Annotated in this window: 58 protein-coding genes, 1 tRNA gene and 1 other RNA gene (2 of these 60 only partly in view); 23 read left to right on the top strand and 37 right to left on the bottom strand. The window is 45.8% G+C overall.

The window, feature by feature from the left end; genetic code table 11:
- The 3 genes from galU to E4V70_RS08790 form a co-directional block, all read left to right on the top strand.
- Positions 1-810: the 3' portion of a UTP--glucose-1-phosphate uridylyltransferase GalU gene (galU, locus tag E4V70_RS08800; protein WP_122862728.1), read on the top strand. 24 nt of this gene lie to the left of the window's left edge; only the last 810 of its 834 coding nucleotides appear in the window; its start codon lies off the left edge, out of view; its stop codon occupies positions 808-810.
- Positions 797-2,026 carry a glucose-6-phosphate isomerase gene (locus E4V70_RS08795; protein WP_122862727.1) on the top strand — a complete coding sequence of 410 codons (1,230 nt, stop codon included), beginning with the start codon at positions 797-799 and terminating at the stop codon, positions 2,024-2,026. The genes galU and E4V70_RS08795 overlap by 14 nt, the downstream gene beginning before the upstream one ends.
- A gap of 724 nt (positions 2,027-2,750) precedes the next feature.
- Entirely contained in the window at positions 2,751-3,188 is a 438-nt protein-coding gene (locus E4V70_RS08790; RefSeq protein WP_122862726.1) for a Dps family protein, read from the top strand.
- 286 nt (positions 3,189-3,474) lie between these two features.
- On the opposite strand, the gene E4V70_RS08785 is transcribed toward E4V70_RS08790, so the two are convergent.
- The 12 genes from E4V70_RS08785 to napA form a co-directional block, all read right to left on the bottom strand.
- Positions 3,475-4,665, bottom strand: coding sequence for a major outer membrane protein (locus E4V70_RS08785; RefSeq protein WP_122862725.1), 1,191 nt, complete (start codon positions 4,663-4,665; stop codon positions 3,475-3,477).
- 179 nt (positions 4,666-4,844) lie between these two features.
- Positions 4,845-5,441: a cytochrome c4 gene (locus tag E4V70_RS08780; RefSeq protein ID WP_122862724.1), complete on the bottom strand. Its 597-nt coding sequence runs from the start codon at positions 5,439-5,441 to the stop codon at positions 4,845-4,847.
- A 48-nt stretch (positions 5,442-5,489) separates the two neighbouring features.
- Entirely contained in the window at positions 5,490-6,680 is a 1,191-nt protein-coding gene (locus E4V70_RS08775; protein WP_122862723.1) for a porin, read from the bottom strand.
- A gap of 303 nt (positions 6,681-6,983) precedes the next feature.
- On the bottom strand, positions 6,984-7,451 hold the full coding sequence (locus E4V70_RS08770; RefSeq protein ID WP_122862722.1) for a hypothetical protein: 468 nt from the start codon (positions 7,449-7,451) through the stop codon (positions 6,984-6,986).
- Positions 7,438-8,064 (bottom strand): hydrogenase-4 component G, encoded by a 627-nt coding sequence (locus E4V70_RS08765; protein ID WP_122862721.1) that lies wholly within the window; start codon positions 8,062-8,064, stop codon positions 7,438-7,440. Before E4V70_RS08765 ends, E4V70_RS08770 begins: the two co-directional genes overlap by 14 nt.
- Positions 8,065-8,132: 68 nt before the next feature.
- Positions 8,133-8,480, bottom strand: coding sequence for a chaperone NapD (locus tag E4V70_RS08760; protein ID WP_002953138.1), 348 nt, complete (start codon positions 8,478-8,480; stop codon positions 8,133-8,135).
- Complete coding sequence (locus tag E4V70_RS08755) at positions 8,477-9,448, bottom strand: WD40 repeat domain-containing protein (protein WP_122862720.1); 972 nt, start codon at positions 9,446-9,448, stop codon at positions 8,477-8,479. The genes E4V70_RS08760 and E4V70_RS08755 overlap by 4 nt, the downstream gene beginning before the upstream one ends.
- A complete protein-coding gene (locus E4V70_RS08750) occupies positions 9,445-9,915 on the bottom strand; it encodes a 4Fe-4S dicluster domain-containing protein (RefSeq protein WP_122862719.1) in 471 nt (156 codons plus the stop codon). Before E4V70_RS08750 ends, E4V70_RS08755 begins: the two co-directional genes overlap by 4 nt.
- Positions 9,912-10,445 (bottom strand): nitrate reductase cytochrome c-type subunit, encoded by a 534-nt coding sequence (locus E4V70_RS08745; RefSeq protein WP_122862718.1) that lies wholly within the window; start codon positions 10,443-10,445, stop codon positions 9,912-9,914. The genes E4V70_RS08750 and E4V70_RS08745 overlap by 4 nt, the downstream gene beginning before the upstream one ends.
- Positions 10,432-11,235, bottom strand: a complete 804-nt coding sequence (napH, locus tag E4V70_RS08740; RefSeq protein ID WP_122862717.1) for a quinol dehydrogenase ferredoxin subunit NapH — start codon at positions 11,233-11,235, stop codon at positions 10,432-10,434. Before napH ends, E4V70_RS08745 begins: the two co-directional genes overlap by 14 nt.
- Positions 11,232-11,996 carry a ferredoxin-type protein NapG gene (napG, locus tag E4V70_RS08735; RefSeq protein WP_122862716.1) on the bottom strand — a complete coding sequence of 255 codons (765 nt, stop codon included), beginning with the start codon at positions 11,994-11,996 and terminating at the stop codon, positions 11,232-11,234. Before napG ends, napH begins: the two co-directional genes overlap by 4 nt.
- A gap of 2 nt (positions 11,997-11,998) precedes the next feature.
- The gene (napA, locus tag E4V70_RS08730) at positions 11,999-14,785 is read right to left on the bottom strand and encodes a nitrate reductase catalytic subunit NapA (protein WP_122862715.1); all 2,787 of its coding nucleotides are present in this window, start codon (positions 14,783-14,785) and stop codon (positions 11,999-12,001) included.
- A gap of 608 nt (positions 14,786-15,393) precedes the next feature.
- Between napA and E4V70_RS08725 the strand changes: the two genes are divergently transcribed.
- The gene (locus E4V70_RS08725; RefSeq protein ID WP_122862714.1) at positions 15,394-15,909 is read left to right on the top strand and encodes a ClbS/DfsB family four-helix bundle protein; all 516 of its coding nucleotides are present in this window, start codon (positions 15,394-15,396) and stop codon (positions 15,907-15,909) included.
- 127 nt (positions 15,910-16,036) lie between these two features.
- Entirely contained in the window at positions 16,037-16,792 is a 756-nt protein-coding gene (locus tag E4V70_RS08720; RefSeq protein ID WP_232037853.1) for a hypothetical protein, read from the top strand.
- 338 nt (positions 16,793-17,130) lie between these two features.
- On the opposite strand, the gene E4V70_RS08715 is transcribed toward E4V70_RS08720, so the two are convergent.
- From E4V70_RS08715 to panB, 6 genes are all read right to left on the bottom strand, one after another.
- Positions 17,131-18,465, bottom strand: coding sequence for an OprD family outer membrane porin (locus E4V70_RS08715; protein ID WP_122862713.1), 1,335 nt, complete (start codon positions 18,463-18,465; stop codon positions 17,131-17,133).
- A 151-nt stretch (positions 18,466-18,616) separates the two neighbouring features.
- Positions 18,617-19,657, bottom strand: a complete 1,041-nt coding sequence (locus E4V70_RS08710; protein ID WP_122862712.1) for an AI-2E family transporter — start codon at positions 19,655-19,657, stop codon at positions 18,617-18,619.
- Between the two features lie 266 nt (positions 19,658-19,923).
- On the bottom strand, positions 19,924-20,943 hold the full coding sequence (gene ruvB, locus E4V70_RS08705) for a Holliday junction branch migration DNA helicase RuvB (protein ID WP_122862711.1): 1,020 nt from the start codon (positions 20,941-20,943) through the stop codon (positions 19,924-19,926).
- 373 nt (positions 20,944-21,316) lie between these two features.
- Positions 21,317-21,817 carry a hypothetical protein gene (locus E4V70_RS08700; protein ID WP_134482491.1) on the bottom strand — a complete coding sequence of 167 codons (501 nt, stop codon included), beginning with the start codon at positions 21,815-21,817 and terminating at the stop codon, positions 21,317-21,319.
- Between the two features lie 181 nt (positions 21,818-21,998).
- The gene (locus E4V70_RS08695; protein WP_122862709.1) at positions 21,999-22,886 is read right to left on the bottom strand and encodes a tetratricopeptide repeat protein; all 888 of its coding nucleotides are present in this window, start codon (positions 22,884-22,886) and stop codon (positions 21,999-22,001) included.
- A gap of 196 nt (positions 22,887-23,082) precedes the next feature.
- Positions 23,083-23,886, bottom strand: coding sequence for a 3-methyl-2-oxobutanoate hydroxymethyltransferase (gene panB / locus E4V70_RS08690; RefSeq protein WP_122862708.1), 804 nt, complete (start codon positions 23,884-23,886; stop codon positions 23,083-23,085).
- Positions 23,887-23,971: 85 nt separating this feature from the next.
- On the opposite strand from panB, the gene E4V70_RS08685 reads away from it, so the two are divergent.
- Together E4V70_RS08685 and ssrA are read left to right on the top strand one after the other, a co-directional pair.
- Positions 23,972-24,379 (top strand): Hpt domain-containing protein, encoded by a 408-nt coding sequence (locus E4V70_RS08685; protein WP_002953104.1) that lies wholly within the window; start codon positions 23,972-23,974, stop codon positions 24,377-24,379.
- A 66-nt stretch (positions 24,380-24,445) separates the two neighbouring features.
- Positions 24,446-24,804, top strand: a transfer-messenger RNA (tmRNA) gene (gene ssrA / locus E4V70_RS08680).
- 391 nt (positions 24,805-25,195) lie between these two features.
- Here ssrA and E4V70_RS08675 read toward each other — a convergent pair.
- The 8 genes from E4V70_RS08675 to E4V70_RS08640 form a co-directional block, all read right to left on the bottom strand.
- Positions 25,196-25,915 carry a fumarate reductase iron-sulfur subunit gene (locus E4V70_RS08675; RefSeq protein ID WP_122862707.1) on the bottom strand — a complete coding sequence of 240 codons (720 nt, stop codon included), beginning with the start codon at positions 25,913-25,915 and terminating at the stop codon, positions 25,196-25,198.
- Positions 25,908-27,926: a fumarate reductase flavoprotein subunit gene (locus E4V70_RS08670; RefSeq protein ID WP_107710047.1), complete on the bottom strand. Its 2,019-nt coding sequence runs from the start codon at positions 27,924-27,926 to the stop codon at positions 25,908-25,910. Before E4V70_RS08670 ends, E4V70_RS08675 begins: the two co-directional genes overlap by 8 nt.
- An 18-nt stretch (positions 27,927-27,944) precedes the next feature.
- Positions 27,945-28,643 carry a fumarate reductase cytochrome b subunit gene (locus tag E4V70_RS08665; protein ID WP_122862706.1) on the bottom strand — a complete coding sequence of 233 codons (699 nt, stop codon included), beginning with the start codon at positions 28,641-28,643 and terminating at the stop codon, positions 27,945-27,947.
- A gap of 105 nt (positions 28,644-28,748) precedes the next feature.
- Positions 28,749-29,564 carry a prolipoprotein diacylglyceryl transferase gene (lgt, locus tag E4V70_RS08660; protein WP_122862705.1) on the bottom strand — a complete coding sequence of 272 codons (816 nt, stop codon included), beginning with the start codon at positions 29,562-29,564 and terminating at the stop codon, positions 28,749-28,751.
- Positions 29,561-30,118: a hypothetical protein gene (locus tag E4V70_RS08655; protein ID WP_122862704.1), complete on the bottom strand. Its 558-nt coding sequence runs from the start codon at positions 30,116-30,118 to the stop codon at positions 29,561-29,563. Before E4V70_RS08655 ends, lgt begins: the two co-directional genes overlap by 4 nt.
- Positions 30,119-30,167: 49 nt before the next feature.
- Positions 30,168-32,327 (bottom strand): heavy metal translocating P-type ATPase, encoded by a 2,160-nt coding sequence (locus E4V70_RS08650; protein ID WP_122863147.1) that lies wholly within the window; start codon positions 32,325-32,327, stop codon positions 30,168-30,170.
- Complete coding sequence (locus tag E4V70_RS08645; protein ID WP_122862703.1) at positions 32,327-32,530, bottom strand: heavy-metal-associated domain-containing protein; 204 nt, start codon at positions 32,528-32,530, stop codon at positions 32,327-32,329. Before E4V70_RS08645 ends, E4V70_RS08650 begins: the two co-directional genes overlap by 1 nt.
- Positions 32,527-33,081 carry a GNAT family N-acetyltransferase gene (locus E4V70_RS08640; RefSeq protein ID WP_122862702.1) on the bottom strand — a complete coding sequence of 185 codons (555 nt, stop codon included), beginning with the start codon at positions 33,079-33,081 and terminating at the stop codon, positions 32,527-32,529. The genes E4V70_RS08645 and E4V70_RS08640 overlap by 4 nt, the downstream gene beginning before the upstream one ends.
- Before the next feature lie 117 nt (positions 33,082-33,198).
- Here E4V70_RS08640 and E4V70_RS08635 point away from each other — a divergent pair, with 117 nt between their 5' ends.
- The 3 genes from E4V70_RS08635 (at position 33,199) to E4V70_RS08625 (ending at position 35,902) form a co-directional block, all read left to right on the top strand.
- The gene (locus tag E4V70_RS08635; RefSeq protein WP_122862701.1) at positions 33,199-33,906 is read left to right on the top strand and encodes a YebC/PmpR family DNA-binding transcriptional regulator; all 708 of its coding nucleotides are present in this window, start codon (positions 33,199-33,201) and stop codon (positions 33,904-33,906) included.
- A 14-nt stretch (positions 33,907-33,920) separates the two neighbouring features.
- Positions 33,921-34,415, top strand: a complete 495-nt coding sequence (locus E4V70_RS08630) for a peptidylprolyl isomerase (RefSeq protein WP_002953057.1) — start codon at positions 33,921-33,923, stop codon at positions 34,413-34,415.
- Between the two features lie 116 nt (positions 34,416-34,531).
- Entirely contained in the window at positions 34,532-35,902 is a 1,371-nt protein-coding gene (locus E4V70_RS08625; RefSeq protein ID WP_122862700.1) for a cation:dicarboxylate symporter family transporter, read from the top strand.
- A gap of 49 nt (positions 35,903-35,951) precedes the next feature.
- Here E4V70_RS08625 and E4V70_RS08620 read toward each other — a convergent pair whose 3' ends face one another.
- Positions 35,952-36,662, bottom strand: a complete 711-nt coding sequence (locus E4V70_RS08620; RefSeq protein WP_122862699.1) for a DUF6882 domain-containing protein — start codon at positions 36,660-36,662, stop codon at positions 35,952-35,954.
- Positions 36,663-36,798: 136 nt separating this feature from the next.
- Here E4V70_RS08620 and pepT point away from each other — a divergent pair, with 136 nt between their 5' ends.
- Positions 36,799-38,034, top strand: coding sequence for a peptidase T (gene pepT / locus E4V70_RS08615; protein ID WP_122862698.1), 1,236 nt, complete (start codon positions 36,799-36,801; stop codon positions 38,032-38,034).
- 100 nt (positions 38,035-38,134) lie between these two features.
- Here the strand turns inward: pepT and E4V70_RS10805 are convergent, their stop codons facing one another.
- On the bottom strand, positions 38,135-38,293 hold the full coding sequence (locus E4V70_RS10805; RefSeq protein ID WP_163026455.1) for a hypothetical protein: 159 nt from the start codon (positions 38,291-38,293) through the stop codon (positions 38,135-38,137).
- A 126-nt stretch (positions 38,294-38,419) separates the two neighbouring features.
- On the opposite strand from E4V70_RS10805, the gene E4V70_RS08610 reads away from it, so the two are divergent.
- Positions 38,420-38,956 (top strand): tetratricopeptide repeat protein, encoded by a 537-nt coding sequence (locus E4V70_RS08610; protein ID WP_122862696.1) that lies wholly within the window; start codon positions 38,420-38,422, stop codon positions 38,954-38,956.
- A gap of 229 nt (positions 38,957-39,185) precedes the next feature.
- Here E4V70_RS08610 and dcuC read toward each other — a convergent pair whose 3' ends face one another.
- Positions 39,186-40,493 (bottom strand): C4-dicarboxylate transporter DcuC, encoded by a 1,308-nt coding sequence (dcuC, locus tag E4V70_RS08605; RefSeq protein ID WP_122862695.1) that lies wholly within the window; start codon positions 40,491-40,493, stop codon positions 39,186-39,188.
- 266 nt (positions 40,494-40,759) lie between these two features.
- Complete coding sequence (gene pepE, locus E4V70_RS08600; protein WP_122862694.1) at positions 40,760-41,470, bottom strand: dipeptidase PepE; 711 nt, start codon at positions 41,468-41,470, stop codon at positions 40,760-40,762.
- A 251-nt stretch (positions 41,471-41,721) separates the two neighbouring features.
- Here pepE and E4V70_RS08595 point away from each other — a divergent pair, with 251 nt between their 5' ends.
- Complete coding sequence (locus tag E4V70_RS08595; RefSeq protein ID WP_122862693.1) at positions 41,722-43,164, top strand: nicotinate phosphoribosyltransferase; 1,443 nt, start codon at positions 41,722-41,724, stop codon at positions 43,162-43,164.
- 163 nt (positions 43,165-43,327) lie between these two features.
- Here E4V70_RS08595 and E4V70_RS08590 read toward each other — a convergent pair.
- Positions 43,328-43,404: transfer RNA gene (locus tag E4V70_RS08590), tRNA-Ile, on the bottom strand.
- Between the two features lie 109 nt (positions 43,405-43,513).
- Here E4V70_RS08590 and E4V70_RS08585 point away from each other — a divergent pair.
- Both E4V70_RS08585 and E4V70_RS08580 read left to right on the top strand, forming a co-directional pair.
- The gene (locus E4V70_RS08585) at positions 43,514-43,930 is read left to right on the top strand and encodes an SseB family protein (RefSeq protein ID WP_122862692.1); all 417 of its coding nucleotides are present in this window, start codon (positions 43,514-43,516) and stop codon (positions 43,928-43,930) included.
- A 170-nt stretch (positions 43,931-44,100) separates the two neighbouring features.
- The gene (locus E4V70_RS08580) at positions 44,101-44,889 is read left to right on the top strand and encodes a CbrC family protein (protein WP_232037852.1); all 789 of its coding nucleotides are present in this window, start codon (positions 44,101-44,103) and stop codon (positions 44,887-44,889) included.
- Between the two features lie 329 nt (positions 44,890-45,218).
- Here E4V70_RS08580 and E4V70_RS08575 read toward each other — a convergent pair whose 3' ends face one another.
- The 3 genes from E4V70_RS08575 to putP form a co-directional block, all read right to left on the bottom strand.
- Positions 45,219-45,740: a hypothetical protein gene (locus tag E4V70_RS08575; RefSeq protein WP_122862690.1), complete on the bottom strand. Its 522-nt coding sequence runs from the start codon at positions 45,738-45,740 to the stop codon at positions 45,219-45,221.
- 179 nt (positions 45,741-45,919) lie between these two features.
- A complete protein-coding gene (locus tag E4V70_RS08570) occupies positions 45,920-47,167 on the bottom strand; it encodes a DUF2130 domain-containing protein (protein ID WP_122862689.1) in 1,248 nt (415 codons plus the stop codon).
- Positions 47,168-48,658, bottom strand: coding sequence for a sodium/proline symporter PutP (gene putP / locus E4V70_RS08565; RefSeq protein ID WP_122862688.1), 1,491 nt, complete (start codon positions 48,656-48,658; stop codon positions 47,168-47,170).
- Positions 48,659-48,796: 138 nt separating this feature from the next.
- Here putP and E4V70_RS08560 point away from each other — a divergent pair, with 138 nt between their 5' ends.
- The 8 genes from E4V70_RS08560 to E4V70_RS08525 all read left to right on the top strand — a co-directional run bounded on the left by E4V70_RS08560 (position 48,797) and on the right by E4V70_RS08525 (position 54,770).
- Positions 48,797-49,507 carry an amino acid ABC transporter permease gene (locus E4V70_RS08560; RefSeq protein ID WP_122862687.1) on the top strand — a complete coding sequence of 237 codons (711 nt, stop codon included), beginning with the start codon at positions 48,797-48,799 and terminating at the stop codon, positions 49,505-49,507.
- A complete protein-coding gene (locus tag E4V70_RS08555) occupies positions 49,500-50,228 on the top strand; it encodes an amino acid ABC transporter ATP-binding protein (RefSeq protein ID WP_122862686.1) in 729 nt (242 codons plus the stop codon). The genes E4V70_RS08560 and E4V70_RS08555 overlap by 8 nt, the downstream gene beginning before the upstream one ends.
- A 12-nt stretch (positions 50,229-50,240) precedes the next feature.
- Positions 50,241-51,062: a transporter substrate-binding domain-containing protein gene (locus tag E4V70_RS08550; RefSeq protein ID WP_122862685.1), complete on the top strand. Its 822-nt coding sequence runs from the start codon at positions 50,241-50,243 to the stop codon at positions 51,060-51,062.
- Positions 51,063-51,122: 60 nt separating this feature from the next.
- Positions 51,123-51,839: a basic amino acid ABC transporter substrate-binding protein gene (locus tag E4V70_RS08545; RefSeq protein WP_122862684.1), complete on the top strand. Its 717-nt coding sequence runs from the start codon at positions 51,123-51,125 to the stop codon at positions 51,837-51,839.
- Positions 51,839-52,570 (top strand): hypothetical protein, encoded by a 732-nt coding sequence (locus E4V70_RS08540; RefSeq protein ID WP_122862683.1) that lies wholly within the window; start codon positions 51,839-51,841, stop codon positions 52,568-52,570. Before E4V70_RS08545 ends, E4V70_RS08540 begins: the two co-directional genes overlap by 1 nt.
- Positions 52,571-52,615: 45 nt before the next feature.
- Positions 52,616-53,398, top strand: a complete 783-nt coding sequence (gene thiD, locus E4V70_RS08535; RefSeq protein WP_122862682.1) for a bifunctional hydroxymethylpyrimidine kinase/phosphomethylpyrimidine kinase — start codon at positions 52,616-52,618, stop codon at positions 53,396-53,398.
- The gene (gene thiE / locus E4V70_RS08530) at positions 53,391-53,993 is read left to right on the top strand and encodes a thiamine phosphate synthase (RefSeq protein WP_122862681.1); all 603 of its coding nucleotides are present in this window, start codon (positions 53,391-53,393) and stop codon (positions 53,991-53,993) included. The genes thiD and thiE overlap by 8 nt, the downstream gene beginning before the upstream one ends.
- Before the next feature lie 225 nt (positions 53,994-54,218).
- Positions 54,219-54,770 (top strand): NAD(P)H-dependent oxidoreductase, encoded by a 552-nt coding sequence (locus E4V70_RS08525; RefSeq protein WP_122862680.1) that lies wholly within the window; start codon positions 54,219-54,221, stop codon positions 54,768-54,770.
- A 258-nt stretch (positions 54,771-55,028) separates the two neighbouring features.
- On the opposite strand, the gene E4V70_RS11000 is transcribed toward E4V70_RS08525, so the two are convergent.
- From E4V70_RS11000 to E4V70_RS08510, 3 genes are all read right to left on the bottom strand, one after another.
- Positions 55,029-55,907, bottom strand: coding sequence for a hypothetical protein (locus tag E4V70_RS11000; RefSeq protein ID WP_232037851.1), 879 nt, complete (start codon positions 55,905-55,907; stop codon positions 55,029-55,031).
- Between the two features lie 177 nt (positions 55,908-56,084).
- Positions 56,085-56,558: a hypothetical protein gene (locus E4V70_RS08515; RefSeq protein WP_122862679.1), complete on the bottom strand. Its 474-nt coding sequence runs from the start codon at positions 56,556-56,558 to the stop codon at positions 56,085-56,087.
- A 165-nt stretch (positions 56,559-56,723) separates the two neighbouring features.
- On the bottom strand, positions 56,724-56,874 hold the 3' portion of the coding sequence (locus E4V70_RS08510) for an SEL1-like repeat protein (protein ID WP_122862678.1). 482 nt of this gene lie beyond the right edge of the window; 151 of the gene's 633 nt are visible here — the last part of the coding sequence; its start codon lies beyond the right edge, outside the window; it ends in the stop codon at positions 56,724-56,726.

The raw sequence follows: 56,874 nt of genomic DNA, 5'->3' as shown, positions 1-56,874 counted from the left end.
GCTGCGGGCTACGGCACGAGATTTTTGCCTGCAACCAAATCGCTACCAAAAGAGATGCTGCCGATCCTCACAAAACCGCTGATCCACTACGGCGTGGACGAGGCGCTAGAAGCCGGCATGAAAAACATGGCGTTCATCACTGGCCGCGGCAAACGCGCGCTGGAGGATTATTTTGATATCAGCTACGAGCTAGAGCATCAGATATCAGGCACGAACAAAGAACACCTGCTCGTCGATATCCGCGAACTGATGGCGCGCTGCACGTTTTCGTTCACGCGTCAAGAGAGCATGAGAGGCCTAGGCAACGCGATCCACACAGGCAAAGTCCTAGTGCGAGACGAGCCTTTTGGCGTGGTGCTGGCTGATGACCTCTGCATCAACGAAGAGGGCGAAGGTGTGCTATCTCAAATGGTAAAAATCTACGAGAAGTATCGCTGCAGCATCGTCGCCGTGATGGAAGTGCCGATCGAGCAAAGCAAAAACTACGGCATCGTCACAGGCCGCGCGATCGAGGATGATCTACTGATGGTTAGCGACATGGTCGAAAAACCGGACCCTAAAGAAGCTCCGAGCAACCTAGCTGTCATCGGCCGATATATCCTGACGCCTGATATTTTCACGATCCTAGAGCGCACCAAGCCCGGCAAGAACGGCGAAGTGCAAATCACCGACGCGCTAAAAGAGCAAGCCAAAGACGGCATGGTGTTAGCATATAAATTTAAAGGCAAGCGCTTTGACTGCGGTAGCGTCGAGGGCTTCGTACAGGCGACCAATTTCTTCTACGAGCTAGGCAAAAATGCTAAAAAATGAGCTATTTTTCGAGCGTACGCCGCTAAGCGCAATCAGCTCCTATGCCAAACGCATGAACGACGAGCTAAAAGGCGGCGAGATCGGCTACTATCACCTGCCCGAAATCGGCGCAAATTTACTAAGCCAAATCGCCGAGTTTGAAACGACGCTCGCGCACGTAAAAAGCGTAGTGCTAGTAGGCATCGGCGGTAGCAGTCTGGGCGTCAAGGCGCTAAAAACGATGCTTTCAAGCGCAAAAAGGAGCCGCGAGCGAGAGCTTTATTTCCTCGATAACGTAGACGCCTTTAGCTTTGAAAGCGTTTGCGAAAGCGTCAAATTTGACGAGACGCTTTTTATCATCTCGTCAAAATCGGGCACCACGATCGAGACGATCACGCTATTTAAGTGCATTTTAGAGCGCTTTAAACCCTCAAATTTGAGCGCAAATTTTATCGTCATAACAGACCCCACCTCGCCGCTAGAGGCCTACGCCAAGCAAAACGGCATCAAATTTTTTAATATCCCTAAAAACGTCGGCGGCAGATTTAGCGTACTTAGCGCGATCGGTCTGGTACCGCTGATGCTATGCGGATACGACGCGGCGGCGCTGCTAGAAGGCGCGCGGGCGTGTAAAAAGCGATTTTTAGAGGACGGCGACGATACGCTGCTACAAAAAGCCTACCACTACGCGACGCACAAAAACGCCAAGATCAACGTGATATTTAGCTACGGCGATAGGTTTTTGGAGTTTAACGACTGGTATGTGCAGCTGTGGGCGGAGAGTCTGGGCAAGAAAAAGGGCTACAAACGCTACGGACTCACGCCCGTCGGACTCATCGGCTCGCGCGATCAGCACAGCTTTTTGCAGCTCATCATGGACGGCGTGAAGGACAAAACGGTAAGCTTCATCAAGGTAGCCGCCGCGGACGCAAACACTGCGATACCGAGCATTAGCCTAAGCGGCCTTGAGGGCTGCGACTTCGTAAACGGGCTAAATTTGGGCGAGCTAATCAACGCCCAGTGCAGCGCCACCATGCATGCGCTCGTTCAAGAAGGCATCAGCGTAGACGTCATCGAGCTTGAGCGGTTAGACGAGGCGAGCGCGGGATTTTTGATTTATTATTTCGAGCTTCTCACGTCGGCTACGGGCATAATGCTAGGCATAAACACCTACGATCAGCCGGGCGTCGAGGTCGGTAAGCGCATACTAAAGACTATGCTAACGGCTGGAAAATAAAGGCTACTGCGTAAATTTGTGCGGATTTTGCTTTGCAAAGATGTATGCAAACAAAGCCCCGTTAGTCTAGTAATTTTTTGAGCTCGCGGCTCAAATTTGCGGTATCGTCGGTAAATTTGAGTTTAAATTTATCGTGGCTTTATTTTGGCAAATTTTGGGCGGAAATTTAATGCACATCCACCAATACCGGCAAACAAACAGCGAGTTACCCCCCACGACACGACTTTTTTTATTTTAATAGCGTTGATAACTCGAGGCGTAAATTTGGCGCGACATAGCACGATCTTTAGCCTTCGCCAAAGTCGTGCGAATAAAATTTATCAGTAAATTTGCTAGATTTTACTTTTTTGATACCGCTGGCTTCATCATAAATACTATTTAGCAAACGCATTTTTAGACGAATTTAACAGCTTCTACCATATATCATCCTATAATTTGCAATATAAATTTCTAAACTTTTGCCCTCTAATTACCAAAACCTCCTCTCTAGATATTTTGGCATATTTAGTGAAATTTAAAGACTTATAAAGAGTGTAACTTTACCAGATCTAAAAAGAATTTTATTTCTCTTACCTAGCGACAATGCTTATCAATGCTTGACAAAGTAACGTACTCCAAATTCTCAAAAACTCTTCACAAACAATAATTTTTATTATTTGCAAATTATTTTTCTTTAAGTTTCTTGTGCTATAATTTCACCATAAATCAAACCAAAGGAGACAAAATGTCAAAAGTTGTTACTCAATTAAACCAAATTCAGGCTGACGCTCACGCGCTATTCGTTAAATTTCACGACTATCACTGGAATGTAAAGGGCATTCAGTTCTTTAGCGTACACGAATATACAGACAAAGCCTATGAGGATATGGCGGAGATATTTGATGATGTCGCTGAGCGCGCTATACAGCTAGGCGGCAGAGCCATCACAAAGATGGAAGAACTAAACAAACTTGCCCATCCAAAAACAGAAAATAAAGATAGCTACACTCCAACTGAGGTTCTAAAAGGCGTTTTAGCTGAGTACGAGCACCTTTTGGGCGAGTTTAAAAAGCTTGAGGAAGTAGCCGACGAAGCAAAAGATAGCACAACCGTAGCCATGGCACAAGACAAAATCGCAAAATACGAAAAAGCTATATGGATGCTAAAAGCTACTTTAGCTTAATTTTTGGGGCGCAAGCCCCTCCCTCTCCTCTTTTTTATTCTTTTCTTTAAAATTTTTATCTATATAAAATATCAGCTTAGCTATTTAGCATTTTTAAAAAATTAGCAAGTTATCAATATTCAAAAAATAAATCAAATTTAGATATTAAAGTGGTGATTTGGCTGTTTTATCAAGGTATCTTTGCCTGCAAACTGTAATTAAAGAGCATACTCAAAAAATAAACATTAACCATACAAGAAATAGGGAAAAAGAAGAATATCTCGGGATAACCCCGAGATATTTAAAATTAGAATGTGTATTTAGCTTGGAATCTTAGCTGTTTAGTCTTGTCTTTTGAATCGTCTTGGTGTTTATTGATTTCATACGCATAGAAGCTTGAGAACTGAAGCTTAGCACTGTAATCATAAGTTAGTCTGGCTACATACTCTTGATATTTCTCTTTATCACCTGAAGCAAGCTTAACTTTACCGTTAGAGTAATCGCCGCCCACTCTAAATTTCTCAGCAAAAGTGTATCCTGCTTTTAAGAACCAGAAATTTGCTTTACCCTCAAGAGCAGTATAGTCAAGAGCAGATTTTATCTCGCCTACATCTATAAATGAACCTTGATCCTCCAGGCTTACAAAACCTTTAGCTTTGTCGTGAACCTTGTAGCCTATATAACCTGCAGCTACATCAGCACCAAATACTTTCGTACCCAGCTCTGTTGCATAAAAATCTGTGTCTTTGTAGTCTGTACCAACATTACTATCTATATCAGCATGTGCATATTGAACTTGAGCACCGATATTTACATCATCAGTAACATTAAGGCTAAAGTTTACGTCACCTATCATGAGGTTAACAGAATCAACTAAAGATGCATACCATAATTGAAAGCTTACCGGATCATAAGAACCGATAGCAGCTACTGCGTAAAGGTTATTATTGAAAATTCTAGGAAGGAAGCCATAGATATTACCATCACTTTCGCTATTGTTTTCTAGCGCATCAAATGCAAGTGCTGTTAGTGTTAAACCAGCAATATCTTGGTTTTCAACCCTAAGACCTGTACCGACAGCATCATCGGTAAAGAATGAGCCGATCTCTTGTTTACCTGCAGTTATTGTAGTGTTACCTGTTTTGTATCCTAAATAAAATTCTTTTACATTAAATGGGCTAGTGGTGTTAGTATTGTCCGCTCTATTGTCGGCACCGAAAGCTGAGCTATCTGATGAATTATACCTAAGAGTCAAAACGCCAAAGAAATTGTCATCAAGAGCAGCTTTAAAAGAAAATTCTGATTTAAATTGATGATGTGCAACAGTATTGTCCTTTTGCCCAGCGCTATCTTTGACAGCAATATTATTATATCTATATCTTGCATATCCTGAAAGATCTACGTTTTTAATAGCCTCTTCAAGTGGTGTAGCACTCGCTACAGTTGAGAAAGCACCTAGTGCAACCAAAGCTACTAATGAAATTTTAGCAATTTTCATTATTTTCTCCTTAAGAAAGATTAAATGTGTTAGAATACTAGCATAATATAACCTTTTGTAAGCTTAAAATATATATTTTTGGATGAATTATTACCGAGTATTTACTAAAATATACTATATGAATTAAATTTGCAGTGCAATTTGGGGATACCGAGTTAAATTTAACTCGGCAAATTTGATTATTTTAGGTAGCTTCCCTGTGTAGGAGTAGTGGAAACGTCAGTATTTTCCTGGACACCATCTTTATGCAATAAAGCGTCTTTGCCTTTTAAAAAAGCAATAATAGCTCCCAGATCTTTATATGTAGTTTTTGCAGCAACAGTTTTCATTAAATTTCTCATATTTCCACCATAATCAGAATCATTTAAATAACCCGAAAAAGCAGCCTCTATATCCTCTGCGCTTATCTTGGTTAACTTTTCAGAAGCACCATAAGCTCTTTTGTTTCCATCTTCGCCATGACAAGAGGCGCAATTTTTAGCATATAGCTCTCGACCCCTTTCTACACTATATTTCCTTTTACCATCTACGCCAATATTTAAAAACTTACCGCCGCTATCAGCCTCAGGAGCTTTTTCATAAACATTTATACTTATATTTTCGTCTTTAGAATATTTTTCTACCAAGCTTTTTAGCTCTTTTGCAAATTCGCCTTTTGCCTCAAATATGTAGCTCGGATCATCAGCAGCATTTAAAGAAAAAGCAAAAAGACACGCTAAAAGCGAAAAACGCACAAATTTCATAAAAAACCTTTTTGATAAATTTAAAAATCCCAAGCAAATGGAAATTTGCTTGGGATTATAGCATAAAACGAGCTTTTTTGATTAGAAGCTGTATTTAGCCTCAAATCTTATACGATCGTGTTTATTTTTGTTATCTCCATCTTTTTCTTTAGCTGCTGCATAAAATGTAGAGAAGTTAAGTTTTTTGCTGTAAGCATAGCTACCGCCAACATTCCACTCATTTCTATCAACTCTTTTAGCGTACTCATAGCTATAACCTTTGCCGTCGATATAGTTGGCATACAGACCAAATTCGTTAAATTTATATGATGCACCAACAAACCAATAGTCATTTTTGTCTTGAATATTGTTATAGTATTGTCTGCCGCCGTTCATTACGGAGTTAAGAAGTTTGCCCGGATTGATTAGTTTAGCATTATCCTCAACAGTTACGAAAGATCTTTTATTATCATCAGCTTTATAGTAGATATAACCAGCATTCAAGCCAACACCAGCAAATCCTACATCGCCTTTAGTTGCGAAGAAATTTGCATCACCAAAGTTATTATCGTCTGATTCGTTATGGACGTATTGTGCTTGTAAGCCTAGTTTTACCGCATCTAGATCAAATTTCAAGGCTGCATCGGCCGCAAATAGGTTTGCAGTATCCTCAAGATATGCCCACCAAGCTTTGAAATTTAGAGGATCGTAGCTTCCCATTGCGCCTACGCCATAGTAGTTAAGGCTTTTTGAGCCAGCCAATCCTGATAGTAGTTTACCGTCGTAATCAATACTGTCGGTTTCAAGAGCGTCGAATGCAACACCGACCAAAGTAAGGCCTGAGATATCGGTATTTTGCACTCTTAGACCAGTTCCAACCAAGTCGTCGTCAAAGTATGTTTTAGCAAACTGCTTACCTGCAGTTATTGTAGTATTACCCACATTATAACCAAGGTAAAATTCTCTTACGCCGAATGAGCTCGTAGTGTCAGTAGTATCAATATTGTTACCAACAAGGTTATATCCCGAACCATCGTTTGCAGCGTATCGTAATCCCAAAACGCCGAAGAAGTTGTCGTCAAGAGCGGCCTTAAAAGTACCCACAAATCTAAAGTTGTGAGCTGCTTTTGTCTCTTTTGCATCATTAACTTTTAACTTATTGCCCGTATATCGATATCTAGCAAATCCTGAAAAATCTACGTCCTTAATAGCTTCTTCAAGCGGAGTAGCATTTAGAGTAGAAAAAGCGCCTAGCGCAACCAAAGCAGCTAAAGAAATTTTAGCAAGTTTCATAAGTTCTCCTTTATAAAAGTTTATAGGCATAATTCTAGCACAAAACCCGGTACAAGAAGCTTAACTCTAAATTTTAAAGCACTTGATATATAAATTACGAATATTACAATGCTTTGAAGCCAGTTTTTTGATACTTGATATTATCAAAATACAAATACTACTAACAAAGCTTAAATACAAAAACTAAATTTTAATGATTTTTATGAGAAAAAAGATAAAAAAGGGGACGCACATCCCCTTCTTAAAAGGAGTTCTAACTTTGATTGCTTGTGAGAATTATAAAACTTTTCGGTAAATCAACGGCTAATCAAAGCTGATATTTTCACTTTTCGGAACTTCGATTAGGATTTTTTTGTTGTTTTCTTCTTGCTGCGGGCTTTTTGCAGGACTTGTACTTTTAAATTTCGGCGTTTTCTTTACTTTATGCGTAACGTGATGCGTTCCGCTTTTTATGAGCAGCATCTCAGTGACGAGTCCGCCTGAAACGCTTGCATAGACGGTATCTCCGCTAGAAAAGTAAAATTTATCCGCGCAGTACTTGCCGCTAGGCAGTTTGCCGTTTGATACGTCGATTGATTTTATATCGTAGCAGTATCTGCCGCCATCATAGGTTACGCTTGATATCACGCCGCGTAAAGAGCCTTTAACTGGCGCAGGTTTTTGTACGACTGGTTTTTGAACGATTTTTGGCGCCGGTTTTTTCTCAAAAAATGCGCAGCCGCTAAAAACCAGCAAAACGGCGGCTAAATTTAAAAACTTAAGCCTGAACACTAAGGACGTTCCCGCCAAGTTCGGCTATTCTTTTATCTACGGCTTGCGTCGCTTTTTCTATCGTCTTTTGCGAAATTTCAGGCAGTTTACCGCCCCAAATTTTCTCAGCCTCTTTAAAGCCCCTTAGCATGCCTTCTTTTCCGGCTTCGAGCTTTTGCAGGTCGTCTCCTGCGGCGCTAATAATAAAATTTGAAATCCTATCCGCGGTGTTTGCGATACCGAAAAATCCATTCTCGCTCACTAGATCGCTGGCTTCGCTTTGGCTTAGTTGCGTTATAGGCTTGCCCTCGTAGCCGATAGATTTAAAATCGACGCCGGACAAGATATCGTTTAGAGAATTTATGCTTTTATTTTGAGCGCCGAAAATGTCGTTAAATTTCGCAGAGCCGTTAAAGGCCGAAACTTGAGATAAGAAATTTGAACTCGAATTTGAGTCCGCTCTAGCCTGAAAATGCGACAAATAGCTATTTGTTAGCTGTTTTACGTCGATATTTGCGTACGCTTCTTGCATCCTTTTTATATTTTCGTTTTGATCTATGCTTGCCGTGTTTTGCACGTCATAGCGAGGTTGCGGGATGTATGGATTTTGGCTTAAACCGTTGATGCTTTGCATGTCTTATCCTTTAAATTTTATCCATATTATATATCGTCAAATTTAGGATAAAGTTAACGGGTAAAAATTTATTTTACCCTATCGCCGACGTGACCGTTATATACGATGTCCTTGGCGTCGACGTTTTCGTCAAGTAAAATTTCGCTTATCTTGCCGCTTTTTTTAATGCTTTCGATATCTTGTTGCAAATCCTCTTGATAGCTGTATATCATCGCGGCTCCTGAGACGCCCTCTACGCCCTCTAGCGCCTTAAAGAGCTCTATCTCGCCGTCTAAATTTTCCGCGCTCATCACGACTACGATCTTACCGTCTTGCGCGGCGATGACCTCGCAACCTTTTACTTGTTCGATTCTTTTAGCTACCTCGGCGGCTTCGTTTCCGTCTTTGGTATATACTATCGCACTTGATATATTCATTTTACGCTCCAAAATTTAACCTCTTTTTCGTACGCGACGCTGATTAGCCTGCCGCTATCGGAGAGGTAAATTTCATTTAAAATTTGCTGTCCGGTTTTTACGGTAGCGAGTTTTGTCTTGCTTGCGATGTCGTAGACCAGGATATCGCTCTCTTCGCCGTTCATATACGCTAGCGTTTTGGCATCGTCGCTAAGCCCAGTCGCATAAACGATAAAATCGGACTTAAAATAGCTCATCGAGCCGTTAAAAACGCCTGCTTGTTTGTCGATGCAGCCCACGGCTACGACGTCATTTTTGTAGTCGATATCGTACATGTTGTCTTTAAAGAAATTTAGCGTTTGCTCGGTTTGGCGAGTTTTTAGATTATAGATATAAATCACGCCGCTTTCGGCTCCGATGGCGATTTTGTCGCGGGTTTTGTTGATTTCGAAATCAACGTAAAGCGCGATAGAAAATTTATGTTTAAAGACCGCTTTTTTACTCTCTAGGTCGATGTAGTAAATTTCATTGCCGAAATCCGACACTACCGCCGTTTTTTCATCTATGAAAAAGGCTTTTTTGGCGGATTTGTTGGCTAGGTGCATATTGCTAACCTCGCTCCAGCTATCATTTTCTTTTTTAAAAACGTACAAATAGCGCTCGTTGTAGTCCATCTCGGTTAAAACCAAAAGCCTATCGCCTAGGCGGTCGATGCTAAAAATTTTTGCTGGCTCTTCGTCGCTAAAGTGCGTTTTGACCGTGCGAAATTTGATCGGTTCTAAAAATTTATCCGACTTTATGTCGTAGATATCAAGCTCGCTACCGTCCGTGCCTAGATATAAAATTTCATCTATCAAATTTGAGCTTATCACGTTTGCACCCGCTTTTATGATCTTGTCCGGTTGCGAGATCTCAAGCGGTGCCGCCGCTAAATTCGCGGTCAAATTTAAGCAAAAAACCGCCGTAAAAAATAAAATAAATTTTCTCATAACGCCTCCATTTTGATACTATTCGCGAAGCAAACTTCCATACATTGCGCACAGCCCGTGCATTTTTGATTTACGCTCGGGCGAAAAACGCCTAAAAAATCGATCGCTCTAAATTTGCAAACGTCCTGACAACTACAGCAAATCGTGCCGTTCCACGCAAGACAGCTATGCACGTCGATAAAAATTTTAGCTTCTATAGTAGCCGCGAATTTTAAATTTAAAACCTCTCGTCCAGTCTCCTCGCAAGCAAGCGCGCACTCTTTACAAAAGTTACACCCCAAGGACTTAAATTTAAAATTTACTCTTTCATTTTCAAAGCTTAAAAGCTCTCTATCGCAAGCGCTAACGCAAGGCGCTTCGCAATCAGCGCAGTTAAATTTGCCGCAAAAATAAGGTGGAGCGATAAATTTTTGAGCGGTTTTGCCGCCCAAAAATTTAGTAAATAGTTCGCGTCTGGATACGCTCACCTAACGCCTTCGTTTAGTATATCTAGAAGGTTTGATCGGTGTTGCGCGTCTTGCTGACGGCTAAAGTCAGGCTTAAAGTTGTTTTTCACGCGCGGTTTAACGTTTGCTTGCGGAACGTGGCAAGTGGTGCAGTTATAGCGATCTTGACTTAGTTCGCCGCCTTTATCTTTATTAAATCTTATACTGTAAAGGTGCGATTTAGGGATCGGCGTAGCGCCCACGCTCTCGGCGACTTCGGGCATATGACAGCTCACGCACATATTGTTGTCTTTGGTGATCGGGATTAAATCGGAAATATCGTGAGGGATTAGCGGCGGAGCGTTTTCAAACGAACGATCGTATCTAGTAGATTCTCCGGGCATCGGGCTAGTCCAGTTGATATCTGCTAAAGTTACGTTCTCGTCGGCAACTTCGCTTCCCCTTAAAGTATTAACGTCGTCGCTATTTTTGCCGCCGACGCTCGGGTTGTTACAACCTATAAATAATGCGGCGGCGCAAACGGCGCCTAAAATAAGCTTATAAGCTTTCATTTTTTCTCCTTAAATTTCTTATATTAAATTTTAACGCATCGTCGCCGCAAACGTCGATACAGCGTCCGCAGCTAATGCACTCGCTAGATTTTATAAACCCGCTTTGCTTGCCGATAATGCCTAGCACTTGATTTTCCGGGCAAATAAGCTTACATTTCATGCAGTTGGTGCAATTACCCGCGTTATGTTCTATGCGTAAAAGCGAAAATTTGCCGACGACCGCGTAAAAAGCGCCCAAAGGGCAGAGCTTTGAACAAACGAGTCTATCGCCCAAAAACGCGTCTATCGCAAACAACCCAAACGCAACGAATAGCCAGAGCGTACCGCCGTAGATAATGCCGCGCTGCACGATACCTATGTAACTAACGCCTTCAAATGCCGGCGCGCCCGTAACTAACGATAGAAAAAGCGTAAACGCGAGGATATAATATCTCGCATCTCTCGTAAAATTTACGAATTTTTTATCTTTGTCGTAGCCAAGCTTTACTCTGACCCAGCGAGCGGTTTCGGTGATGATATTTACCGGGCAAACCCAGCTGCAAAATGCGCGCGGAGCGACGATCGCGTAAAAAGCAAACACGATAGCAGCCCCGACAAGCGCACCCGAAGCGATACTAAAACTAGCTAAATATAGCTGCAAAACGGCAAACGGATCGCTAAGAGGAACGACTCCAAAAAGCAAAGACGAGCTGAGATTGCCTTGTAAAATTTTAATTCCGTAGTAGTTGCTCGCAAAAAACAGCCCTAGGATCAAAATTTGACTTATCCTTCTTAAAATCAAATATTTCATAGCAAATCTCCGCTATTTAGATAGTCGTTTAGCTTTTTCTCGTCGGTTTTAAACTCTTTAGGTTCGGCGTCTTTTAGCTTTTTATCCGCGCCATCGACCCAGCCTTTTACGTACTGTTCGTTGCTAGAGCCCAGTCCGATCTCGCGCGGAAGCACGAAGATGGAAGCCTTCGGCGTCACGCAAACTTGCTCGCACATGCCGCAGCCCGTGCAGTAGTCGGCGTCCACGACCGGTTTGAAAAACGCGTGCTTTTGCGTGCGTTCGTTACGGACGTATTCAAGCCTTAACGCTTTATCTATCAAAGGACAGGCGCGGTAGCAAGCGTCGCAGCGAAGTCCCTCGTAAGCGATGCAGAAATTCGGATCCAGCACCGCGATACCCATTTGCGCTTTGTTTATATTTAGCTTGCCGTTATCCTCGCTCACTAGCTTCGTATCTAGCGCGCCGGTCGGACAGGCGACCGTGCACGGGATATCCGGACACATATAGCAAGGGATATTTCGCGGAGTATAAAACGGAGTGCCGTAAGGCAATCCGTCGTCTAAGTCCGCAAGCTTAAGCGTATCCCAAGGACAGGCTTCTACGCAAAGCCCGCAGCGTATGCACTCGCTAAGGAAATTTTTCTCCTTTAAAGCACCCGGCGGCCTGATGAGTAGAGTTTGGGCTTTAGCCGTCGTTTGCGTACTCCAGATAAAGCCGCCCGCGAGAACCAAACTAATCGCTTTTAACCCAAATTTTAAAGCCTCTCTTCTATTTTGCATTATTAAGCCTTGTAAATTTTAACCGCGCATTTTTTATAGTCGGTCTCTTTTGAGATCGGGCAAGTTGCATCTAAGCAGACTTTATTGATATACACGTTTTCATCAAAAAACGGCACGTAAACTAGTCCCGAAGGAGTTTTGTTTCGTCCGCGCAGATCTAGCCTTGCTTTTACCTTACCGCGGCGAGACTCGACCCAAACTACGTCGTTATGCTGTAAATTTAGCTTTTGCGCATCGCCCTCGTGCATGTAGCAAAGAGCCTCAGGTACAGCGCGGTAAAGCTCAGGAACACGCATAGTCATAGTGCCGGTGTGCCAGTGCTCCAAGACGCGGCCCGTGCATAGCCAGAAAGGATACGTAGTATCAGGCATCTCGCACGGATCCATATAAGGGCGGAAGAAAATTTTAGCCCTATTAGCGATAGAAAATTTCTCGTCTCCGCTAGTTACTTTGGTCAAATCGCCTTTTTGCAACTTGGCTTTTTTATTTCCGTAGAATGCAAACTGCTTGCCGTCTTCGGCAAATTTCTTCGCGTACGGATCGTATTTGGCATTAAATCTCCACTGGGTTTCTTTGCCGTCTACTACAGGCCATCTTAGGCCGCGCACTTTGTGATAAGTATCAAAGTCCGCTAGATCGTGTCCGTGACCCGAGCCAAATTTGCGGTAGTCTTCCCAAAGATATTTTTGAACGAAAAATCCGTAGCCCTCAAACACTTTGCCGTCCGAGCCGACGATTTTTCTACTGTCGCCGAAAACTTCAGAGTTATCAAAATCTTCCATTATAGCGTCTTTTGCAGGATAGCTCTTAGCCTCTTCGTTTGCGAAAAGCACGTCAAATAGCGTATCTTCTTCGCTATAACCCATGGCTTTTGCCTCGTCTAGCACGCTTGGAAGCGTTAGCTTATCGTCCACTTTTTGTTCGCCCCAAACCTCTTTTAGCTTAAAGCGCTTAGCAAATTCCAGCATTTGCCACGTGTCGCTCATCGCTTCGCCTACCGGAAGGACTTGCTGACGCCAGTGCTGCGTTCGGCGCTCGGCATTACCGTACGCGCCCCATTTTTCGTATATCATCGCAGTTGGCAGGATCAGGTCGGCAACCTTAGCCGAGATGCCCGGATACGGGTCTGAGACGATGATAAAGTTATCCATCTCGCGAGCGGCTTTTATCCAGTGGTTTGCGTTTGCGGTGTTTTGCCATGGGTTATTTACCTGCACCCATGCCCATTTCATCTTTCCGTCTTCCATGTCGCGCATCATTTTTACGTAGTGGGAGGCGACTTTCGGATTTAGCGTGTTTTTAGGAAGTTTCCAAATTTTCTCGCTTATTTCGCGGTGTTCGGCGTTATCTACGACCATATCCGCAGGCAAGCGATGAACGAAAGTACCGACCTCGCGTGCCGTTCCGCATGCGCTTGGTTGTCCGGTTAGCGAGAAAGCGCCCTCGCCCGGTTTTGCTTGTTTGCCAAGTAGCATATGCACCATATAGGCTTGCTCGTTTACCCAAGTGCCGCGTTGGTGCTGGTTAAAGCCCATTGTCCAAAAGCTAACTACTTTTCTACCTTTTTCGATGTACCAGTCGGCCAGTTGTTTTAGCTTTTTCTTAAATTCTTCCAAATCCTCGTTTGGATCGCCTTTGATTAGAGGAGCGCAGAAATCAAGCGTATAAGGCTTAAGCGCTTCTTTAAATTCCTCGAAAGTTATCTGCCAGTGTTTACCTGCGGTAGCCGTATTTTTATTTTCCATCACGTCGCCGGCTTTGTAGCCCAGGTAACCAAGAGTCGTGCCCTCGTTTTTGCTTATAGTCTTTTTAAGCTCGGTCTCGATTACGTCTTTTTCTTTTGCATAGTTAGGGTGGCTTGGATTATTTCTAAGTCCGTAGCCGATATCTACCGGTCCCGTAGTGAAAACGCAGTGGCTATTTACGTAGTCCCAGTCGATAGCTTCAGGATGGTTATAAACGATCTCGTGAGCGATATAGTTCCAGATAGCAACGTCGCTTGACGGAGCAAAGATAATCTCCGTATCGGCGATATTTGACGTTCTGGTTGAATATGTGCTTAAGTTTATAACTTTTACGCGCTCAGGATCGCTTAGCTTCTTATCGCTGACGCGCGCCCAAAGTATCGGGTGCATCTCGGCCATATTAGCGCCCCAAGCCACGATAGTATCGGTTAGCTCTATATCGTCGTAGCATCCCGCAGGCTCGTCGATACCAAAAGTCTGCATAAATCCTACGACCGCGCTAGCCATACAGTGGCGAGCGTTTGGATCGATAGAGTTACTTCTGATGCCGGCTTTCCATAGTTTTACCGCCGCATAACCCTCTAAAATAGTGTATTGACCCGAGCCAAAAACGCAGGCTGAATGCACGCCGTTTTTAGCCATGGTTTCTTTATATTTTTCAGCCATGATGTCAAAGGCTTTTTCCCAGCTTACCGGCTTAAATTTGCCCTTTTTGTCAAATTCGCCCTTTTCGTTTACGCGCAAAAGCGGCTGAGTGATACGGTCCGCGCCGTACATGATCTTGGCGTTAAAGTAGCCCTTGATGCAGTTTAGGCCGCGGTTTACCGGCGCTTCAGGGTCGCCCTTGACGGCTACGATTTTGCCCTCTTTGGTTGCGATCATTACGCCGCAGCCCGTTCCGCAGAACCTACATGCGGCTTTATCCCAGCGCCAGCCCTTTTCAGCTGCGTTTTGCGCAGCTGCCATAGAACTAGGCAGCGCTATACCCGCACTCGCGCAAGCAGCCGAAGCGGCGGCGCTTTTTATAAAATCTCGTCGATCCATTTTATCTCCTCGTTTATTTTTTAAGATAGTTCTTAAAAATCAGGCGGATATTAACCGTTACAACCTAAATTTAAGTTGATTAAAAACAATTAGTTCTTTAGCAATATTTGGCATTCAAATTAAGATCAAAATTATCTTTATTTTGCCTGTTTTAAGGGTAAAGCTTAAAATTACGAATAAATATATTTTTTTATATTTAGTAAATTTGATATTCTTTTTGATAACAAAACCCATAATATTTCGGAAACTATTTATAAAATATAAATTTAACGTGTAAAATCGTAACATTTTTTCACTGTAAATATAAAGCTATATATCAAGTATAAAAACAGTGGTCTATTTTTAAATTTAACCTTTTAAAAGCGCTAATTTTAGGCTAAATTATCATAGGTATAAAATTGATTAAAATTCAAGACCGTATAGCTCATAAATTGTAAATTTGATCAAATTTGAGCTATATATTTAAGTTTTATTTTTAATTTTTAAAATACAAATATAAATTAAATTTTGCCTTTGATATTTTTCGTTTTTGGCGATACCCGCATCTTTAAAGCACGATTTCAAAAAACGCGGTGTATAATTCGGTCAAATTTAGCCAAGGAAAAAACATGCCGCGACCGACGAATAAAATAGACCTGCTAAACGCTTCGGAGACAAATTTTAAAAAACTTTTGTCGCTAGTTGAGAGCATGAGCGAGGCGCAGCAAGAGGCTAAATTTGACTTCGAGGATAGAGATAAATGCGTCCGCGACGTGCTCGCGCACCTTTACGAGTGGCACTTGCTTTTGATAAATTTTATCCAAAAGAATTTAAGCGGCGAGCGGACTGCGTTTTTACCCGAGCCTTATAACTGGAAAACCTACCCGCAGATGAACGCACAAATTTGGCGCAAGCACCAAGATACGCCGCTTTGCGAGGCTAAAGCGCTACTTGCGCAAACTCACGAAAAAGCAATGGCGCTTACGGTAAATTTTAGCGACGAGGAGCTTTTTACTCGCGGGCATTTTGATTTCACCGGCAATCTAAATCTCGCCTCCTACATCGCCGGCAGCACCTCATCGCACTACGACTGGGCGATAAAAAAGATAAGAAAACACAAAAAAAGCCCAAAAACCGGCTCGTGATTTGCGGCTTTGCAGATCAAATTTAGACAAGCAAATTCGCCTAACTAGGCCGCTTATTGCGCTAAACGTATCTTAGTATTAAGCTAAATTTAGCTAGATTTAGGCTTTTAAATTTTTAGGAGAACGAATGAAAGTAAAATTTTCTCTCATAGCCGCCGTTTTGGCGCTAACCGGATGCGGAGACAACAACATAGACATCGTCAAAAACTACACGCTACCGTTTAAAAAGTCAATGACCATAGGCGCCGCCGTTGACGGCTACAAGGGCTGCCAAAACGTAAAATGGGAAGACGTCAGCGGAAACGACTTAAAGCTGGTAAAGTTAACTTGCGAGGTTAGCAACGACGTGCTCAAGGCGGAATACGACAGGCAAAACGCTCGCTACGAAGAGGCCGTACAAAAGGCCAAAGACGACGCGCAAAAAAGCCTAGAAAAGACGCTAGAGCGGATAATAAATAACTACAACGAACTAAAAACCGAGGGTAGTAGCGACGCAAACAAAGAAGAGATGTTGGCGCTAGCGAATAAATTTTGCAAATACGACGAAGAAAAAGCAAAGAAAAATACCTTCAGCGCGCCCGTAAACTGCGATAACGACGCGATAGCCGACGAGCTCATAAACAAATACAAGCTAAACGGCAAGGGTTTTTTATTTAGCACTTTCGTAAGTCAATTTCAATGGGCCGCGCTTGATTCGCAACGCCCGCCAAAGCCGATATTTTTCGGAGATATGCCAAAGCAGATAAATTCGCGCTCGTATGAGCTCAAATTTATCATCAACACCGACAAAACCGTCGATATCGACCGCAAAGCCGCGATGATAGAAAACGGCGAACGCAAAGAGATCGGCAGCGGCATACTCGGCAAATTTTACGATAGATAGGACTTTATTTATAGCTTGCTCGGGCAAATAATTTGCTCTTGCAAGCTTAAATTTGCATTTGTTTTTAGCGGATCCGCGTAAGCGCAAAGACAAATTTGACTCTTAAACCCATGCCAGTTTTTCAAATCTTACTTTATCAAAACAGCCGCGAGCGCTTTTTATCTTTCTAGATTTGAGCGTAAATTTTGCCCTAAAAGCTCAAATTCGCACACTCCAAATTTACTCCAAAAAGATCAAATTTATACGGGTTTTGCGAGGCTAAATTTACGCCCCAAACGCGAAAAATAAAATAAAAAAGAAGTAGCGGACGCGTCAAATTTGCGTCCGCATTAGAGTGGTTAGTTTAGAAGGTTAAATTTATATCCTAGTTGCAGCCAAAGCTCGTTGTTGTCGGTCTTTTTAACTGCGCCCATAGCGTCAAAGTTCTTTCTCTCAAGAGCCGTGTAGGTGACGCTTGCGCTTAGCCCTTTGACCCACGGTATATCGTAGCTAGCCTGCGCCGCCCAACCTTTGACGTTCATGTGCGTGTTAGCCGCAGTCGGACCGGCGTTGCGATGCGGGGCGTCTTGCTTGCCTTTTACTAGATGTAGTTTTGCTTTTAGGCCCTCGGCGCCGACTTCTTTAAAGTCGTATTCAAACAAAAGCTTATGCGTATTCATGCCCGCATAGCCCGTAAATACGAAAGGTCCGCGTATAGGAAGCAGCGTGTATGAGCCCGGACCGTTACCTAGACCAAACGCCAAAGCGTCGTTGTCGCCGACGGTCGTATAGGCGTAAGAGGCGCTAAAGCCCACGAAATCATAAATCCCCGCTCTTAGGCCGATCATATTTCCGTCGTAGTTTAGGTCTTCTAAGCCTCTTGTAGTGCGAGAGCCCTTATACATCGCGTCAAAACCGAGCTTAAAGTCGCCGACGGGTACTTTATAGTTAGCCTCGGCTAGGTAGAAGTTGATGTCGCCTTGCAGCGCGCCGCGCCTAAGATCGGTCACTCTAGCGTACGCGCCGGTTAGTTTTAGATTCGGTATACTTTGGTTGATGACCGCGCCGGTAAAGATATTGTCAAACTCATACGCCACGGGTCCCATGCCGCCGACGATGACTCTATCTTTAAAGTGCGGAGCGCGCCCCTCTTTACCGCCCGTTACGACGGCGCTTCTGCCTTGAAATTTATAATACCAGCCGCCGATCAATGCGGTGTTTGGTATGTCTTTATTTACGATCGTTAGACCCTCAAACGCCTCTTTAAACGCGCGCGTCGGATTGCCCGCTACTAGCGGAGTATTTACGTATTGACGGCCGAATTTTATATCGGTCTGCCCTATGCCGTAGCCTAGGTATGCCTCAGACATTACCGCGCCTTGCGTTCTCCACTCTTTGTCGTATAGAGTGCCGCTTTTTCTCATACTGTTAAACGGCAAGAAGTTGCCCTGCCCCGTAACGCCGAGTCTAAAGCCGTAAAACGGATCGGTCACGTATCCAAGCTCAAGCTGTATAGACGTCATCTGCTCGTCGTGTATCGGCGCGCGCTCGTCTTTTTGATCCACGTAGGTAGCTTGGATCTTACCCGCTAGTTTTCCTTTGGTAAACGCCTCTCCAAACGTATCGGCTGCGTTTGCGGCGCCCAAAAAGCCAAGCGCCAAAACGGCGGCTAAACTTAGTTTTGCTAGTTTCATAAAAACTCCTTGGTTAAATTTAGCAAATTTACGTTCCGCAAATTTAATGCGGAACATTAATTTTTATATTTAAGGATTATAGCACAGAAAATAATAAAATTCGTGTTAGATTTGTGATATTTGCTAAAAATATCGCCGATTTTAGGCAAATTTACACGACCGAGTGCTCTTTAAGCAATGTATAAAGCTTGATCGTCGAGATAAAAAACGTCACGATCGCAGGACCTAAGATAAGTCCCCAAAAGCCAAACGTCGAGATGCCTGCTATCATCGAGAAAAATAGCAACAGTTCGTTTATTTTAGTAGGGATTTTTACGAGCTTATCGTTGATAAATTTAATCACGATCGGCTTTAAAAACGTATCTGCGACGATAGAGATCACGACGATGGTATAGACGGCGATGACGATCGCGGCCGCGGTGTTGCCGTTAGCAAACTCGTAAAGGCTGATCGGTCCCCACGCAAGCAAGCCGCCAACGACCGGAACAAGCGAAGTAAAGGCAAAGAGTATGCCCATCAAAAAGCCGTTGTAGCCGTACGAAATCGTGATGATAGCAAAGAGGCAGCCCTGCAAAATCGCGTTTAAAACGATAGAGTAAAGCACGACGCTCATGACGTTGGCTACTTCGCTGAGGATAAATTCGCTCTCGCTCTCCTTCATCGGAAGCGCGCTTTTTAGGTAGCCCACGAGCTCGCTACCGTAAAGCACCGCAAAAAAGAAAAACACGAGGATAAAAATCATGTCGATGAGAAATTTCACGCTTGATTTGCCGATGCCGCCAAGGCTAGAAAGTACGTTGCTAGATATCGCTCCGACGTCGATGTCGGCGATCATCTCTTTGATTTTAGGCTCTAGAAATTTGATCGGTTCGGGTAGCTGAAAATTCCCGCTTTGAAAATAATTTAGCGTGTTTGTTATGTAGCCGGTGTTAAAGTTTGCGGCGTGTTTTGCGATCTCGATCACGGCGTACAAAAGCGGCGCGATAAATAGCGAAAACAGCGCTAGCGTCGTAAGAGCCGCCGAGAGCGTTCTTTTACCCTTCGTTAGCTGCAAAAATTTGACGTTTACGTTTGAGGTGGCGACGGCTAGCAAGGCGGCGATAAAGATGTTTAGCAAAAACGGCTTGAAAAGGTACACCACTAGCGCCAACGCACAAAGAGCGAAGATACCGAAAAACACTCGATTATTCATTTTTTTCCTTTGAGGGGCTTATTATATCAGATTTTGCGGGGTTTTGCGGACGGGCAGGCGGTGGTGCGGCGGCTTTGGTGCGGCTGATAAATTCGGCGCGAAATTTGAGCGGGTTAAATTTGGCAAGCGTTTTTAGTCTGAGCGCATAGCAAAAATATAGTCAAATTTGACGGCCGACTAGCCAAACGGCGGCAAATTTGAAAACTCAAATTTGCTTGGATAAAATTTAGCAAAAGGCGACCGACCCAAAAAGAGCCGATTTTGCCTCACTCCTCAAACAGCCCCCTTTGCGTATCCCCGTCAAATTTGAGCTTAAACGCCTCGTAGGCTTTGGCGCTAGCTAGCCTGCCTTTTGCCGTGCGCTCGATGTAGCCGTTAGCGAGCAGATAGGGCTCGATCACGTCCTCGACCGTACCTTCGTCTTCGCTCAAAGCCGCCGCGATCGTGCTTAGACCCATCGGGCGACGTTTGGCGGCGAGCAGGATTTCTAGGTACTTGATATCCATCTCGTCAAAGCCGATATCGTTTACGCCAAGCGCGTCCAGAGCCTCTTTGGCGCGAGGTTGCGAGATGATCGCTTCGTCGTTTACCTCGGCGAAGTCTCGTATGCGCTTTAGCAGTCGCAGCGCGATCCTAGGCGTAGCGCGTGAACGGGCGGCGACCTCGAGAGCGGCGGATTTTTCGCACTCTTTGCCAAGCTTTACAGAGGCGATCTGCACGATACGAGCCAGCTCCTCGCGAGTGTAAAACTGCAGCCTAAAATCCATCCCAAAGCGATCCCGCAGGGGCGCTGAAATCATGCCAGCGCGCGTAGTAGCGCCAATTAGCGTAAATTTAGGCAGATCGATCTTGATGGTCTGCGCCGCAGGTCCCGAGCCGATGATGATATCTAAGCGAAAGTCCTCCATCGCCGGATACAGCACTTCCTCGATAGCAGGACTCAAGCGGTGTATCTCGTCGATAAACAGCACGTCGCCTTCTTGCAAATTTGTCAGAACCGCTGCTAGATCGCCGCTTTTTTCTATCATGGGCGCGGCCGTCATCTTGATGCTCACGCCCATTTCGTTTGCGATGATGTGCGCCAGCGTCGTCTTGCCAAGGCCCGGAGGCCCATAGAAAAGCACGTGATCTAGGCACTCGCCGCGCTTTTTGGCAGCCTTTATAAATACGCCTAAATTTTGCTTGATTTTTTCCTGTCCGATGTAGTCCTCAAAGCGCGTGGGGCGCAGCGACACCTCAAAATCGTTCTCGAAGCTTATTTTTTCTATTTCGACTATTCTATCCATTTTTTCGGCTCTGTTTTTCGTAAATTTGCCGCATTTTACAAAATTTTGGGTAAGTTTTGGCTTTGGGCTCGCTTGAAATGGACTCGGCGATTTAGGGCAAATTTGGGTCGCAGGAGTGGGCCGACGAAATTTTAGCGGGCTAAATTCATGTCTCGCTTCTTGATTTAGTTTCGCATTTTTCTTGCAGTTTGCGTCCGCACCTCCGCTGGTTTTGCACTAAATTGCATTGATAAATTTATGCCGTGGTTCGCAATTTTTGACGGAAGCACGCATGCAAATTTAAGAAAAGACCAAAGCCACCCAAAGACAAAACGCGCTAAATTTACTCTTCCGTTTGAGGCTCCAAGCCAAAAATCACATAAAAAGTAACGATCTAACGCCAGCGCCAATCCATCAAAACACCCTCGCCGTCGTCTTTAACGCAAAAAGTTTGATATTTATCGCCGTGCGACGTCCATGTTACAAATACGACGCCGTCGTCTTCGTATTTTTTGGTGCAACCTTTATCGTATAGCTCTTGTAGCCTTGGGCTATCCTTTGCGTAGAATTCATAACTCCTCTCGTAGTGTTCTACATAGCTGTAAGTTATGATAGCCACGGGTTCTGCTTTACTATTTTTATCCGAATTTACGGTAACCTTTACGGAATTTACGGACTCGAGTCTAGATTGCAACTCTTTAAATTTAGCCGTATCCCAGCCGATAAATTTTAGGACATCTTTGATATTGCGGCTACTTATTTTCGTCCCGTTATCGTTAGAGCCGATCTCGATATGGTTCGTGGTGATACTTACGCGCAAATCTGCGGATATGTTCCTGCGCGCAAACTCTAGCAAATCTAAAATTTTTTCACGATTTAACTCATAGTTTTGCATTAAAGGGACTTTTTCTATCTCCTTTTGGTCGAGGTAGCCGCCAAAAGTGCTGCAAATAACCGCTATAACAAGAACGGTGAACGCAATTAAACAAACAACAACCGTTAAAATCGGCTTTAGGACATTATTTGACTTTTTCATCTACCGTCTTTTATCTTTTTACGACAAATGCGCCATTTTATCAAAACTCCGCTATCCTCGCTTTTAAAAGCTTGCAGTCGCTATCGTTGCCGAATTTGCAACCCTCAGCGATGGACTCGAATTTTTCGTAAATTTCGATATTTTTTTCGTAGTTTTCAAAACCGAGCGCCCTACAGCCGTCGTCGTTGCCGAGTTTGCAAGAGCGCGAATATCCGTCGTACGCGTCGTAAACAGCAAACTCCACGCCCTGCGCGTGCTCGTAAACGTAGCCCAGAGCATAGCAGCCAAGCGCGTTTTTCATATAGCACGAAGTGTCAAAGGCCTTGTGCGCGCTTGCCAGGTCTCGCTCCGCGCCCAATCCCTCATGCATCATCCTGCCGTAGTTGTAGCAACCAGCGCCGTCAAATTTCCTGCATGCTTTGGCATATAAATTTACGGATTTTTTGAGATCGTTTTGTGATTCGTAGATAAGGCCGAGGTTGTTGCAAGCCGCTTCAGAGCCTAGCTCGCAGCCTTTTTCGTAGAGGCGAAATATTTTATTTTCATCTTTGGGGCCGAAAATTTCCTTGACGTTTAAAAGCGCCAGATCAAAGCAGCCCGTGCCGTTTCCTAGCTCGCACGATTTTACAAAGAAAAGTTCGGCTTTTTCGTTGCTTTTCTCGGCTCCCAGCCCGCCAAAATGCATACTGCCCAGCGCCGCGCAACTCATCGCGTCGCCCTCCTCGCAAAGCGGCGATAAAATCTTAAAAGCAGCGTCATAATCGGCATTTTCGATAGCCTGTCTCGCAGTCTCCTCGCGTTTAGAAAATCGCTTCTCGTTCTGCGTTTGCTCGTTTTGCTCGCCAAGACTATCGATGCTTAGCCCAAAATTCGTATTTGAAGCCGTTAGCGCGCTAAAAAACGCCGCTAAAATCAATAAAATTTTCAAAACTCGCTCCTTGCTTTTAATCTAGTCTTGTTTTGATAGCCAAATTTGCCCGTCAAATTTGACGAGGGGCGGGTAAATGCAAGCGTTCAAATTTAACTCAAACTCTGTTCGTCAAATTTAACGCCTAAGGACCAAATTTGCCGCCGCTTGCCGGGTGATCAAATTTGCCCCGCCGACTAGATTTGCCCAAAACAAGCTAAATTTTATACTCGAACTCCTCGCTCGGAAAGGTCTTTTCTCTAACTTCGCGAGCGTAGGCTTCTACCGCCGTTCGCACCAAATTTGCGCCGTCAAGGTATCGTTTGACGAATTTTGGCTTAAACTCGTCAAAAAAGCCGAGCATATCGCTCCACACAAGCACCTGTCCGTCTACGTCGGCACCTGCCCCGATACCGATGATAGGCATTTGCACGCTCTTTGCGACCTTTGCCGCAACCGGGCTTAGCGTGCCCTCGACCACGGCCGAAAACGCTCCAGCGCGCTCAAGCGCCTTCGCCTCGTCGATCAAGCGCGCTTCGTCAGCCTCGCTGCGCCCTTTTATCTTGTAGCCGCCTTCGTTTCGCACAAACTGGGGCATGAGTCCGATGTGAGCCATCACGTTTATACCCTCGCCAACGAGCCTTTTTACGATAGGAGCGGCTTTTAGACCGCCTTCAAATTTGACCGCGTCCGCGCCGGCTTTGATAAGTTTAGTCGCGTTTTTTAGCGCGGATTTTTCGTCCTGATAGCTACCAAAGGGCATATCGGCAACGACGAAAGCGCGTTTTGAGCCCTGTAAAACGGCCTTAACGTGATAAAGCGCGTCGTTCATTTTAAGGCTAAGGGTGTCTTTTTTGCCGTTAAAGCTCATATTTAGACTGTCGCCCACTAAGATAATGTCGACGTAATCATCAAAAAGCCGCGCAAAAAGAGCGTCGTAAGCCGTGATCATAACGATGGGCTGGGTGCCCTTTTTGTTAATTATATCATAAATTGTAACTTTTTTATCATTTTTCGGCATAAATTTCCTCCTTAAAATTCGGTATTTTATTTTTAATTTTATCAAAAAAATGATACAATCAGCGCAATAATTTTAAGGAAAATAAATGGGAATACTAAAAAGCCTCGAGATAGACTACTCTTACGATATTGTAGAGGAGTTTTTGTCGCACTACTCCTTAATGTGCGACCTGATGGAACCCCTCATCATCGGGCTAGCTAGAAACGATAGATATAACGCCAACATCAACGAGCTTTTTAGAATTTTTCACAACATAAAATCCGCCTCGAGCTTTATGAAGCTCAATCCGATATTTAAACTAACGACATTGGCAGAGGAAATTTGCGGCGAGGCTAGAGAGCTACAAGGGCCCGCAAACGACGATTTTGTAGACTGGTTACTTTTGGTGAGCGATCAGTTTGAAAAATACAAAAACGATATAGAAACCGATGCGGAGTTTTTCGGAGTTTTGGATGCAAATATCGTAAAAATCCCCCAAAAACTAGACGTTTGACAAAAAATACAAAAAATAATATAATCCACAACCTTTAAAACAAGGCTAAATTTAGCCTATTCTTACGGGAGCGACTTGGCTTCGACAGGAGCAGAGCGGTCACGGTGGCACGTCGCTTTGAGCAAAGCGTAAAAAGCTCAAATAAATTTAAACGCAAACAACGTTAACTACGCTCCTGCTTACGCTAAAGCTGCGTAAGTTCAGTTGAGCCTCGCCTAGTCCGATACTAGCTAAGATAACGGCGAGTAACCCCAGCTAGCGTAGGTTGGCGGTCTGACGAGCCGTTAGCCGAAATCTTGTCTTAGTCTAAAATAAGGTTTTTGGAAAGTGAGCCTTTTTAGATGAATTTTTCACTTTTGCTAAGCGTGTAGAGGCTGTAATCGGTTTGTTTTTGGACAGGGGTTCGATCCCCCTCGCTTCCACCATTTATCATTTTTATGCACCATCAATTACTGTCACAATATCCCAAAAATATGAGCCCTAAACCCTCTCTTGTTTCATTATAATATTTGACACATATTTAAGCATGCATGACTATTTCAAAATAACATAAAAACAAAGCTATTGCTGAATTTACTGCAAGCACCCCATCTTTAAATTTAAACAAGAAATCAAAGACGCCGTAATCAAATTTGGATTAATGCAAAATTGGATATTTTCGTATATCCGCATATTTTGGAAAATTTAACAAAGTAAGTATCATAAAATTTGAACAAATTTAACCTAGTTAAAAAAGGTAAATTTGACGATAAAATTTGAGAAGAAGTATAGTAAAATTTGAAGTTAAATTTAAAAAGGGGTCTCACGACCCCTTGGCTACTTTATTACAGCCATTTTTCTGCGCATATACGCAATCCTGCTTTGTAGCGGGAGGTGTTTAGGGCAGTTATCCTCGCAGCCTAGCAAAGTCATACAGCCAAACACGCCGTCATCATCTCCGATAAGCTCGTAAAAGTCCTCGTCGGTTCGTTTGTCAAGCGCGTCGATTTTAAATCTTGCTACGCGGTTAAGTCCGACCGCGCCGATGAAATCAGACCTCATGATAGCCGTACCGCACGCAGCTACGCAGATACCGCATTCGATGCAGCGGTCAAGCTCAAATACTTCCTGTGCTACTTCAGGCTCGACTTTTTCCTCAAGCTTAGATATATCGGTCTCGTGATCTGTATGTATCCAGCTCTCCACGCGCTTACTCATCGCGTTCATCCAGTTGCCCGTGTCTACGCTTAGGTCTTTTAGTAGCTTAAACACCGGCAAAGGCATAAGCTCGATCACGCCGTTTGGATAGTCTTTGGTTAGCGTACGGCAAGCAAGCTTTGGCGTACCGTTAACTAGCATACCGCAGCTTCCGCAGATACCGGCGCGGCAAACGAAGTCAAAGCTAAGATCCGGGTCAAATTTCTCGCGAATTTGATTTAACGCTATAAAAAGCGTCATGCCGTCTGTTTCTTCTAGCTCGTAGGTCGCGAAATGCGGCTTTGAAATTTTGCTCAACGGATTATATTTAAATGCTTTTATGGTGATTTTTCTACTCATATCCTATTCCTGCTCTTTCGTTTGGTGCTTTATATTTAGGCTGAAGATCATAGTGCATTAGCGCTTCTTGGATCTCGTATCTGCCTTTGCCTTCGGCTTCCATTTTGGCGCGGATCTCATCGACCTGCGCTTGACGTACGGCGCTGTCCGGGTGTTCGATGATGTTACCCTTAGCTCCGTATCCGCGGAATGCCGGCGGAATTTCCATTTTCATAATATCAAGCGGCTCATACACGATAGTCGGTAGCGTATCGCCCTCTTTCCAGCTAGTTAGAGTTCTGTTTAGCCAGTTTAGGTCGTCGCGTTTCGGATAGTCCTCGCGGCAGTGCGCTCCGCGGCTCTCGGTGCGATCAAGCGCGCCTTTTGCGATACAAAGAGCTAGTTTTAGCATCTTTGGTACGCGGTAGGCTTCCTCAAGCTCAGGGTTGCCAAAAAGCGCCTTGTTTGTGACTTTGACATCTAAAGATTGCTTATAAAGCTCTTCTAGCTCTTTTACCGCTACGGCCAGACCTTCGCCGGTTCTAAAGATTGCTACGTGCTCCCACATGATGTCTTTCATCTTATTTTTGATCTCAAATACGTTAAATTTGCCCTCTTTTTCGACCAGGCTCTTTAGATAGTCTTCCTCTTTTTTAACGAATTTTTCGATGTCGTTAGTATTTATCTCGATCTCGTGTTTACCGCAGTAGTCGGCAAAATAATCGCCCACAATCATGCCCGCGACGACCGTTTCAGAAACGGAGTTGCCGCCTAGACGGTTAAATCCGTGCATATCCCAGCATGCAGCCTCGCCGGCGCTAAATAGACCCGCTAGCGTCGGGCTCTCGCCCGTAGGCTTAGTTTTTATACCGCCCATAGAGTAGTGCTGCATAGGAAGGATCGGCGCCCAGCCTTTACCGCGTTGGCGTCCGTTTTCGTCGGTATATACTTCGGTATCGGCAGGGTCGATGCCGTTAAAGATTTCGCAAATTTCTTGAACGTCGCGTAAGTTTTTCTCGATATGCTCGCGTCCTAGGATCGAGATATCCAGCCAAACGTGATATCCGTATGGGCTAGGTACGCCCTTGCCTGCGCGGATATGCTCCATGATGCGGCGGCTTACGACGTCGCGGCTAGCTAGTTCTTTTTTCTCAGGCTCGTAGTCGGGCATAAAGCGATATCCGTCTACGTCGCGTAAAATTCCACCATCGCCGCGGCAACCTTCTGTTAGCAAAATACCGCTTGGAACGATCGGAGTCGGGTGAAACTGCACCGCTTCCATATTTCCTAGCTGAGCTACGCCGGTCTCAAGTGCGATAGCCGCGCCGATACCTTCGCAAACTACGGCGTTTGTAGTGTGTTTATAAACCCTACCGTAGCCGCCCGTAGCGATTAGAGTACCTTTTGCGACGTATGCCGTGATCTCGCCGTTAACTAGATCGCGGACGATCGCGCCGTAACAGCGGTTGTTTGCGTGGATTAGCGCGATAGCTTCTTTTCTGTCGTGGATTTCTACGTTGTGCTTTAGAGCTTCGTTTGCTACGGCAAAAAGCATAGTGTGACCGGTGGCGTCCGCCGTAAAGCATGTTCTCCATTTTTTAGTTCCGCCAAAGTCGCGAGAGTGGATGAGTCCGTGGACCTCTTCTTTTTCTACGATAGTCGTTTTTTGAGCGTTGATGATAGCGCTTCTTTCGCCTTTTGTTATACGAGTCCAAGGCACGCCCCAAGCGGCTAGCTCGCGGATCGCCTTAGGCGCGGTTTGACAAAACATACGCGCGACTTGCTGATCGCAGCCCCAGTCGCTACCTTTTACCGTGTCGGCAAAGTGTACGTCCTCGTTGTCGCCTTCGCTCATTTTTGAATTTCCCAAAGAGGCTTGCATACCGCCTTGCGCAGCCGCAGAGTGCGAGCGCTTAACCGGGATTAGGCTTAAAACTACCGTACTTAGCCCCTTTTCTCCAGCGGCGACGGCAGCGCGAAGCCCCGCTAGACCGCCTCCGATAACTAATGCATCATAATATTTTACGTTCATTTTTTAAAGCTCCTTTTCCTAAAGACTGATCCACACGAAATCAGCGATCAGCGCGATGACCGCGAGCACTCCAAAAACCACAAATATCGCAGTTTTGGCTTTATTTCTTTTTGCGAACATCTCTTGTTTATTTACTCCGTCGATGCTTATCCATTTGACATACAAGCGGTACATTCCCACGCTAGCGTGAACAACCATAAATACAAGTAGCGCAAAGTAAAAAATTTCTAATTGATGAAATGCAGCCGCTGATTTATCGGCAGTGATGTGTCCGCCAAATATTATATCGACTAAGTGCGCGCTGGCTGCGAAAAATAGAGCAAAACCTGTCAAAAACTGAAACCACCAAAGCGTAGTATCAAGGTGTTTCATACGGTCTTTATGACCTTTAAACATGATGTATTGTCTATAGTTTGCTGGGAATTTCCTCATCGCTAAAAATGCGTGAGCGATAAAAACGGCGAATATTACCGCGGCTATGACATTAGTGATCCACCACGTAGCCTCGCCGAATAAAAATTTAGCCTCCGCAAACCCTACGACGGCGTTAAATGCGCCCTTGCCGAATAAAATGGTAGAGGTAAATACCATGTGACACAAAATAAAACAGGCCAAAATCAGTCCCGTTATACTTTGCCATCTGTCCCAAACGGCAGGAGTACGACTTTTTTTCGTATCCGCTTGCCTACCTAAGAAGCCCTCGATTAGCCCACTCATGAGCCCTCCTATAAAATTGAAATAAATTATCATAACTTAAGAGAAAATTAAATTATGATACTAGAAAAACGGTGTAATAGTATCGCAAATTACTTTAAAAACCTTTTAAAATTTTGTATATTTTTTATTTAAGATAATATAAAGGAAAATACCGCACGCAAACATTAAAAATGATAGTACCTGCCCCATAGATAAATTTAAAAATACAAAGCCGATACCGAAATCAGGCTCCCTAAAGAACTCGCAGACAAATCTGGCAAAGGTATAAAGTATGGCATAAAGAGCGATAAGTTCGCCGTCAAATTTTTTAAATTTTCTATAAACAAAAAGAATCGCAAAAACAGCGAGCCCCTCTAAAATGGCTTCATAAATTTGCGACGGATGGCGCATCTGTCCCGCGACGTTGATCGCCCATGAGACGTCCGTGATACGACCGAACAGCTCTTGGTTTAAAAAATTTCCGATACGACCGAAAAAATATCCAAGCGGAATGCTAAGCGCGACGAGATCTAAAAGCTGCCACAAATTTTGCTTAAATTTACGACAAAAAGCCCACGTCGCTATCAAAAATCCGACCACCGCGCCGTGATAGCTCATACCGCGGATACCAACGAATTCGCCGTTGTGAAAGGGGTTAAAAATCTGCCAAGGATGAGTGAGATAATAAGCGGTATTTGGATCGTAAATGACGATGTAGCCCAGCCTCGCGCCCAGTATCACGCCGATTTCCACCCAAAAGAAATAGTTATCAAGCAGCGAATTTGAAATTTGCATATTATCGCGCTTGACGATAAATTTAGCCACCCCGAGCGCCACGAGCAGCGCTAGGACGTACATTATCCCGTACCAATGCACCTTGATGCCAAACAGCTCAAACGCGACGGGATCAAAATTTATATAAAAGTCGTTCCACCAACTCATCTAGGTACGACTTTGACTTTTAGCGTATTTTCGATGCCGCTCGCAAAATCCTCGAAAAGATACCCCATTGCGCAGTAAAATTTACTTTTCGCTTCGCTTTGCAGGACGGGGGCCAGCTTTTTAGCGTACGGTAGCAGATAGGAGCTTAGCAAAACGCCCAAAATTTCCTTCGTCTGCTCGTCTTGTTTTAGCTCGACGACGGAGGAGAAAAACGAAAGTTCATTCGTGAGGCTATCAACCGCGCTGACGCCTAAATTTGGGCTAAATTTGCACTTTTTATAAAAGCCTTCAAGAAGCGCCTTATCGCCCTCGAAAAAGAACTCCGCGTTAAAATATTTTTTCAAATTTGCAAAGTCTTTCGCGATCTCTTCAATGCTCTCGGTTTTTAGCGACTCTTCGTATAGCTCGCGCCCCTTGGCGTTTGCTTCGCTATCGTTTGTTATTATCCATTTTGGATTTTTATTTAGCTCGCTAAAAAGCTTTGCACTCGGCGGCAGAGCGAAATTTAACGCAAATATCCTTGCGATCACGGCATAAAATTTACCTAAATTCATCTTTTTCCTTTTTGTTTTTTGCGGGATTTTACAAAATTTAGGCTAAATTTTAGATTTGCTTAAATCGTAATCTGATCGAATTTAACACGACCGTGACCGAGCTAAAGCACATCGCCGCAGCCCCGTAAACAGGCGTTAGCATGAGGCCTAGAGGCGCTAAAACTCCGGCCGCGACCGGGATACAAACGGCGTTATAAACAAACGCCCAAAACAAATTTTGCCTTATCGTTTTCATCGTCTCGTTGGCCAAATTTATCGTAGATACCGCGCTTTTTAGATCGTTTTTTACTAGCACTACGTCGCCAGCCTCTTTTGCGATGTCTGCGCCGCTACTCATCGCGATGCCCGCATTTGCTTGTTTTAGCGGGGCGGCATCGTTGATACCGTCGCCGACAAACAGCACTCCGCCCTCTTCTTGCAGGCGTTTTATGGTTTCAAATTTTTCATTAGGTAGCATGCCGGCAAAGACCTTTTCTACACCTAGCTTGCCCGCTACGTTTTTAGCGGTGAAGGCGTTATCTCCGGTTAGCATTACGGTCGCTACGCCGGCGTTTTTTAGGCTTTGGATAGCCTGAGCTGCGTCGTCCTTTACCCTGTCGCTAAGCGCTATAAATCCTACGTAAATTTTATCCACGGCCGCTAGTACTACGCCGTTTCCTTCGTTTTGCGCTTTGGCGATTTGCTCTTTAGCCTGCGCGCTTATCTCCACGCCAAGCTCGCTTAAAAAGGCCTCGTTGCCTGCTATCACGCTATCGTCCTCGCTCTTTACGCCGCGTCCGGCGATATTTTCAAAACCCTTTTCGTCGCCTAAAATTTTAAGCCCCAGCTCATTTGCGTATCTAACGATCGCAGCCGATATCGGATGCGAGCTTTTAGCCTCTAGCGCGGCGATTTTGGCTAAATTTTCATCGTTTATATCGGTAAAATTTACCGAAATTTCGCCCTTAGTTAGCGTTCCGGTTTTATCAAATACCGCGTATTTCACGCCGCCAAGAACTTCTAAAACTTCTGGATTTTTAATGAGGATTCCATTTTTAGCGCCCAGAGATAACGAGGAGACGATAGCTATCGGGGTAGCTAGCCCCAGCGCGCAAGGACACGAGATAATGAGCACGCAAACCGCGCTTAGCACGCCTTGTAGCGCATTTCCCGTAACCACAAACCACGCGCAAAACGTAACGACGGCGATAGCTATCACGCTAGGCACGAAGATATTTGCCACGCGGTCGGCAAAGTGGCTGATAGGCATCTTTTTGCTCGACGCGTCACTTAAAAGCTCTAAAATTTGCGACAAAAGCGTTTGATTAGCGGGCTTAGTAACCTTTACGTTGATGTAGCCGTTTAAATTTATGGTCCCGGCATTAACTTCGTCGCCTTGTTTTTTATAGACGGGCAGACTCTCGCCCGTTAGCATCGAGGCGTCGATCTCTGCGCCGCCGTTTATCACGACCCCGTCGCAAGGCACAGCGTAGCCGCTCTTTACGACCGCGATGTCGCCTATTTTTAGGCTTGCGACATCAACTTCCAGCGCGCTACCGTCTTTTTGTAGTACGAGAGCGGTCTTTGGCGACATATCCATGAGCGATTTTATATAATCGCCTGCGCGAGCTTTTGAGCGCTCTTCTAAAAATTTACCCAGCAGCACGAAAGCCGTTATCATGGCCGCGCCCGAGACATAGAGGTGGCGCATGTTTTCAGGTAGGCGCTCGCCCGCGATAAAAACTCCCAGCGAGTACGCAAACGCCGTGCTTGTTCCCAGCGCGACGAGCACGTTCATATCGAAGTTTTTATTTTTCAGTGCACCGTAAGCATGGACGAAAAAGTCCCGCCCGCACGTAGCTATCGTGATAAAGGCGAGTGCTAGCATGATAGCCGATTTTGTCACGCTTGGCTGCTCGCTCATCTCAAGCGCCATGATCACCGCGCTAAAAGCCGCCGCAGCCAGGAAATTTCGGCGTAAATTTAAGATATGTTTCTCGCGCTTGGCTTCAAATTCCGCCAAATCCTTTGCCACGCCGTAACCTAACTTTTTTATTTTTTCTTCTATCGCAGCTTGTACTTCGGCGCTTTCTATGATAAATTCGCCCGAGCCGTTTGCGAAGCTGACCTTGGCGTCCAGTACGCCCGCGATTTTTTTCGTCACGCGCTCGATGGCGTTTGAGCAGTTTACGCAGGTCATGCCCGCGATGTTTAGTTTGATATTTTGCATCAAATTTTCTCTATGACGCTAAATCCCAAATCATCCAGATCCTCTTTGAATTTCGCCTCGTCCTTGCCGTCTAAATTTACGCTCACGACCCTCGGCTCTACGCTAAGATCGACCTTTATCTCGCCGTATTCGTCCCCAAGAGCGTTTTTTATGGTGTTTGCGCAGTTTTCGCAGTGGATATTAGCAACCTTAAATTTAGTCATTTTATCTCCTTTATCATATGGTAGTATTTATGAGAATTTATGATCATTTCGCAGTCGGTTTCAAAGCCCAAATGCTCGTAAAAAGCCATGGTTTTAGGCTTTTTTTCATCGACGATGAGAGCTACTTTTTTGATATTTCGTTTCGGCGCGAGGGTAAAGACAAATTTGATCAGCTCTTTTGCGATGCCTCGTCCGCGAAATCTCTCGTCCACGGCAAGACTATCGATATATAGCTCGTCCGCGAAGCACTCGGTCTGCGGAAATTTGTTTAAACCAAGCGTCTGCAAATGCGCCCTGATGGGCTCGTCTAACATTTCAATCTCGCTTCCGTCGTAAACGCAAATCGTCCCCGCGATCTCGCCGTCAAATTTAAAAACGAAAACGTTGTTGTAGCTTAGGCGGTTTATCTCGCTTCTAAAAAATTTATGCAAAATTTCATCGCTCTTAACGGGATCGCTCACGCCGCTAAGCGTAAAAGCGATATCCTCCATGGCTAAATTTAACAGCTCTATGCAGCGCGCGGCGTCGTCTTTTCGGGCATTTAAAATCATACGAGGATTATAGGACTTAAAGCTAAATTTTTTGCTAATACGCTCAAAACCTCGCATTTTTAAAAAAATGCAAAATTTTTTTAGATATAATTGGGTAAAAATTTTTAAAGGAACGAAATGGGACGAGCGTTTGAATACAGGCGCGCCGCGAAGGAAGCGCGCTGGGACAAGATGAGTAAGGTTTTTCCAAAACTCGCAAAAGCCATAACCGTAGCGGCTAAAGAGGGCGGCACCGAGCCTGATATGAACCCGAAACTTCGCGCCGCGATAGCAGCGGCCAAAGCGCAAAACATGCCAAAAGACAACATCGACGCGGCGATAAAACGCGCTAACGGCAAAGATAGCGCCGATATCAAGACTATCTTTTACGACGGCAAGGGCGCTCACGGCGTGCAAATCATCGTCGAGTGCGCTACCGACAACCCGACTCGCACCGTCGCAAACGTCAAGGCGATATTTAGCAAAAACGGCGGCGAAATTTTGCCTAGCGGAAGCCTAAATTTCATGTTTACGAGAAAGAGCGTTTTTGAGCTTGATATGCCCGCAAAAGAGCTTGACGAGATCGAGCTAGAGCTCATTGACTTCGGTCTAACCGAGATCGAGGAGGAAGACGGCGTGCTTTATATCTACGGCGATTACGCAAGCTTCGGAACTCTTAGCGAAGGTATCGAAAAGCTGGGGCTTGAAGCCAAAAAAGCAAGCCTGCAATACATCGCAAATTCGCCCGTAAGTCTAGACGAAGAGCAAATGAACGAGCTAGAAAAGCTGCTCGATAAGCTCGAAGACGACGACGACGTGCAAGCGGTTTATACAAATATCGAATAAATTTAAGGAACGAAATGAGAAACGACGAACTAAAAATCTACGACATCGACGCGGCCGAGCTTGCTAAGCTCAAATTTGCCGTAATCCACACCGAAAAAGGCGATATGAAGCTCGAGCTTTACGGCGACGAAGCGCCGCAAGCCGTGACAAATTTTGCCCAGCTAGCCAAAAGCGGCTTTTACGACGGGTTAAATTTCCACCGCGTGATCCCAAATTTCGTGATCCAGGGCGGTTGTCCGCACGGCACGGGCACAGGGGGACCGGGCTGGCGCATCAAATGCGAGTGCGTAGGCCAAAAACACAAACACAAACGAGGAGCGCTATCTATGGCGCACGCCGGACGCGATACGGGCGGCAGTCAGTTTTTCGTCTGCCACAGCGCGCAGCCGCACCTTGACGGCGTACATACGGTGTTTGGACAGATCGTGGACGAGCCTAGCCTAAAGACTCTAGATAGCGTTAGACAAGGCGATAAGATAAACTCGATCGAAATTTTAGAGAGTTTGTAAAATTTGATGAAATTTGCGGCGGCGGGTAAAATTTGACCAAAAATCGCCGCGATTTTATCTTTTTATATAAATTTATTTGTTAAAATAGCTTTTTAATAATTTTTAAAGGACACCTCTTGAACCCAAGCGTTTCAAACGCGGCAAAACCGCAAAAACCTTTTCTTATTAGAATGTTTACCAACCTAGCGTTTTGGGTGGTTTTCGGCATCGTCGCGGGTATCGCGGTCGGCATGATCTTCCCGGATCTAGGCATCGCGAGCAAGCCTGGCATCGACTACTTTATCAAAGCCTTAAAAGCCCTCATCGGACCGATCATTTTCCTCACGATAGTCTCAGGCATCATCGGGCTTGAGAGCATGAAGGAACTGGGCTCTATCGGACTTAAAGGATTTATTTACTTTGAGGTCGTGAGCACCTTAGCCCTTGCCGTGGGAATAATCTTCGGCGAGACGCTAAAACCTGGTCACGATATGCATCTTGACTATACGCAGCTTGACGCCTCTAGCGTAGAGAAATTTACGAGCCAAGCCTCAAACATAGACGCAAACAGCGGGGTTTTAGCGCATACGCTTCATATTTTGCGCGGCGCTGTACCGGTTGACGGCATTTTTCCTTATGTACATTTGCTTGATCCGTTTATCAAATCAAACACGCTTCAAGTGCTATTTTTGGCGATCGTTACGGCTGTTGCGATTTCGTTTTTAAAGCACGACTACAAAAAAAAGATCCTAAGACCGCTTGAAATCGTTCAGCACTGGGTGCTAAAACTGCTTACGATTTTGATGCTATTTAGCCCGGTTGCGGCATTTTCTGCGATGGCGTTTTTGATCGGTAAATTCGGCATTAACTCGCTTTTGGGTATGCTTGAGCTACTTTTCGTTATGGCTTTTGCGAGCTTGTTTTTTATCTTTGTAGTTTTGGGCATTATTTGCTATTTTGCGAAGGTTAATATCTTTAAATTTATGCGCTTCATCGCAAAAGAAGTCCTGATCGTGTTTGCGACGAGCTCCTCGGAGACCGCGCTAGCTCCGCTCATGCAAAAGCTAGAAGCCGCAGGTATCCACAGGGGCGCGGTCGGACTCATCATACCGACTGGATATTCGTTTAACCTCGACTGCACGAACATCTACCTATCGCTTAGCGTTATTTTCCTCGCTCAAGCCTTCGGTATCCCACTAACGGTCGAGCATTTGATACAAATTCTTATCATCTTGATGGTAACAAGCAAGGGTGCGGTCGGCGTCACGGGCTCCGGATTTATCATACTTGCCGGTACGCTTGCCGCGCTTCCTAGTGCAGGTATCCCGGTCGTTACGGTTGCGGTGCTGCTTGGCGTGGATAAATTTATGTCCGAGATGCGCGCGGTCGGAAACCTCTGCGGCAACGCCGTAGGCTGCCTAATCATCTCGATCTGGGATAAAAAAGTAGATATGGAGAAATTCCGCTACGCGCTCGATCATCCGGACGAGTTTCACTTCCATTCGTAAATTTAAGGCGGTGGGTTTTTAGCTCATCGCCTCGCTCAAACTACACAAATTAAAATTCGTATTTAAATCCCGAAATCCTACCCTTGTCGTCAAATTTAATCAAAAGCTCTTTGTCAAATTTAGCTACGATTTCGTCTTTGCCTTTCTTAAAAAGTCCGCCCTTTTCGACGTTTTCATCAAATTTGACTCCGTTAAATTCCAAAAAGCTTTTGATGAAAATTTTATGATCTACGTCGTGATTTTGTATGCAGCTACTTGCTGTTTTGACAAACTCGTGCGTGCTAAGAGGCTCAAAAAGCGAAGCTGGCGCATCGGTTATAGCCACAAACGCACAGCCCTTATCGTGTCTGCAGCCGTAGTAGCATAAATTTTCGTCAGCGACTCCGCATGCGGCGATACATAGCGTGTGCCCGTTAAAGGTTTCATCCAGCTCAAAGCTCGGTTCGCTAAAAGCTTGCAAACCCCACTCTAGCCCCGCGCGCAACACCTCCGCAGAAAACCGCGTCGCCTCCTCGCCAAAGTTATTTACGTTCGCGTGTCCCCACAGCCACGTGTCGCTCACGTTTGACTCGCTGCCGATAAACTGTATCTTGTAAATTTGATCGCCGAAAGCTATCTCGCAGCGATCAAAATCCACGTTCCAGTCGAGGTTGCCGACGATATCCGCAAATCTATTTTGCACGGTCGCCATCTTGCCCAGCGTCGCCGAAAAAACCTGATTAAAGTCCGAAAAATCACCTACGTAGCGTAAATTTCGCATTTTTGCTCCTTTAAAATTAGTTTGCGAATTATACCGATTAAATTTTAAACTTGCCAAAAAATATTAAAATTTTATTTTAAGCTTAATTAAAAAATAGTATAATTTCATAAATTTTATCTCAAATTTAGGAGCGAACATGGATATAGTCGAGAGGTTTTTACGCTATACGAAGATCAACACCACCACAAACCGCGAAGCGGGCGCGGCGGGCATTATGCCTTCAAACCCAACCGAGCACGATCTAGCAAAGCTGATAGAAAGCGAGCTAAAGGAGCTCGGCCTGCAAAATATAAAAAGACGAGAAAATACCATAACCACAGCCGTTTTGCCGTCAAATTCCGCTAAAAAGCTGCCGTCCGTGGCGTTTTTCGCACACCTTGATACGAGCGCGGAGCAAAAAAACGACACGAAAGCGCAAATCGTACGCTACGAAGGCGGCGACGTCACGCTAAATAAAGAACTGGGCATAACGCTCAAACAAAGCGAATTTCCGGAGCTTGCTAACTACCTCGGAGACGATCTCATCGTAACGGACGGCACCAGCCTGCTAGGCGCGGACGACAAGGCCGCGATCGCCGCCATCGTAAACGCCGCGCAGTTTTTCATACAAAATCCGCAAATCGAGCACGGCGACGTGACGTTTGGCTTTTTACCCGACGAGGAGCAAGGCCTGCGCGGAGCCAAGGCGCTTGACGTCTCAGAGATCAAGGCCGACTTTGCCTACTGTCTAGATTGCTGCGGCATAGGCGAGCTGATTTACCAAAACTGGAACGCGGGCGATGCGGTCGTGACCTTCGTCGGGCAGTCTGCGCACCCGATGAATGCCAAAGGTAAGCTAGTAAATTCATTGCTACTCGCTCATAAATTTATCTCGATGCTACCGGGCGGCGAAGCACCCGAGTATACCGACGGCGTCGAGGGCTACTACTGGGTCAAGGAATTATCTGGCAACAGCGCAAAGACCGTGCTAAAGCTCGACGTTCGCGAATTTAACGAGGCAAAATACGCGCAGCGCATGGCGTTTTTACAAGATCTTTCCGACTCGTTTGCTAAAATTTACGGCGCGCACAGAATTCAAATCAGCCTAAAAGACCGCTACAAAAACGTATTTAACTACCTAGCGGACGGCGAAAACAGCCTGCCCGTCGTCGCGGCCAAGCAAGCCTACGCTCGGCTAAACATAGAGCCAAAAGTCATCCCGATGCGAGGCGGCTACGACGGCGCCGTCATCTCGGAAAAGGGCGTACCGTGCCCGAATATCTTTACCGGCGCGCACAACTTTCACTCCATCTACGAATACCTGCCGGTAAAATCGCTACGCGCGGCTAGCAACGTCGTCTGTGAGATCGTAAAAATCATAGCAGAGAAATAAACCGAGTCAAATTTGAGGGCGAATTCGCTCTCAAATTTTAAAAGTCAAACTGAAATTTACGCGCTTTTTGAAAATGCCGGCTTTTAAATTTGTGAGCTTTTTAGTAAGCGTGCTTTTCGCTCAAATTTTTAGACTGCTTTTTAAATTTGCGATCCGTCGCCGAGACAAATTTAGCTCGGCTCACTCGGACTTTCGGCGACATTTTGCCCGAGTGAGCACCGTAAATCCGATCGGGGTCAAATTTGCAACCGCCTTTCATCTTACGCTCCGAGGCCCGCCCCTTTACGGTGCTAACCCAAATTTACGTCAAATTTAACCCGCCCGCCCGAATTTAAGCTCGCTTTGCGTAAAATGCAAAGAGCGATTTTAAATAGGAGCAAATTTAATGAAAAAGATATTTTTACCGCTAATTGCGGCTTCGGTCTTATTAAACGGCGCCGATCTAGACGCGCTACAAAAGGAGTGCGACGGCGGAAAGGGCGCAAGCTGCTACGAGCTTGGCGTCTTGTACGATAACGCCAGGGAAGGAGCCGCGCAAGACTACCAAAAAGCGGCCGAGCTCTACTCAAAGGCTTGCAATCTAGGTAACGGCGCCGGCTGCTCAAATTTAGGCTTTTTATACGACAACGGAAGCGGCGTGGCGCAGGACGGCAAAAAAGCCGCCCAGCTTTACGCAAAGGCGTGCGATATGGGCGATGAAGCGGGCTGCTCAAATTTGAGCTTTGCCTACGCAAACGGACGCGGCGCCAGGCAAGACTACGCAAAAGCTAGCGAATTTTACGCCAAAGCCTGCGACATGGGTAACGGCGGCGGATGCTACAATCTAGGCAACCTATACGCACAAAAGGACGGGGCGTCAAAGGGGACGCAAACGCGGCCGAAAAATACCTCAAAAAAGCGTGCGATATGGAGCCCGAGCTAGCCTGCGACCGATATAAAGAGTTTATTCAAAAATAACATTGGCTGCCTTTGCGCGGCAAATTTGACTCGGTAAATTTGATAGAAAAAGGCGCATGTCTAAGAGAAACGACGCACGCAAGGATTAAATTTAACTAATTTTCTAAAATTTAGAGATTTAAAAAAGGGCGACAAACGCCATCCGCGTATAAAGTCGGCAAGGCGCCGACTTTATAAATTTTAGCTCCGTAAATTTAGAGCATAAAAAACGCTATAACGCACACGGCTATCGCCATCGCAGGAGCCGTTCGCTTAGCTATCTCTACCGGGCTAACCATCGCAAGACCCGCGCACACGATCGCTGCACCCGCGATAGGAGACGACGAGCGGCCTAGTGCGCCCGAGATCGCAGCGGCCATGCCTAGTTTATCCTGCGCAAAGCCAAGATCCGCAGCATGAACGGTGATAGCTTGGTTAAACGCCATAGTAGCGGCATCACCCGAGCCCGTAACCGTACCCATGAGATACGGTACGAAAGTACCGCCGTAGCGCACGAACTCCTGGGAGTGTTTTAGCCACTCGGTGACCGCGTCGATCGCACCGCACGCCTTTAGACCCGCGACGAAAACGCCCGCGGCGATGATGATACCCATAACCTCGGCGTAGGCGCTGCCCATACCGTTAAAAAACTCTTTGGTGATCTTTTCAGGGCTTGTCCACGTGATGAAAACCGCGATGATAGCGCCAAGGATCATAGCCTCGGCCACGCCCATCTTCGTCCATGCTAGCCACGAGATTTTATTTAGGCTTGTGCCGCCGACGACAAGGATAACTAGCGGGATGAGAGGCGCTAGAGCAAAGAGTAAATTTACCTTCGTCTGCGTCGCTTCGCCAGCGTTGCTTATAGATTTAGGCGAGAAATCCTGCCCTTTTTGATAATCTTTAAAGATAATCGCCGTTAAGCTAATCACGATCAAAACGACGATGCCTGCGGCGACGGCGTTTGGAAACTGCACGCCGATGACGTCTTGGACGGTGTAGGCTTCATTGGTCTTTTTTACCATGTCGGTTACGAAGATATTGTGCGCGGAGCCTGGGCTTAGCACGCCGCCAAAAGTTCCCGCAAACACCGCAGCTCCCGCCATCGCAGGGCGTACGCCAGATGCCATCAAAAGCGGTATCATCGTAGCCCCGACCGCAGCCGAGCAGCCCGCAGCCGACGGTATCGCGATGTTGATGAGATAGGTGAGCACGAAAGTAGCCGGAATCAGCAAAAATCCGATATTTTTCATCGGTTTGGTAAGTAGCAAAACTAGGTGCTGGTCGCACTTAGTCACCTTCATAACGTAGGCAAAGCCCATGCTGGCGCAAATGGCCTTGATAAGGCCGGCCGAAGTCATCGACTTCGTAAAGCTCTCAAGCGCTCCGAGCGGATTTAGACAGATGACGCAGAGTACGAGTCCCACGCCGATGAGCACGGTTTTGGTCTCTCTTTTTTTGACCAATAAAAACACGACGGCGATCAAGCCTATGACCGCACAGATTAGCTTAGCAGTAGCCATTTTGTCCCCTTTCGTTTTGTGTTTTATACCTATTTCGAATTTAGATCAAATTTGCGCCGCCTAAGTTTTGCGCGCTAAATTTGAGTCAAATTTAATCTTTTCGTTTAAATTCGTCGACGGACGTTTATCTAAAATTTGCGAGCCTCTAAAAAGTGCTCCTCAAATTTGAGATTTTTGTCCTATTTCGCCGAATCGTAACGACTATTTTAAAGAACGCTTTTGCCGATCTTAACCCGCTAGTTAAATTTAAGTGCGAGCCCAAACGGCTAAAATTTAAAGCTCTCACCGACTTTTATGAACTCGGTTTCTTTTTGATACGCCATTTTTAAGACGGGGCTTTCATCCATGCCCATCACGGTTGCGTTTTCGTCCTTTATCCTTAGAGCCGTACCTTCAGGTAGCGCGTAGATCAGGCTTTTTTGATTTACTATCAAAAACTCCTCCAGCCTCTCCTCCCTGCTTTCGCCGTTGTGTCCAGCGATCTTGCCGCTGATGAAATGCGGATTTATCTGATGCGGGAAGATATTTAACGCGTCAAAGCTTTTTGGCATGATGATAGGCATGTCGTTTGTCGTCATCATCGTGCTTCCGGCGACGTTTGCGCCCGCACTCCAGCCAAAATACGGCACTCCCGCCTCCACTCTTTGTCTGACAGCTTCGACTAGATCAAATTTATAAAGATAGTAAAGCAGCGCAAATGTGTTTCCGCCGCCGATGCAGATGGCTTTAGCCTCGGCTACGGCGCGTTTTGGATCGCTAAATTTATGGATGGACGCGATATTTTTGTACTCTAGGCAGTCGATGACCTTTTGCTCGTACTCGTCGTTAGTGCGGCGAACTCCGGCATACGGGATAAAAAGCACCTGCTCGTCCCAAACTCCGCACTCTTTCAAAAACTCGTATATCCAGTTTTTACAATGCTTAAGATAGCCCGTATCTTTGTAGCTTGAACTGCTTAAAAGCAAAGTCTGCTTCATAAAATCCTCCTAAATTTACAGATTTCAACGTCTAAAAACTCAAAAAAGTAATTTAAAATATAAAAATAATATAAAAATTTTTTTTAAATAAAAACTTTAAAACTATATGCTAATAGAGCTTAAAAACCGATAAAAAGTGATAATATTATGAGATTAAATAATATATTTGTTAAAAAGCGCTCCGCCGAATTTCAGCGTCTCGCAAGCCGCGGGGTTATATTATTATCAAATTTTAACGAGAAAGGGCAAAAATGACGCAGTTTGACGCGAGAAATGTCAGCATGGTGATGGATCTTTACGAACTTACGATGGCGGAGGGGTATTTTAAAAGCGGGGATCAGCCGCGCGTGGCGTTTGACGTTTTTTACCGCAAGGTGCCCGACGGCGGCGGTTTTGCGATATTTGCGGGACTTGAGCAGATCATAGAGTATGTAGAAAATTTACGCTTTGACGAGAGCGACGTGAGCTATCTGCGTTCGTTAAATTTATTTAGCGAGGATTTTTTGGATTACCTGCGCAAATTTCGCTTTAGAGGCGATATATACGCATTTGCCGAAGGTACGATCATCTATCCGCAAGAGCCTTTTATGACCGTCGTGGCCTCGCCTATCGACGCGCAGCTCATAGAAACCGCGATCCTATCGCAGATAAACCACCAAAGCCTCATAGCGACCAAAGCCAGGCGCATCGTAAAGGCCGCGGACGGCAGGAGCGTGTTTGACTTTGGCGCCAGACGCGCGCATAACTTTGACGCCGCCGTATATGGCGCCAGAGCTGCATACATCGGCGGCGCGGACGGTACGGCGACGGTGCTAGCTGCTAAGACTTTTGGCATACCAACGACGGGCACGATGGCGCACAGCTGGGTGATGTATTTCGGCGACGAATTTGAGGCATTTAAGCGTTACGCCCTGCTCTATCCAGACTCCGCTTCGCTGCTCGTAGATACCTACGACGTGCTGCATAGCGGCGTGCCAAACGCGATAAAAACAGCAAAAGAGGTGCTAGAGCCGCTAGGCAAGCGCCTAAAAGCGGTCAGGTTAGACTCCGGCGACCTGGCATATCTATCCAAAAAAACGCGTGCGATGTTAGATGCGGCGGGGCTACAAGACTGCAAAATCATCGTCTCAAACAGCCTGGATGAATACACCATCGCCTCGATCCTGGCCCAAGGCGGACAGATAGACGGCTTTGGTGTGGGCGAACGGCTGATAACCTCCAAGAGCGATCCGATTTTTAGCGGGGTTTATAAGCTAGTAGCAGTCGAAAACGGCGGCAAATTTAACCCTCGTATCAAGCTATCCGAAGCCGTAGAAAAGATGACCAATCCCGGCATAAAAAAGGTCTGGCGTATCTACCAAAACGGCCAAGCCATAGCCGACCTCATCGCAAACGCGGACGAAACGCCCGACCTATCCAAGCCGTACCGCTATATAGATCCCCAAAAGCCGTGGAAGGAGCTGTATTTTGAAGGTTGCACGGCGCGGCAGCTGCAAAATCTAGTCGTAAAAGACGGCAAGCGTGTGAGCGAGAAAGTAAATTTAGCGCAAATTAGAGAGTACGTAAAAGAGCAGCTCGAAAATGAAATTTGGCAGGAGGAGCAACGCTTTGAAAACCCGCACAAACACTACGTCGATATGAGCGTGAACTACTACGAGATGAAGATGAACCTGCTAAAACAAACCAAAAAATAGGCGAATCAGATTTCGCCTTTGCTTGATTTTGACGTCAAATTTGACCGCAAATTTTAAAAATCGGCTCAAATTTGACGGCTTAAATTTAACTTACGATAACTGTTTTAGATTAAATCTAAAGACAAAATGGCTTTAAAAATCTGAGATAATTAATGTGAATAGGTGGTGGGTTCACCAGGACTCGAACCTGGGACCATCCGGTTATGAGCCGGATGCTCTAACCAACTGAGCTATGAACCCGCCAGCTGAAGTGAGGTTGTGATTATAGCAACGCAAAGCTTATTTACTGCTAAATTTTGATTTAAAACGCAAAAATGTATAATACGCCAAATTTAATCCAAGGCGAGAGATGAACGAAAATTTAAACGATTTTATAGACGTATTTTTACTAGACGGCGGCGAACAAAGCGAAAAGGCGCTAATCGCAGCGCTAAAAAAGACAGAGTTTTTAGCGCCCGTACTCATAAACCAAGCCTTAGCAAAGCCTGACGGCAGCGCAGTTTATGAAGAAGAAGGCTCAAATATCAAATTTGTCCTACTTGAAAACGAAGAGAGCGGGCTTAGCTATTTCCCGGCGTTTTCTAGCAGAGCCGAGATGATGAGATGGCGAAACGACGCCGAGCAAGAGGCGATAAATCTACGCCTAAAAGACTACGCCGCGATACTAGATGGCGCCGAAGACAAATACGCCGGAGTCGTGATAGACGCGTTTTCGCATAGTTTGATTTTGGATTTAACAAAACTTAAAGCAATCTGCGCGGAGTAAAATTTGACCCGAATAGGCGTCCTCTAAAACAGCAAGCGCGCTCTGTAAAATTTAAATTTTAAGAATAGTACCGCCCGCAAATTTGAGGGGAAAAGATAGATAAACTTAGGCAAATATATATCGCGCTTCAAAAGGCGTTTTGGGATTCTGACGGTAGCGCGGCGAGCGTTTTGGCGCTGTATGAGTTCAAAGACGAGCTCGAAAAATACGCTGAAAAAGAGGCAAAAGCCGTGCTGGTAGACGTTTATGAACTACTTGGACTCAAAAAGAGCGCCTGCGAGCTACTCGGCGAAATTTGCGATCCGAAGGACAGAAAGCAGCTCAAAAAGCTCGGCTATCTGAAGCAGTATGCGGAAAATAGCGACGCAGATGCAGTAAAGCGCCCTCAAACCGCTAGCGAGGCGGCGCGCCAAAGCAAAAAACTAAAGGCGTTGCCTCATTTTCGTTATCACCCGGATCCATTTAAAACGGGCGTGTTTAAAGATGATGCGAGCGTGATTTGCGAGTGCTGCGGGCAGCCGACGGACGCGTATTATTGCGGTAGCGTTTACTGCGTGGCGGACGTGAACTACCTTTGCCCGCACTGCATCGCTAGCGGCGCGGCTGCGGCGAAATTTGACGCTAGCTTCATCCAGGACGCGGATCCTCTGCCGCCGGGCGCTGCGGACGTGCAGGCTAAAACCGAGGAGCTTTTTAAAAGGACGCCTGGGTATTCTAGCTGGCAAGGAGAGCGTTGGCTTGTATGCTGCGACTATTACTGCGAGTTTTTGGGCGACGTTGGCACGAAGGAATTAGAGGATTTGGGTATTGCCGAAGAGGTCTTTACCGAATACGCCCTGCGCGGCGAATTTGCGGTAGAGGATGCGCAGGGTTACCTCGTCGCAGGCGGCGATATGGCGGGCTATCTGTTTCGCTGCACCCGCTGCGGTAAATATAAAATTCAGGTCGATGCAAGCTAAATTTGAGGCTAAATTTGAAAAATTTTACTCGCCTAGACCGGCATCTTGAAAACGTAAAATTTAGTTTGTGAAAATTTGACGTTATTTTGCTTTTGTATTGATGGGTTTAAGCTGCGTCATGCTTAGCGGTTGCGAGCGTAACAGCCTCTTCTTGCTTGCAAGCTGCTTTAAGCAGTAGCGAACGCAGTGAAGCTAAAGCAGAACTTCGCTGGGTTTTTAAATTTTGGCCGAGTCAAATTTGCAGATTTAGCCCCGTTGCAAATTTAAAATATATAGCGCGGCGACGACGCACCAAACCAGTGTAATCAATATGCTTTTGCGTACTTGCACTATTTTATTAATTTCCTTATCGCATAGCTCTTGGCAAATCCATACGCTCCGCTACCTAAATCAAATTTAAAATCTTCATTAAGCGAGATGTCGTAAATAGCGCTCATCGCAGCTTTAAAATTTACATCATCCTCGACAAATAAAAAATACAAAAACTTTTTATTTTTATACAATACGATTACAGGACGATATCCGAATGCATAAATTGTGTAGAAATATGATATTTCCTCTTTTTTTGTTTTTATATTATTTCCGGTAATAAAATTTTGATTGGTAATATATATGCATCGCCTTTTATAATTTAATATCTCGCAATACATAATGTAAAATAGAAAAATTGAAACGGCGGATATGACAATCATAGACAAGATACTACCGTCTATGATATTAAACAAAACAAATAACAAAAACATGCAAATAAACATCCTAACGGCAAAAAAATAATTTACATTTTGATAGCAATACAGAACCTTCTCATCGTCATCAAGCTCGGTACCTTTAGGCAAATCATAATCACTCAAATTTGGGCCTTTCGTTTTTAAATTTTAGCAGAGTTAAATTTGCAAATTTAGCAGGATATGAGACAAGTATTCCAGACAGAATAGGCGTAGTTTAAATAAATTTTTCTTACCCGCAAAGGAGCGGACTAGTCGTCCGTGACTGCGGTGGTCGTAAAAAAATTTATTCTAAAATCCGCCATTTACAGGGAATCAAAATCGCCCGCATCAAACCCCAGTTCCAGCGTCCTTATCTCCCCTATCGCATTTCCAGCGATCCCCTTTATCGAGCCAAACATCTCGATCGCGTTGTCGCGCACCTTTTCGATCTGTTTTTCGCGGCTCTTCCAGATGCGTTTCATCGCGTTTTTCTCGCGCTCTAGCTCATCGCTCATCGCAGAAAAGCCTTCCACGATAGCCTCGATACGCATCTTAAACTCGTTGCTAACTAGATACGAGTAGAGCATCTCCATCTTGTTTGAGCGGTTTTGCGCGGAGTTCCTAGCGAAATTTAGCTCCACGACGCCCTGCCTTAGCACGAAACAAAGCGCCTTAAACTCCTCGTAGTTGCACACCCATACGCCGTCAATCAGCCCCATGCGCTCTAGCTCCCGCGGGCGCGCCTCGCTAACTAGCACCCCGACGTCGGCGCCCGATGCGCGCATATCGGCCTTAAATTTCTCTATCCATTCGTTTGAGAAATTTTTCGTGCGTTTGCTCTCGTAGTAGATTTTGCCGCAGTTTTGCGCCTCGCGGGTATTTACGATCTGCATCACGTCCGCGCCGTTTGCGCCCTTTTTGACCTCGTCTATGGTATCAAATACAAACTTCTCCCGTAGCCACGCCTCGATAGCAAGCTCTTGCGTCTCGCCTTGTAGCTGCTCGCTGCCCTGCTCTATGCGTCTTTGCGCCTCGTTTAGCTGCTTTTTTAGCGCCTCTAGCTGCTCGTCTTTTTGCTTAAATTTTAGCTCGTTTTGCTCGGCCAAAGCCTTGCCTAGCCGCTCTTTTTCCTCGTTTAGGCGCTTGCTTAGCTCGGCCTCGGTTTTAGCCATCAGCGCGCTTTCAAACTCGCTCTTTTCGCGTTTTAGCTTTTCTATTTCAAGCGTCTTTAAATTTAGCTCGTTTATCTGCTTTGACTTGGCTTCAAGCTCGGTTTTTAGGGCGTTTACTATATTTAAATTTTCGCTTTCAAGCTTTGCTTTTATTTCATTTTCAAGCTCTGTTTTTTTAGCGTTTAGGGCTGCGGCAAATTTGGCGTCAAATTCTTTTTCCTTTGCGTTTAGAGCGTCTAAATGAGCCTTGTATTCGGCCCTTTTTGCTTCGATCTCTTTGTCGAAATCTCGCCTAGCCGCCGCCATTTTTTGCTTCATTTCAAGCTCAAGCTCGGTTTTTAGAGCCAAATTTACATCGACTTCGGCGCCGCAGTTACCGCATTTTACGCTACTTTGCATTTACAGCCTCGTTTTCATTTTTTCAAATTCATCCTGCACGGTGGCCGAGTTTGGCTCGTTGCTCATCTTATCTATCGCGTCGCCGTAAAGGCTGATGAGATAAATCACGACGCAAGAAACCGCAAAGCCCGGCAATATCTCGTAAACGTAAGAATTTAGCCCAAGCGCTATCCAAGCAATCACCGTCGCTCCGCCCGTTATCATACCCAGCAAGGCCGCCAGCGCGCTCATCCTGCGCCAGTAAAGGCTAAAAAGCAGCACCGGCCCAAAGCTCGCGCCAAAACCGGCCCACGCGTAGCCCACGACGTTTAGCACGCTTTCGTTAAAGCTAAAAGCAAGCGCGGTAGCCACTAGCGCGACGGCCACGACGGCGTATCTGCCCGCGGCGACCTGAGCTTTTTGCGAGATTTCTTTTTTATAAAAGGCAAACACGAAGTCCTGCGTCACCGAGCTTGCGCTAACCAAAAGCTGGCTAGAGATCGTGCTCATGATGGCTGAAAGCACGGCTGAGATGATGATACCCACGAAAAACGGATGAAACAGCGTCTCGCCAAGCTGCAAAAAGACTTTCTCGGGGTCTGCTAGAGGCAAATTTAACTCGCTGTAATACACAAAGCCGATAAGCCCGCTCATCATCGCCCCGACTAAGCCTATCGCCATCCAGCCGATACCGATGCGGCGCGCCTGGGCTAGCTCTTTTGAGCTTCGTATCGCCATAAATCTAACTATGATGTGCGGCTGCCCGAAATATCCAAGCCCCCACGCCATAAGTCCTAAGACGCTTAAAAAAGTCTGGTCGTAAAAGACGTTTAGGTGGTTTTTACCGTATTTTGCCACCTCGCTCCAAAATGTAGCGCCGTCAGGCAAATTTAGATTACAAAACGCCACTATCGGCACGGCGACTAAAACCAAAAACATCAGCGTGCCCTGAAACGCGTCCGTGATACAAACCGCGCGAAATCCGCCGAAAAACGTGTAAAAAACGACGATAGCCAGCGTAAAGATCGCGCCGAATTTAAAATCTAATCCAAAAAAGCTCTCAAAGCTCTTGCCGCCCGCGATTATGCCGCTACTCACGTATAGCGTGAAAAATATCAAAATCAAAAGCTCCGAGACTATGCGTAAAATTTTGGTCTCGTCCTTGAAGCGATTTTGTAAAAAATCAGGGATCGTGATACTATCGCTGGCAACCTCGGTATAAACGCGCAGGCGCTTTGCTAAAAACAGGTAGTTGCAATACGCGCCGATAACTAGCCCCAAAACCATCCAAATCGTAGCAAGCCCCGTGGCGTAAAGCGCGCCCGGCACGCCAAGCAGCATCCAGCCGCTCATGTCGCTGGCTCCCGCGCTTAGCGCCGTAACTACGGGCCCTAGGCGGCGATTATCGAGCAGGTATTCGCCCATATTGGCGTTTTTGTTATACGAGTATCGCCCCACGAAAAGCAAAAATCCAAAATACAGCGCGATGGCGATATAGCGTGCATAATCCATAAATTTCCCTCGGGTTTTAAATTTAAGTTACGATAATATGATAAATTTGTTTAAAAGATAATTTTTTCGCGTAAAAAAGGTTAAATTTATATTTTTTTTCGTATTATTAAGCCTCATTACGCTTTTAAGGTTTAAGAAATGCTAAACGAAAAATTTTTTAGGGCGCTATTTTTCGTCCTCATCGTCTCCGCGGGCGTTTATTATTTTTATCCGACGGAGTTAAACGAGGCACAACGTCTAGCTTACCTTAAAAGCTACGGCGTGACGCTGGGACTCACCATAGGCGGCACGGCTATAGGCGTGACTTTGGGCTTTATTTTGGCGTTTTTAAAATTTTTAAATATCAAAATTTTAAGCTTTCTCATCGACGAATACGTGGATATCCTGCGCGGAACGCCGATTATTTTGCAGTTGCTTATATTTTCGGTCGTGATTTTCGCGACTTGGAGCGATAACTTTTACGTCGCTTTGATCGCGCTTGGGCTAAACAGCTCCGCATACGTCGCAGAGATCGTGCGTAGCGGCATAAATAGCGTCGATAAAGGGCAAATGGAAGCTGCAAGGGCGATGGGCCTAAACTACTACGTCTCGATGCGAGAGGTGGTGTTTCCGCAGGCGACTAAAAACATCTTGCCTGCGCTTGCGAACGAATTTATCTCGCTGTTTAAAGAAACTTCGGTCGTAGGATACATCAGCGTGATCGACATCACGATGCAAAGCAAGAGCCTACAAGCGGTGTTTTATAGTCCGGAGCCCGTCATTTTCACGGGCATAGTTTACTACGTCAGCGTAAAGTTCTTTACGTTTTTGGTTAAAATTTTAGAGAGGAGACTAAATCGCCATGATTGAGATTAGAAATTTGAGTAAAAATTACGGCGATTTACGCGTCCTCGATGGTATAAGCGTAGATATCAAACAAGGCGAAATCATCGCTATCATAGGCCCTAGCGGCGGAGGCAAAAGTACGTTTTTACGCTGCATAAACCGCCTAGAAGAGCCAAGCGGCGGGCACATAAAGATAAACGGCGAGGATATAACGGACAAAAAAACGGATATAAACAAAATCCGTCAAAAAGTGAGCATGGTTTTTCAGCACTTTAACCTTTTTGCAAATAAAAACGTCTTGCAAAATTTAACCCTAGCTCCGATAAAAGCGGGAATTTTGGATAAAGAAAGCGCGGAAAAAAGAGCCGACGAGCTGCTAAAAAGCGTGGGTTTAAGCGATAAAAAATATGCCTTCCCGCACAAGCTCTCCGGCGGTCAAAAACAGCGTATAGCGATAGCTAGAAGCCTCGCGATGAATCCCGAGGTCATACTCTTTGACGAGCCCACCAGCGCGCTAGATCCCGAGATGATCGGCGAAGTGCTAGACATCATGAAGGACGTCGCGGCAAAAGGCATCACGATGCTAGTAGTCACCCACGAGATGGGTTTTGCTAAAAACGTGGCAAACAGGATATTTTTCATGCACGGCGGTAAAATAGCCGTGGACGACACGCCTAAAAACGTATTTGAAAACCCCAGCAATCAGCGTTTGCAGGATTTTCTAGGTAAAATTTTAAACCACTAAAAGGAGGTCAAAATGTCACAAAACATCGTTGCGGCTTTGTCCGCCGGCAAATTTAAAAAACTTTTCGTTTTCGTAGCCGCCGCTTTGATGCTTTCAGGCTGCGATCAAAGCTCGAATGAAAACGCAAGCAAAGACGCCGCAGTAAAAAACGAGGCAGCCCCCGTAGCGGTACAACAAACGATAAGAGTGGGCTCTAGCGCGGACTATCCGCCGTTTGAGTATATCGACGAGCACAACAAGATCGTAGGCTTTGAAATCGATATGATAGAAGCCGTCGGTAAGAAAATAGGCGTCAAATTTGACGTACAAAACATGAGCTTTGACGGGCTGATCCCAGCTCTAAAAACGGGCAAGATAGACGCTGCGCTAAGCGGTATGAGCGCGACCGAGGAGAGAAGAAAATCGGTCGATTTCACCAAGCCTTATTATTTTTCGGATAATCTTTTCATCCGCAAAAAAGGCACCGACGTAAATGCGACCAATATGCATCTCAAGAAAATAAGCGCGCAAATAGGTACATTGCAAGAGACCGCGGCTAAATCTATCTGCGGCGACCTAGCCGTACCTGCAGAAAACGTAGCGGCTGCGATTTTATCGCTAAAAGCGGGCAAAATCGACGTCGTGCTAACAGATAGTCCGATCGGCTACGAGTATCTAAAGCAAAACTCTGATTTGGAGGAGTTTTTGAAGCTTCCCGACGGCACCGAGGGCTTTGCCGTCGCGTTTGACAAGGGCAAGCACCTAGAGCTAATCGGCAAAATAGATGCCGCGATAGAGGAGCTCAAAAAGAGCGGCGAATTTGACAAGATGATGGAAAAATACGGCCTAAAGTAAATTTGCAAGCCCGCACCAAAACGCGGGCTTAAATTTAAAACCAAATTTAAAGGAGAGAAAATGAAAAAGATTTTTGCGCTGCTTTTAGCGGCTCTAGCTACGCTTGGTGCCGCCGAGCTAAAGATCGGTACCGCTGCTAACTATCCGCCGTTTGAGTACGTGGACGAGCAAAACAAGATCACGGGTTTTGATATGGATCTGGTAGCAGAGCTCGCTAAACGCGCGGGTTTTGAGTACAAGATCGTAAATATGAGCTTTGACGGCCTAATCCCAGCTCTAAAAACGGGCAAGATCGACGCCGTAGCAAGCGCGATGAGCGCAACCGACGATAGACGAAAGTCGGTTGATTTCACGCAGTCTTACTACGCTACCGAAAACATCTACTTGCGCGCTAAAGGCAACGACGCTATCGCGAGCAAAGACGCCCTAAACGGTAAAAGAGTGGGCGTACAACAAGGCACCGTCCAAGAGATCGCCGCTAACGCTATCGCAGGCGCTAAAGTCGTACCTGCCGAGGATCCGGTTCCGCTAATCATGGGACTAAAAAAAGGCAAGATAGACGCGGTCGTGCTTGATAGCTCGATCGGTTACGGGTTTTTAAAGAAAAATCCCGAGCTTGAGGAATTTTACAAAGAAAACGACGGTAGCGAAGGCTTTTCTATGGCGTTTGACAAAGGCAAGCAAGCAGATCTAATCGCTAAAATAAACGCCGCGCTCGACGAGATGAAAAAAGACGGCAGCTACGATAAACTGCTAGAAAAATACGATCTGAAATAATGAAAAAAAGCGCATTTTTTACTCTGCTTAAATTTTGCGCTTTAGCCTTGCTGTCGGTAAATTCGCTCGCCCAGTTTACCGACATGCAAATCACTCAAACAACCAAATCCAAACGCGAAAAAGTTACCAAAGAAATCCTGTTTTTAGAAAAAATTTTAGACTACGATACATTTATCTTTAGACTAAACGCCGCCGTGATCGCCCCTTGCAAGCTTGCAAACGTTAAATTTTATAACGGCGCAAAATGCATAAAAGATAAAAAAGAGCTGGAAAATTTCAGCAAATCCTACGACAAAGAGATCAAAAAGATATTTCGTCCTGAGCGCAACTACTACGTGCTCACGCTAAAAAATCTCGGCGATAGATGGCTGTGCGAAGTAAGCGACGAAAGCAGAATCCTAAACAAAACCCTGGTCAAAAACGGCCTAGCCGCACCTACTAGCAAAGAGTACCAAAAAATCGAGGTCAAAGAGGACTGGGCAAAGAAAAATCACGCGGAAATTTACGAGTGCCTAACCGGCAAAAAGCTAGAAGAACCGAAGAAAAAACCTAAAAAAGCCGAAAATAACGCCACCAAAAACGTTCAAACCGAGCAAAACCCCGCAAGCGAACAGCCTAAACAAACGCAGCCGCAAACTCCGCCGCCGATGCCGATGGAGTCGCAAGGAAACGGCCCCGTAAATTTAAAGGAGCTAGGCGTAGAGTTTGGCAAGGATTTTGGCGACAAATAAATTAGCCTAAAGATAAATTTAACAAAAACCGCTCAAGGCAAAACAATGAAAAATCCTAAAAAAAATATCCTAATCATCGCAGGCAGCGACAGCGTCGGGGGTGCCGGCGTGCAAGCCGACATAAAAACCTGCGAGGCCTACGGCTGCTATAGCGCGACCGCGATCACTGCTCTAACAGCGCAAAACACAAACGGCGTGAGCGCGGTGATGCCCGTAACGCCAGAGTTTTTAAACGCGCAGCTAGAAGCAGTCTGCGCCGAGCTAAAATTTGACGCCGTAAAGATCGGCATGCTCTTTAACGAACAGCTCATAGCATGCGTCAAAGCCTGGCTAGAGCAAAACCGAGGCATAAGCGCCGTGATAGATCCCGTCTGCGTGGCAAAATCGGGCGCCAAGCTGCTGCAAGAGGGCGCCATAAACGCGCTAAAAGAGCTTTTGAGTCTAGCCCGCATCGCGACGCCGAATTTAGACGAAGCGCGCATTTTAGGGTTAAATTTTGACGGCGAGCGGTTAAATTTAGGCGCGAATCTACCTTGCGACGTGGTGCTAAAACGCACGCAAACGAGCGCGATTTGCGAGGACACGCTTTATAAAAAAAGCGGCGAGATAGTTAAATTCGGCGAGCCGCTCGAGCGTCCTACGATCATGCACGGCGCTGGTTGTAGCTTCTCCGCGGCTATCGCCTGCGCCCTAGCGTGCGGGGCAGACGAGATAACGGCAATCAGACGCGCCAAAGCCTTTGTCGCAAACGCCATCAAAAACGCTCACGGCTCAAATTTCGGCATGCGGCTGCTAGATCACAAAGCAGCGGGCGAAAACCGTGGCTAAAGTTTACGCTATCACGGACGACGCCCTAACGCCCGAAAACAGCATACTCGAGCAAACTCGCGAGCTACTAGAGTGCGGAGTGAAGTTTTTACAGTACCGCACCAAGCTTGAGCCCAAAAACGAGCGCGTAGCGACTGCGCTAAAAGAGCTTTGCGAGCGTTACGGCGCGAGATTTATCGTAAACGACGACGTCAAATTTGCCGCCAAAATAGGCGCAAATGCCATGCACATCGGCAAAAACGACGGCGGAGTAAAGGCCGCTAGAAAGATCCTGGGCGATGACGCTTTCATCGGCGTTAGCTGTTATGACGATCTAAATTTAGCCCTGAAAGCGCAGGATGAGGGCGCCTCTTACGCGGCATTTGGCGCCTTGTTTGCAAGCCCGACCAAGCCAAACGCCCCGCTTTGTAAATTTGAAACGATCAGGCGCGCAAAGGAAATTTTACGTATCCCAGTTTGCGTGATCGGCGGCATAAACGCAGCAAATATCGCGCAAATCGCCGCACTAAATCCAGACTATATCGCCGTTATCTCGGCACTCTATCGTCCCGAATCCATAAAAGAAAATTTGCGAAATTTGCAAGCGTTTTTGTAAAAATACGCTAAATTTGCGTCGCTAAACCGCGCAATGCTCCGCTCAGATTTAAGCCAAGTTCGCTAAAATTTACCCTGTTGGAGTTTGAAACGGTTTGGGGAGCGAGGAGTCGCGCATCGATGGCTGGGTTAAATTTTACTCCGTTGGAGTCTAAAACAGCGTATTTGCGAGCCTAAGGCGGCGCTTGCCGACGGTTAAAATTTGCTTGATTAAAAAAGGAGAAAAATGAAAACTCTAATCATCCTAGCCCACCCAGACATCCAAAACTCGGTTATAAACAAACTCCTGCTACAAGAGGCTCTCAAAGAGCCGCAGCGCTTTAGCGTTCATGATTTGACGCAGGTTTACACAGGCGGCAATATCGACGCCGCGCGCGAGCAAGAGCTCATCAGAGCCCACGATGCACTCGTTTTGCAGTTTCCGCTTCACAACTTCTCCTGCCCTCCGATTTTAAAATCATGGATCGACGCGGTGATGACGCACGGCTTTGCCTACGGACGCGGTTCAGACGGCATAGCGGGGCGTAAGGTGGCGCTAGCCGTGACTGCGGGCATCAAAAAGAGCGACTACAGCTCGCAAGGACGCTATCATTTTAGCCTGCGCGAGGTTCTTGTGCCGTTTGAGCTTGCGTTTAAATACTATTTTCGCGCCGATTATCGCGACTTTTTCGCATTTTACGGCGCCGAGGAGACTCCGGGCGTGGACTACGTATCAAGCCAGGACGATTTAGAGCGCGGCACTAAAGAATACGCGGAGTTTTTGCGAAATTTAGGCTAAATTTGACGGTCGCAGTTAGCCTTGCCGTGCGTAAATTTGCCTCGCTATAAACCACGGAGGTCGCTCTAAATTTAAGCTTTATCGCCGCTATATCAGCGATTTAGGGCCCGGCAAATTTGCAAGCGTTTTTTGTAAATTTAAACACAGGCGAGTCCGCTTGCGCTACTCAAATTTTACGCCGAATTTGAGCGTCAAATTTACGGCGGCCTGGCTTAAATTTAAAATCTCCGCGCTAAATTTGCCAAGCCTCGTCAAAGGCTAATCTTTTTTATAAAACACGTTAAAACCAAATCCGCCGAGCAAGATTATCAAGCCGGCAATCCCCGCAAAAGGCGAAAACCAAAAATCCATCGTTCCCGCGCAGAGCAAAACAAGTCCCGCGCAAAGGCTGATCGCGATATCCACGACAAAGCTAGCGCCCCTCTCAAAAAAGCCTTGCGATTTTTTCGCAGTCAGATTTTTACTGAGATTTCGTATCTCTAAAACCTTGAAATTTTCGTATTTCACGCTCGCTTCGTCGCCGTTTGCTAGCTCCAGAGCGCGCTTTTTAGGGCCACTACCCCACAAAAACGTATCGCCGACCGTGACGCTAAAATAGTTTTTCTCTTTCGTATCAAAAATCCTTAGATTTCGCACCGCGCCGCTAACCTCGCCGTTTGCCTTGGGCTCTTTTGCGGCGTCTAGCATCAACCTAACGCGCAAACCCAAAGACGCCTCGCCGTGATATTTAAACCAAGCAAAGGCAAGAGAGCCAAAACCAAAAACTAGAAGCAAAGTGCCAAAAAGCGGCTGCCATCCGCCAAATCCCGAAAAAATCGCCCAAACACCTGCCGCGCCAAACAGCAAAAATAGCGCGAAAAACAGAGCCGCAAAAAAGGAGCTAGGCTCGTAGGTGTACCAGGCCGCGGAGTTTAGGGAACGGTTTTTTAGCCCCAAAACCCGCCCCTTTTTATCGCAAACGACCAGCGTTTCGTCGCCGTCATTTACCGGCAAGAGCGGACTTTGTAGCGAGCGGACGTTAAAAAATTGATCCTCCAAGCTAAAGCTATAATCAAATCCGCTTTTGTCTTTATAGACGCACTCAAGCGAATTTATGCGGCCACCGAGCAGGTTTAAATCGTTTTTCGTTTCTTGCAAGCTAAATCCTTTTAAATTTTAAGTTTTCGCGCCCGAAATTTGAGCGATATAAATTTGCGCACCTATAAATTTGATCGCTCGTTCGCCCGCCAAATTTAAGAATAGACGCTGAATTTGCCGCGTTTGGCAGCATTTTTGGGCGGGCGAATTTGACGACGAACCACAAATCCGCTTCTTTTAAAAATTTCTCAAAGCTAGATACGCGTTTGCCTTATCGGTCGGAGTTTTGTCGTCGATGCAGAGCAAAGGTAGCAACACAAATAGACAAATCATAACTGCAAAAAGCAAGATAATATTACCAAGCGGCGGGAGATATTTAAATAGGCAGACGATCGGTATCACCAAGATAAGACCGTAAAGCCTCTCCGGCAAAAACTCCATCATCGCCTCCTCAAAAATCATCAAATGCGCGTGCCAAGCGTAGTTTTTGAGCCACTTGCCAGAGGTTAAATTTTTAAAATTCCAAACCTCGTTTTGTTCGTCATAGGCGATAGCTAGGCGGTCATTTTCGCGAGGCACGAGGTGCTCTTTGAGCTTTTTGGCGTTAAATTTCGCGCCCGCGATCTCAAAAGCGCACTCATCCATCGCCGCATCCCATCTCACGTTTTTTACCTCGCCCGCTAAGACCTGAAACTCGCGCGAATCTCGCATCTAAATTTTCTCCAAAGTTTTTATAAATTCATAAAAATTAACGCCGAGCAAATTTGAGCTGGGCGTAAAAATACGTCAAATTTGAGCAAGGCACCCGCGCGGACGATAAAATTTGACGGATCGCCTGACCGAAAAAAGCAAGTTTACGCCGTAAAGCCCGCAAATTTATCGCGCCGATAGTCCTTCCAGCTCCTTTGCCAGCGCGTTTACCTTCGAGTCGTCCATGCCGTTGCGCTCGACGTCGCTCACGACGATATCCTCCCACGCCTTGGCAAACTCAGTCTGCGATAGCCCGAGGCCGCCCTCGCCCTTTGGC

This window comes from Campylobacter showae (genome assembly GCF_900699785.1).
GTDB lineage: Bacteria > Campylobacterota > Campylobacteria > Campylobacterales > Campylobacteraceae > Campylobacter_A > Campylobacter_A showae_D.
This window is presented reverse-complemented; position numbering and strand designations above follow the sequence as displayed.

Bases quoted from the DNA above. Each gene is read 5' to 3' on its own strand.
- E4V70_RS08670 (WP_107710047.1), bottom strand. From the start codon at position 27,926: ATGAACGTAAAATATTATGATGCATTAGTTATCGGAGGCGGTCTAGCG.
- E4V70_RS10805 (WP_163026455.1), bottom strand. From the start codon at position 38,293: ATGAAAGGCGGTTGCAAATTTGACCCCGATCGGATTTACGGTGCTCAC.
- E4V70_RS08630 (WP_002953057.1), top strand. From the start codon at position 33,921: ATGAGAAACGACGAACTAAAAATCTACGACATCGACGCGGCCGAGCTT.
- E4V70_RS08775 (WP_122862723.1), bottom strand. From the start codon at position 6,680: ATGAAACTTGCTAAAATTTCTTTAGCTGCTTTGGTTGCGCTAGGCGCT.
- E4V70_RS08515 (WP_122862679.1), bottom strand. From the start codon at position 56,558: ATGCGAGATTCGCGCGAGTTTCAGGTCTTAGCGGGCGAGGTAAAAAAC.
- E4V70_RS08655 (WP_122862704.1), bottom strand. From the start codon at position 30,118: ATGAATTTAGGTAAATTTTATGCCGTGATCGCAAGGATATTTGCGTTA.
- E4V70_RS08675 (WP_122862707.1), bottom strand. From the start codon at position 25,915: ATGAGTAGAAAAATCACCATAAAAGCATTTAAATATAATCCGTTGAGC.
- pepE (WP_122862694.1), bottom strand. From the start codon at position 41,470: ATGAAGCAGACTTTGCTTTTAAGCAGTTCAAGCTACAAAGATACGGGC.
- napA (WP_122862715.1), bottom strand. From the start codon at position 14,785: ATGGATCGACGAGATTTTATAAAAAGCGCCGCCGCTTCGGCTGCTTGC.
- E4V70_RS08585 (WP_122862692.1), top strand. From the start codon at position 43,514: ATGAACGAAAATTTAAACGATTTTATAGACGTATTTTTACTAGACGGC.
- E4V70_RS08650 (WP_122863147.1), bottom strand. From the start codon at position 32,327: ATGCAAAATATCAAACTAAACATCGCGGGCATGACCTGCGTAAACTGC.
- E4V70_RS08760 (WP_002953138.1), bottom strand. From the start codon at position 8,480: ATGAATATATCAAGTGCGATAGTATATACCAAAGACGGAAACGAAGCC.
- E4V70_RS08720 (WP_232037853.1), top strand. From the start codon at position 16,037: ATGAAAGTAAAATTTTCTCTCATAGCCGCCGTTTTGGCGCTAACCGGA.
- E4V70_RS08635 (WP_122862701.1), top strand. From the start codon at position 33,199: ATGGGACGAGCGTTTGAATACAGGCGCGCCGCGAAGGAAGCGCGCTGG.
- thiD (WP_122862682.1), top strand. From the start codon at position 52,616: ATGAAAAATCCTAAAAAAAATATCCTAATCATCGCAGGCAGCGACAGC.
- E4V70_RS08540 (WP_122862683.1), top strand. From the start codon at position 51,839: ATGAAAAAAAGCGCATTTTTTACTCTGCTTAAATTTTGCGCTTTAGCC.
- E4V70_RS08620 (WP_122862699.1), bottom strand. From the start codon at position 36,662: ATGCGAAATTTACGCTACGTAGGTGATTTTTCGGACTTTAATCAGGTT.
- E4V70_RS08745 (WP_122862718.1), bottom strand. From the start codon at position 10,445: ATGAAAGCTTATAAGCTTATTTTAGGCGCCGTTTGCGCCGCCGCATTA.
- E4V70_RS08765 (WP_122862721.1), bottom strand. From the start codon at position 8,064: ATGCAAAGCATCAACGGTTTAAGCCAAAATCCATACATCCCGCAACCT.
- E4V70_RS08595 (WP_122862693.1), top strand. From the start codon at position 41,722: ATGACGCAGTTTGACGCGAGAAATGTCAGCATGGTGATGGATCTTTAC.
- napH (WP_122862717.1), bottom strand. From the start codon at position 11,235: ATGAAATATTTGATTTTAAGAAGGATAAGTCAAATTTTGATCCTAGGG.
- E4V70_RS08640 (WP_122862702.1), bottom strand. From the start codon at position 33,081: ATGATTTTAAATGCCCGAAAAGACGACGCCGCGCGCTGCATAGAGCTG.
- E4V70_RS08685 (WP_002953104.1), top strand. From the start codon at position 23,972: ATGGGAATACTAAAAAGCCTCGAGATAGACTACTCTTACGATATTGTA.
- E4V70_RS08710 (WP_122862712.1), bottom strand. From the start codon at position 19,657: ATGAATAATCGAGTGTTTTTCGGTATCTTCGCTCTTTGTGCGTTGGCG.
- panB (WP_122862708.1), bottom strand. From the start codon at position 23,886: ATGCCGAAAAATGATAAAAAAGTTACAATTTATGATATAATTAACAAA.
- E4V70_RS08700 (WP_134482491.1), bottom strand. From the start codon at position 21,817: ATGCAAAACTATGAGTTAAATCGTGAAAAAATTTTAGATTTGCTAGAG.
- E4V70_RS08560 (WP_122862687.1), top strand. From the start codon at position 48,797: ATGCTAAACGAAAAATTTTTTAGGGCGCTATTTTTCGTCCTCATCGTC.
- E4V70_RS08570 (WP_122862689.1), bottom strand. From the start codon at position 47,167: ATGCAAAGTAGCGTAAAATGCGGTAACTGCGGCGCCGAAGTCGATGTA.
- E4V70_RS08555 (WP_122862686.1), top strand. From the start codon at position 49,500: ATGATTGAGATTAGAAATTTGAGTAAAAATTACGGCGATTTACGCGTC.
- E4V70_RS08550 (WP_122862685.1), top strand. From the start codon at position 50,241: ATGTCACAAAACATCGTTGCGGCTTTGTCCGCCGGCAAATTTAAAAAA.
- E4V70_RS08665 (WP_122862706.1), bottom strand. From the start codon at position 28,643: ATGAGTGGGCTAATCGAGGGCTTCTTAGGTAGGCAAGCGGATACGAAA.
- lgt (WP_122862705.1), bottom strand. From the start codon at position 29,564: ATGAGTTGGTGGAACGACTTTTATATAAATTTTGATCCCGTCGCGTTT.
- putP (WP_122862688.1), bottom strand. From the start codon at position 48,658: ATGGATTATGCACGCTATATCGCCATCGCGCTGTATTTTGGATTTTTG.
- napG (WP_122862716.1), bottom strand. From the start codon at position 11,996: ATGCAAAATAGAAGAGAGGCTTTAAAATTTGGGTTAAAAGCGATTAGT.
- ruvB (WP_122862711.1), bottom strand. From the start codon at position 20,943: ATGGATAGAATAGTCGAAATAGAAAAAATAAGCTTCGAGAACGATTTT.
- E4V70_RS08795 (WP_122862727.1), top strand. From the start codon at position 797: ATGCTAAAAAATGAGCTATTTTTCGAGCGTACGCCGCTAAGCGCAATC.
- E4V70_RS08645 (WP_122862703.1), bottom strand. From the start codon at position 32,530: ATGACTAAATTTAAGGTTGCTAATATCCACTGCGAAAACTGCGCAAAC.
- E4V70_RS08785 (WP_122862725.1), bottom strand. From the start codon at position 4,665: ATGAAAATTGCTAAAATTTCATTAGTAGCTTTGGTTGCACTAGGTGCT.
- dcuC (WP_122862695.1), bottom strand. From the start codon at position 40,493: ATGGCTACTGCTAAGCTAATCTGTGCGGTCATAGGCTTGATCGCCGTC.
- pepT (WP_122862698.1), top strand. From the start codon at position 36,799: ATGGATATAGTCGAGAGGTTTTTACGCTATACGAAGATCAACACCACC.
- E4V70_RS08790 (WP_122862726.1), top strand. From the start codon at position 2,751: ATGTCAAAAGTTGTTACTCAATTAAACCAAATTCAGGCTGACGCTCAC.
- E4V70_RS08525 (WP_122862680.1), top strand. From the start codon at position 54,219: ATGAAAACTCTAATCATCCTAGCCCACCCAGACATCCAAAACTCGGTT.
- E4V70_RS08610 (WP_122862696.1), top strand. From the start codon at position 38,420: ATGAAAAAGATATTTTTACCGCTAATTGCGGCTTCGGTCTTATTAAAC.
- E4V70_RS08725 (WP_122862714.1), top strand. From the start codon at position 15,394: ATGCCGCGACCGACGAATAAAATAGACCTGCTAAACGCTTCGGAGACA.
- E4V70_RS08755 (WP_122862720.1), bottom strand. From the start codon at position 9,448: ATGAGAAAATTTATTTTATTTTTTACGGCGGTTTTTTGCTTAAATTTG.
- E4V70_RS08545 (WP_122862684.1), top strand. From the start codon at position 51,123: ATGAAAAAGATTTTTGCGCTGCTTTTAGCGGCTCTAGCTACGCTTGGT.
- E4V70_RS08715 (WP_122862713.1), bottom strand. From the start codon at position 18,465: ATGAAACTAGCAAAACTAAGTTTAGCCGCCGTTTTGGCGCTTGGCTTT.